A 57671-nucleotide genomic window follows, 5' to 3' on the forward strand; every position below is an offset into this window, starting at 1 on the left:
ACATGACGGCAGTGTCCCAGTGCCTGCGGGTCAGGGAGCGTCGGGCCGGTAGGAGAACCCCTGGCGGTCCTATGAGGCTCCCGCCCTCCGGGGCAGGGTGACCCTCGAGCGTAGAGCAGGGTAGCTCCGCGACGAAGTGATGACAGGTCGGTACCCAACCCACGAATACCAGAGAGATCCACCGTCGCTGATAGCCCCTCGCTTCCTGACCCGTAGGCATTGAGGACAACCGCATGCACTGAAGAGACAACCGAGCCCTTGACAGGTCAATCCATACCAGGGCCGGGCTTACAGGATATACCGCGACAGGTCCTCGTCCATCGCCAGCTCGCCGAGCTGGGAGTCGACGTAGGCGGCATCGATCGAGAGCGGGCTGCCGAAGTCGCCGCCCGCGTAGGAGGCCTCCTCGAGCAGGCGCTCCATCACGGTGTGCAGGCGGCGCGCGCCGATGTTCTCGGTGCCCTCGTTGACCTTCCAGGCGATCTCGGCGATGCGCGCGATGCCGTCCTCGGTGAAGGCGACCTCGAGCCCCTCGGTGGCGAGCAGCGCCTGGTACTGCTTGGTCAGCGCGGCGGACGGCTCGGTCAGGATGCGCTGGAAGTCGTCCGGTGTCAGGGCGTTGAGCTCGACGCGGATCGGCAGGCGGCCCTGCAGCTCGGGGATCAGGTCCGACGGGCGCGACAGGTGGAAGGCGCCGGAGGCGATGAAGAGGATGTGGTCGGTCTTGACCATGCCGTACTTGGTGGAGACCGTGGAGCCCTCGATCAGCGGCAGCAGGTCGCGCTGCACCCCCTCGCGGGAGACCTCGCCGCCGCTGGACTGGCCGCTGCCCTTCGACACCTTGTCGATCTCGTCGAGGAAGACGATGCCGTTCTGCTCCACCGCCTCGATGGCGCGGCTCTTGATGTCGTCCTCGTTGACCAGCTTGCCGGCCTCCTCGTCACGCAGCAGGCCGAGGGCGTCCTTCACCGCGACGCGGCGTGTCTCGCTCTTCTGCTTGCCCATGCCGGCGAACAGGTTCTGCAGCTGGCTGGTCATCTCCTCCATGCCCGGCGGGGTGTTGATGTCCACGCCGGGGCCCTGCGGCGTGACCTCGATGTCGATCTCCTTGTCGTCGAGCTGGCCTTCGCGCAGCTTCTTGCGGAACAGCTGGCGGGTCGAGCTGTCCTGGCGCGGCTCGTCTTCCTGGCCGCGGGGCGGCGGCAGCAGGGCGTCGAGGACGCGCTCCTCGGCGGCGTCCTCGGCGCGATGCCCGACCTCATTCTTGGCCTGCTCGCGGACCAGCTTGATGGCGGCCTCGGTCAGGTCGCGGATGATCGACTCGACGTCGCGGCCCACGTAGCCCACCTCGGTGAACTTGGTGGCCTCCACCTTGATGAAGGGCGCGCCGGCCAGCTTGGCCAGGCGGCGGGCGATCTCGGTCTTGCCAACGCCCGTGGGGCCGATCATCAGGATGTTCTTGGGCGTCACCTCGTGGCGCAGCTCGCCGTCGAGTTGCATGCGCCGCCAGCGGTTGCGCAGGGCCACGGCTACGGCGCGCTTGGCGTCCTGCTGGCCGACGATGTACTGGTCCAGGGCGTGGACGATCTCGCGGGGGGTCATCCGGGTCATGATCAGAGCTCTTCCAGCGTGACGTTGTGGTTGGTGAACACGCAGATGTCGCCGGCGATGGCCAGGGACTTCTCGGTGATCTCGCGGGCGGGCAGGTCGGTGTTCTCCAGCAGGGCGCGGGCCGAGGCCAGGGCGTAGTTGCCGCCGGAACCGATGGCGATGATGCCGCGCTCGGGCTCCACCACGTCGCCGTTGCCGGTGATGATCAGCGAGGCGTCCTTGTTGGCCACGGCGAGCAGCGCCTCGAGACGGCGCAGGGCGCGGTCGGTGCGCCAGTCCTTGGCCAGCTCCACGGCGGCCTTGACCAGGTTGCCCTGGTACTTCTCGAGCTGGGCCTCGAAGCGTTCGAAGAGGGTGAAGGCATCGGCGGTGCCGCCGGCGAAACCGGCCAGTACCTGGCCATGGTAGAGGCGACGCACCTTGCTGGCGTTGCCCTTCATCACGGTGTTGCCCAGCGAGACCTGGCCGTCACCGGCCAGCGCCACCTGGTCGCCGCGGCGCACGGAAACGATCGTGGTCATGGAGGGGACTCCTTGGGGGATGGAAAAACTCCCGATGACTGGCGGCGCCTCGGTCGGACCGAGGCGCCGGGGTGAACTCAAGGGAAAGTGCGGGCGGGTGGCGCGGAATTCAACCTTGGTCGTGCCTCCGCGGCGGGCGCGTCAGTTCTGCAGCTGGATCAGCAGCGGCTCGATGCCCTGGGTGGTCATCAGGTCCTGGGCGCGGTTGAGCTCGCGCCGATCGCTGTAGGGGCCGACCTGGACGCGGTGCCAGGTGTCGCCGCCGCCGGTCTTGACCTCGCTGATCTTGGCCAGCAGGCCGAAGTCCTTGAGGCGACCGGCCAGCCGGTCGGCGTCGCTGGCCGCACGGAAGGAGGCGGCCTGCAATACGAAGCGGGCATCGCCGTCCGCGCTCGCTGTGGCCGGCTGCGATGCGCCATCGGCCTCCATGTTGGCGGCGATCACCCGGGCGATGGGGTCGTCGTCGGAGGTCTCTGCGGTCGGCTCGGGGGCCGTCGGCTCGGGGCGCGGTGGCGGGGTCGCCGTGGAGCTCGGCACCTTGCCGCCCGGGGCGATCACCTCGGATTCCGGCAGCAGGGTGTAGAACTCGAAGGTCGGCATCGGCGGCTCGTCGGGCGTCTCGGCGCTCGCCTCTTCCTTGGGCGCCTGGCGGCCCTCCGGCTGGGAGAGCACTTCCGCCAGCGGCGAATCGCCGTCCTGCCAGGGCGCGGTGCCGTGCTGATGCTGGGCCAGCAGGAAGCCGGCCACCAGGCCGATGAGTCCCCACAGCCATCCCGGCACGCCGCGGCGCGGGGGCGGAGCGGCGCGGCGGCGGGGCGTGCTGGTGGCGCCGCGCTTCTTGGCGGGCTGCTTCCGGGTGGCCATGGCTTACATCTCCTCGGGCGCGCCGACACCCATCAGGTCCAGGCCGTTGCGCAGTACCTGGCGGGTGGCCAGGCCCAGCGCCAGGCGGGCGTTGCGCGCGTCGTCGTCGTCGACCATCACCTTCACCGCGTTGTAACAGGTGTGGAAGTCGGCGGCGAGGTCGAGCAGGTACTGGGCGATCTGCTGCGGCTCGTGGGCGGCGGCGGCGTGGGCGACCACCTCGGGGTAGCGGGCCAGACGGTTGAGCACCGCCTTCTCCTGATCGCTGTCGAGCAGGGCGAGATGGGCCATGGCGAGCTCATGGTCGAACGCCTGGTCCTCGGCGTCGGCCTTGCGCAGCATGCTGCAGACTCGGGCGTGGGCGTACTGCACGTAGTAGACCGGGTTGTCGTTGGACTGCGAACGGGCCAGGTCGATGTCGAAGGTCAGCTGCGAGTCGGCGCGACGGGCGGCGAGGAAGAAGCGCGTGGCGTCGCGCCCCACTTCGTCGATCAGGTCGCGCACGGTGACGTAGCTGCCGGCGCGCTTGGAGAGCTTCACCTCGACGCCGGAGCGGGTGACCATCACCATCTGGTGCAGCACATAGTCGGGCCAGCCCTTCGGGATGCCGGCCTCGAGGGCCTGGAGGCCGGCGCGCACCCGGGTCACGGTGGAGTGGTGGTCGGCGCCCTGCTCGTTGATCACCGTCGTGAAGCCGCGCTGCCACTTGTCGAGGTGGTAGGCGACGTCGGGCAGGAAGTAGGTGTACTGGCCGTCGGACTTGCGCATCACGCGGTCCTTGTCGTCACCGAAGTCGGTGGTGCGCAGCCACAGGGCGCCGTCCTGTTCATAGGTGTGGCCCTTGTCGATCAGACGCTCGACCGTTTCCTCGACCTTGCCCTGCTCGTAGAGCGAGGATTCAAGGAAGTAGACGTCGAACTCGACGCCGAAGGCCTTGAGGTCCAGGTCCTGCTCGCGGCGCAGGTAGGCCACGGCGAAATCGCGGATGGCCTCGAGGTCGTCCGGGTCGCCGGCGCCAGTGACGTGGCGGTCGTCGGCATGAACGGTCTCGCCGGCCAGATAGCTGTTGGCGACGTCGATGATGTAGCCGCCGCGGTAGCCGTCCTCGGGCCAGCCTGCGTCGTCGGGGTCGATGCCCTGCACCCGCGCCTGCACCGAGCGCGCCAGGTTGGCGATCTGGGCACCGGCGTCGTTGTAGTAGAACTCGCGGGTAACGTCATGGCCGGTGGCTTCCAGCAGCCGGCAGATGCAGTCGCCGATCGCCGCCCCGCGGCCGTGGCCGACGTGCAGCGGGCCGGTGGGGTTGGCGGAGACGAACTCGACCTGCACCTTCTGGCCCTTACCCGCCAGGTTTCGGCCGAAGGCGTCGCCGGCCTCGAGTACCTGGCGCACTACCTGGGCGGCGGCGTCGGTGGCGGCGAAGAAGTTGACGAAGCCGGGGCCGGCGATCTCGACCTTCTGCACGGCGTCGCTCTCGGGCAGCGCGGCGACCAGCGTCTCGGCCAGCTCGCGGGGTTTCTTCCCGGCCGGCTTCGCCAGCATCAGCGCCAGGTTGGTGGCGTAGTCGCCATGCGCCTTGTCGCGGGTCGGATCGACCTTGATGGTGGGGGCGATCTCGGCGGGCACGACGCCCTGTTGCCGGAGGTTGTCCAGGGCGCCCTCGAGCAGCGCGATGATGGTCTCTTTCATGGAAGTGTCCGGTGTCCTGTGGCGTGGGCGATGCGAAGCGACCGCCCGGGCGAGTCTGGGGCGCCATTATCGGCAATCGGCGCCGGGCTTTAAAGGTGTGGCGTCAGGCCAGTGTCTGCGGATCGATATCCAGCGACCATCTCACCCTCCGGGCCTCGGGGCGGGCCTCCAGCCAGGCGATCAACCAGGCCCCGGCCTCGTGGAGCCGACTGCGGCGCTCGGCGGAGAGCATCAGCTGCAGGTGATAGCGGTTCTGGCGGCGCTCCATGGGCGCCGGCACCGGTCCCAGGCAGTCGACCTCGAGGCCGCGCTCGACGAGCCAGGCGCGCAGCGCCTCGGCCGCCAGGCCGCCGAGCTCGACCACGGCCGCCTCGTTGGGCGCCTCCAGGCGCAGCAGGGCCAGGAAGCGGAAGGGTGGCAGCTGGGCAGCCCGGCGCTCGTCGAGAAGCTGGGCGGCCAGGGCGTCGTAGCCGGCATCGGCGAGCAGGCGCAGGTGCGGGTCGTCGGTATGCATCGTCTGCACCAGCACCCGGCCGGGATGGGCGGCGCGGCCGGCGCGTCCCGCCACCTGCTCGAGCAGCTGGGCGCTGTGCTCGAGTGCCCGGAAGTCGCTGGCATAGAGGCCGGCGTCGGCGTTGACCACCACGACCAGGGTGACATGGGGCAGGTGATGGCCCTTGGCCAGCATCTGGGTGCCCACCAGCAGGCAGGGCTCGCCGCGGCGCACCTCGGCGAGCACCTGCTCCAGGGCGTCGCGTCGCCGGGTGCTGTCGCGGTCGATGCGGTGCACCGGCGTTTCGGGGAAGAGCGCCGCCAGGGTCTCCTCGGTGCGCTCGGTGCCGCTGCCCAGCGGGCGCAGGTCGATGCTCTGGCACTCGGGGCAGGCGTCAGGCAGGGCGCGGCGGCGGTCGCAGTGGTGGCAGGCCAGCAGCGGCGGCTGGCGGTGCAGGGTCATGCGGGCATCGCAGTGGTCGCACTCGGCCAGCCAGCCGCAGGCGTGGCAGGCGAGCGTCGGGGCGAAGCCGCGGCGGTTGATGAAGACCAGCACCTGATGGCCGGCGGCCAGCGTCTCGCCGATGGTCTCGATCACCGGCGGGATCAGCCCGGCCCGGCGCTGGCGCCCGCGCAGGTCGGTAAGTTCGAGGCGTGCTGGGGCATAGCGGCTGGCGCGCCGCGTCAGGCGCAGGTGACGGTAGTCGCCGGCCTGGGCGCGCTGCAGGGTCTCCAGCGACGGCGTGGCCGTGCCCAGCAGCAGCGGGATGCGGTGATGGTGGGCGCGGGCCACGGCGAGGTCGCGGGCGTGGTAGCGCAGCCCGTCCTGCTGCTTGAAGGAGCCGTCATGCTCCTCGTCGACGATGATCACTCCCGGGCGTTCCAGCGGCGTGAAGATCGCCGAGCGGGTGCCGATGACGATCGGGGCCCGGCCGCTGGCGGCCGCCTCCCAGGCATCCAGGCGCTCGTGGTCGGTGAGCCCCGAGTGCAGCGCCACCACCGGCACCCGAAAGCGGCTGCGAAAGCGCGCCAGGGTCTGGGGCGTCAGGCCGATCTCGGGGACCAGCACCAGCGCCTGGCGGTGACGCCCGATGACGGCCTCGATGAGCTGCAGGTAGACCTCGGTCTTGCCGCTGCCGGTGACGCCATGCAGCAGGCAGGGGTGGAAGGCGTCGAGGCGCTCGTGCAGGGCGCCCAGCGCCGCGGCCTGTTCACCGTTGAGGGGGAGGGCGGGCTCGGCCAGCAGCTGGCCGTCGTCGCTCGGCGCGCTGGCCGAGAGCGGCTCCTCATGGCGCACCACCAGGCCCTTGTCGACCAGCGCGCGCAGCTGCTCGCGGGTGAACGACTGGGCGAGGATCGCCTGACTGGCCAGGCCGTGGGGGTGCTGGCGCAGCATGGCGAGCAGCTCGGCCTGGCGAGGCGCCCGGGCGAGGCCCGGCGGTTCGTGCTGCTCGCCCGCCGATGTCACGCACCAGCGCTCGCGGGTGCGTGAGGCCAGCGCGCGCCCCTGGCGCAGCAGCACTGGCATGGCCTGCTGCAGGGTGTCGCCGAGGGCGTGCTGATAGTAGCGGGCGGTGAAGCGGCACAGCCACAGCCAGTCGGCCGGCAGCGGCGCCTCGTCGAGGCAGGCGTCCACCGGCTTGAGGCGCGAGAGCGGCAGCTCGCTGGTGTGGCGGCACTCCGCCACGACGCCGACGACGCTGCGCCGGCCGAACGGTACCCGCACCCGCAACCCTGGCTGCCAGCCGCCGGGGGGCGCGGCGCGGCCGGGGAGGTAGTCGAACAGGCGGCGCAGCGGCGAGGGCACCGCCACGCCGAGCACCCGGGGCGCGGGGGGATGGGGGGAATCGGGCAATTGGCCTCCGGCGTCGGCTCTGCTAGAATACTTCGCCGCTGCGGACACCTTGGGTGCCTGGCGGTAACCGGTTCGCATGTACAGACAACCCGTATGCGGTGCCTGGCAGAAGATCAGGTGGCGGCATACAGCTTCGTGAGGCTCAAGATGAAACAAGGTATCCACCCGGATTACAAGGCGGTCAACGTGACCTGCTCCTGCGGCGCCTCCTTCGAGGTCGGCTCCACCTCTGGCCACGACTTCTCGCTGGACGTCTGCTCGCAGTGCCATCCGTTCTACACCGGCAAGCAGAAGCAGGCGACCACCGGCGGTCGCGTCGAGCGCTTCAACAAGCGCTTCGGTGCCGCTATCAAGCGCTGAGCCGACCGGCACATCGCTGACTCGAGAAACCCGCCCGCCGAGGCGGGTTTCTTCGTGTCTGGCCCTGCCAACGGCGGCAGCTGCCCGTGCCGTCGCCACGATAAGGAAAACGTTATGGTTGGAGCGTTCAGCCATAAGTTTCGACAAATGGCCGGAAACGTCTTCAAACGAGGCGGGAACGGGTTGGATATTGTGTGAGTTGAGGGCTCCGGAATTCTTGTATACACTAGCTGGCCCATCATCGGCTACCGGATACTCTCAGCATGACGGACGCGAAGAAGCAGGCGGCGCTGGATTACCACGCGAAACCTTTCCCCGGGAAGCTCTCGGTGGAGCTCACCAAGCCCACCGCCAGCGCTCGGGACCTGTCCCTGGCCTACAGCCCCGGGGTCGCAGAGCCGGTGCGCGAGATCGCCAATGATCCGGAGAACGCCTATCTCTATACCGGCAAGGGCAACCTGGTCGCGGTGATCTCCGATGGCAGCGCCATCCTCGGGCTCGGCAACCTGGGTCCCCTGGCGAGCAAGCCGGTGATGGAGGGCAAGGGCGTGCTGTTCAAGCGCTTCGCCGGCATCAACTCGGTGGACGTCGAGGTCAATGCCGAGAGCCCGCAGGCCTTCATCGACACCGTGGCGCGCATCGCCGATACCTGGGGTGGCATCAACCTCGAGGACATCAAGGCGCCCGAGTGCTTCGAGATCGAGCAGGCGCTGGTCGAGCAGTGCAGCATCCCGGTCTTCCATGATGACCAGCACGGCACCGCCATCGTCACCGCCGCGGGCATGCTCAACGCCCTGGATATCGCCGGCAAGTCGCTGGACAGCGCCCGCATCGTCTGCCTGGGCGCCGGCGCGGCCGCCATTGCCTGCATGAAGCTACTGGTCGCCTGCGGCGCGCATCCCGAGAACATCGTGATGCTCGACCGCAAGGGCGTGATCCACAGCGGCCGCGAGGACCTGAACCAGTACAAGGCGATGTTCGCCGTGGAGACGGACAAGCGCACCCTGACCGATGCCATCGACGGCGCCGACGTCTTCGTCGGCCTCTCCGGCCCCGGCCTGATGAGCGCCGAGCATATCCGCAGCATGGCCCCCAACCCGGTGGTCTTCGCCTGCACCAACCCGGATCCCGAGATCCATCCCGACCTGGCCCGCGAGATTCGCCCGGATGTGATCATGGCCACCGGTCGCTCCGACTATCCGAACCAGGTCAACAACGTGCTGGGCTTCCCATTCATCTTCCGCGGGGCCCTCGACGTGCGCGCCACCCGCATCAACGAGGAGATGAAGGTCGCCGCCGTCCATGCGCTGAAGGATCTGGCCCGCGAGCCGGTGCCCCAGGCGGTGCTGGAGGCCTACGAGATGGACGAGATGACCTTCGGGCCGAACTACATCATCCCCACCCCGGTAGACATCCGCCTGCTGGAGCGGGTGCCGGCGGCCGTGGCCCAGGCGGCGGTCGACTCCGGGGTGGCGCGCAAGCCCTATCCCTCCCACTATCCGCTGCGCTCCGCTGAGGACGTCTACGGCATCTGAGCCGCCGACGCTTCCGCGCTGCATGACGACGCCGGCCCTCGGGCCGGCGTCGTCGTTTCTGGGCAATGGGCTGCCGGGATGCGGTCTACCAGTTGTAGAGCAGGGAGGCCGAGGTGGTGCGATCGGTGCGAGCCTCGGCGTCCTCGGGCGGGCGCGAGGTGTCCTTGATCTCGTGGGAAAGCTTCAGGGCCAGGTGGGCGTTGAGGCGCGCGGTGAGCGAAGTCAGCGAGCGAGAGGTGACGTTGGCGTCGGTGGCTTCCACCGAGAGCTCCTGCCCGAGACTGGCGGTCTCCGAGAAGTCCCAGGCATAGGCCAGGGCGCCGTAGACCACGCCCAGCGACTCGTCTTCCCTGTCCACGATGCGATCGTAGCGATAGCCCGGTCCGGCCTCCAGCGAGAGCTGCTGACGTGCGTCGTCGAGCAGGTCGCGGCCATAGCCACCGATGGCGGTGAACTGCTGCTCGTAGCCGCTGAAGCGATCGCGGTCCCAGCGGGCGAAGCCGAACGCGTAGTGGGGCCCCTCGAGCTCAAAGCGCTCGCGGCCGGCGACCAGGTACTGTTCGGCGCTGGTCTCGCCGTCGCGGGAGACGTTGCGCACCTCGCCGCGCAGGGTGTGCGTCCATCTTCCCGTCAGCCAGGTGAGTCGGCCCTTGGCGATCAAGGTCTGACTGTTGGTGTTGCCCGACAGGTGGGTATAGCCCAGCTCGGCGCTGCCGGTGAGTCCCTCAGGGTGCTCCTCGGGCGGGGGTGGCGGCGCGTAGAAGGGGCTGGCCTGAGAGGCGCCGGCGATCGCCAGCAGCCCACCGAAGGCTAGCCAACGAGGCAGCCGGAAGGAGGAGGATGGGTACGACATGGTCAATCTCTGGGGGTGCCGCTGTCGTCGTCTGCCGACAGGGCGCCGTCGATGCAAAGGGTGGGGCGGCCTGGCGGCCGCCCGAAGCGGAGAGGCGGTGGCGGCCTAGAAGATGGCCTCGTAGGCGCCAGTGCCCTGGGAGCCGCTCTCGCGCTCGACCTCCTGCTCGACCCGGCGTGGCTGGAAGCCGGGCAGGTGGTCGACCATGAACAGTTCCTCGATGCCGCCGCTCTGTCCTTCGCGCAGGCGACGACCGGTGTCGGGGTCGATTCGCTCGCTCACCACGCCCCTGGGCCGCTCTGGCCAGCTTTCGGGCTGCCCGTTCAGGGCTTGGCCCATGAAGTCCATCCAGATCGGCAGGGCGACCTGCGAGCCGTACTCGGCGGTGCTCTCGTTGTTGTCCTTGCCCACCCAGGTGGTGGCCACGAGATCGCTGTTGAAGCCGGCGAACCAGGCGTCCCGCTGATCGTTGGTGGTGCCGGTCTTGCCGACGATATCACCACGCTCCAGGGCCAGGGCGCGGCGCGCGGTGCCGCGCTCGACCACGTCGCGCAGCATGTCGCGCAGGATATAGACGGCCGCCGGGTCGGCCACGCGGGGCGCTACTTCGTAGGTCTCGCCGTCGCGCTCGACCATGATCTGACCGTCGCTGCAGTCGCGGCAGGCGACGCGCGGCGAGGCCTCGTCGACGACGGAGGTGTCCTCGTCATCGCCACGGGTTACCCGGTCGATGAACCAGGGGGAGACCTGAAAGCCGCCGTTGGCCAGCACCGCATAGGCGTTGGTCATCTCCAGCGGCGTCAAGCTGGCGCTGCCCAGCGCCAGCGAGAGGCCGCGCGGCAGCTGGTCGGGATCGAGGCCGAAGCCCTCGAGGAATTCGATGGTGCGCTCCAGGCCCAGCGACTGCAGCACGCGAATGGTGACCAGGTTGCGCGAGCGTGCCAGGGCGGTCCTGAGTCGGGTCGGGCCGAGGAAGTCGCCGCTGGAGTTGGAGGGGCGCCACAGCTCGTCGCTGCCGTCCTGCAGTACCACCGGGGCGTCGTTGACCACGCTCGCCGGGTTCATCTCGCCGCTGTTGATCGCCGCGAGGTAGACGAACGGCTTGAAGATCGAGCCGGCCTGTCGGCGCGCCTGGGTGGCGCGGTTGAACTTGCTGGCGTCGAAGTCGAAGCCGCCCTGAAGGGCCAGGATGGCGCCGGTGTCGGGCTCCATCACCACCAGCGAGCCCTCGGCCTCGGGGCGCTGGGAGAGCCGCCAGCTGTCGTCCTCGTTCTCGAGGATGCGCACCAGCGAACCGCGCTCGGCGATGTCGTCGGCCGAATTCGGTGGCGTGCCGCGGCTGTAGGGGCTCAAGTAGGGATCCGCCCACTCCAGACCGTTCCAGGGCAGGGTGATGAGCCTGCCGCCGCGCGCCAGGACGCGCATCTCGCGGCCCTCGCTCTCGACCACGATGGCGGGCTTGAGCGGACCAAAGGCGGGCGTGCGCTCGAGCACCTGCAGCCAGTTGCTGACGTCGCCCTCGATGCCCTCGATCTCGGTCTGGCTGCGTTCGGCGGCGCGCCGTGCGGTCTGCATGATCTCCGGCGACTCGGCTAGCTCCTCCTCGAGCCCCTCGCGGTCGGTGCGCTCCTGGGCCTCGGCCAGGCTGCGCGGAATGTCGGTCTGCTCCGGGCCGCGCCAGCCGTGGCGGGTATCGTACTCGATCAGGCCGTTCGCCAGGGCGCGCCCGGCCAGCGGCTGCAGCTCGCTGTCCAGGGTGGTGTGGATGCGATAGCCGCCGGTATAGGCCCGGTCGCCATAGCGTTCGATGGCGAACTGGCGCGCCATCTCGGCCACGTAGTCGGCCTCCACCTCGACCTGGGCCAGGTGGCGGCGGGCGGTGACCGGCGCCTGTACGGCCTCCTCGTAGGCGGCCTCGTGGATGTAGCCCAGCTCGCGCATCCGAAACAGGATCCAGTTGCGGCGAATCAGCGCGCGTTCGGCGTTGGCCAGCGGATTGAAGGCCGACGGCGCCTTGGGCAGGCCGGCGATCATCGCCTTCTCGGCCAGGGTCAGTTCGCTCAGTGGCCGGTCGTAGTAGACCTCGGAGGCCGCCGCGATACCGTAGGCCCGATTGCCGAGATAGATCTTGTTGACGTAGAGCTCGAGGATCTCCGGCTTGGAGAGGATCTGCTCCATCTGCAGCGCCAGCAGGATCTCACGGATCTTGCGGGTGAAGGTCTGATCCAGCGTGAGCAGATAGTTGCGCGCCACCTGCATGGTGATCGTCGAGCCGCCGGACTGAATATCGCCGCCACTCGCCGCCAGCTCCACCGCGGCCCGCAGCAGGCCCTTCGGGTCGACGCCGGCATGGTCGAAGTAGGTCGCGTCCTCGGCCGCCAGCAGGGCGTCGATCAGCTCCTCGGGGATCTCGGCATATTCCACCGGGGTACGGCGCTCCTCGCCGAACTCGCCGATCAGCTTGCCGTCGCGGGTGAAGATACGCAGCGGCGTCTGCAGCTCGAAGCCCTGCAGCTGGCGCACGTCGGGCAGGCCGGGGGCGAAGTAGAGCGCGGCACCCACCACGCCCAGCACGCCGGCGGCGGACAGTGAGACCAGCAGCCAGAGGACGGAAACGACCAGGGTTCTAAGAAACTTCATGAAAATGCGGTATCCATGCTGGGAACGGGGGCGGAGTGGTGGCGATGCAATGGGCCTTCCCTCGCGGCGGCCATTATAGGAAGACGAGGGAGAGGTCACCAGCGTTGACGCCTGGCGACACCGCTGATCGTGTGAGATTCGGCAATATCATGTAATGTGCGATTACGCACTTGGGCATGACGATTATCATGCGTGATGGCCCGGTTTGAAATGAATCATCATAGTAAGCGGAAGAACGCACGGATCAGGCAGGGGCATGGCACACGATGCGACTAAGAGCACCCGGTAAGGGACTGATCGGTGTCGATATCACCTCGGCTACCGTCAAGGTCATCGAGCTGAAGCGCGCGGGTGGCCACTATCAGGTGGAAAGCTACGCCGTGCGGCCTCTGCGCGAGGGCGCCGTGATCGAGCGGCGGATCCGCGACATGCCGGCCGTGGTGGACGCCCTCAGACGGGCCGTGGATCATGCCCGGCCCGGCAGCCGCAACGCCGCCGTGGCCGTGCCGGCCGGTGCCGCGATCACCAAGGTGCTGTCCTTTCCCGCCTCGCTGGACGATGGCGAGATTGAGACGCGCATCCAGCTCGAGTCGGACCGACACATTCCGTTTCCGTTCAATGAAGTCGCCTTCGATTTCCAGCGCCTCGGCCTCAATTCACGCTACGGTGATCAGCAGGACGTCCTGCTGGTGGCCTGTCGCCAGCAGGACGTCAACCAGTTGACCGACGCGGTGCTGCAGGCGGGACTCACCCCGGCGGCCGTCGACGTCGAGACATTTGCCGTGGAGCGCGCCTTTCAGGAGCTTCGCCATCAGCTGCCGTCGGAGGGTGGCGAGCAAGAGTGCGTGGCGCTGGTCGACATCGGTGCCACCATGAACGCCTTTCAGGTGCTGCGCGACGGGCGCGTCACCTACAGCCGCGACACCGTCTTCGGCGGCCGCCAGCTGACCGACGAGATCCAGAACCGCTATGGGCTGACCCTCGAGGAGGCGGGGCTCGCCAAGAAGCGTGGCGGCCTGCCCGACGACTACCAGCGCAGCGTACTCGATCCCTTCCTCGATACCCTGGTTCAGCAGGTGGGACGCTCGCTGCAGCTCTACTATACCGCCGGGCGCAAGCAGGAGGTGCGCCACATGATCCTGGCCGGCGGCACCAGCGTGCTGCCGGGCCTGGCCGAGCGGCTGGCCGAAGAGAGTGGTATGGAGGTGGTGATCGCCAATCCCTTTCGCCGCATGAAGGTCAACGCCCGGATCGACGTGCCGACCCTGGCCGGTGATGCCCCGGCCATGCTGACCGCCTGCGGCCTGGCGATGAGGGTGGGTAAATGACCACCATCGAGATCAATCTGCTCCCCTGGCGGGAGGAGATGCGCGCTCGTCGCGGCAAGCGATTCACCCTGGCATTGGCGCTGAGCGCGCTGGTCGGCCTGGGCGGCGGCTACGGCATGACCTGGCACTACGATCAGCGCTTGAGTGCTCAGCAGGAGCGCAATCGGTTCGTCGCGGCCGAAGCCCAGAAGCTCGACGCCGCGATACGCGAAATCAGCGAGCTGGAGCAGATTCGACAAACCATGGAGTCCCAGGTGCGGGTCTTCACGGCGCTCCAGACCGGGCGCGCGCAGACCGTTCACGTCTTCAACGACCTGGTGGATAGCCTTGTCGACGGGGTGCATTACACCGGGCTCGATCGACAGGGAGACACGCTACGAATGACCGGCGTGGCCGAGAACAATCGGCAAGTCTCCGACCAGCTGCGGGCGCTGGATGCGGCGGCCTCCCTCTCTCGGCCAGTGCTGTCCGAGGTCGAAGTCGAGCAGGAGGGAGCGCTTCGGCGTTTCAGCTTGAGCCTCACTCAGCACCTGCCGTCTGCGCCCGATGACGCGCCGGGGGGAGAGCCATGAGGTGGGCAGATGAGTGGCGCCGACTGAAAAGCGTCGACTGGGGCGAGCTGGATATCAAGGAGGCCGGTAGCTGGCCCTTCTTGCTGCAGCTGATCTGCTGCGTGCTGACGCTGAGTCTGACCCTGGCAGGCATGTACTGGTATCTGGGGGCGCCCAAGGCCGAGGCGCTGGAGCAGGCCAGGGCGGAAGAGGCGCGGCTGATCGGGAATTATCGAAGCAAGGCGGCGCAGGCGGCGCATCTAGACGTCATGCGTGAAGAGATGGCCGTGCTCGATGAGCGCATGGGCGATCTTCGCGAGATGCTGCCCACGGATGCCGAGGTGCCGTCGTTGATCGATAACATCAGCGAAGCGGCGATCAGTAACCAGCTTTCCATCGAATTCATCCGCCTGCGCAGTCCCGTCGCCCAGGAGTTCTACCTCGAGCAGCCGTTCGATATCCGCGTGCAGGGCGGCTATCACAGCATCGCGAAATTTCTGACCACGGTCGCCGGCTTGCCGCGCATCGTCACCCAGCATGATCTGACGCTCGAGCCCGTCGAGGAAGCGCAGGGCCAGCAACTGCAGCTCTCCATGCTCGCCCGCACCTACAGCTACCGCCAGCCCGACGAGGAGGCCCCGTGACCCGTATCAGTCTGCGATACGCGTTTCTCGCCGTCGGCATGGGGCTGTTAGTTGGCTGCGCGGATCCTGAGTTGCGCCAACTCGAACAGCGGCTGGTCGAGGTGCGAGCGAATCCGGGGGAGGTGCCCCAGCTGGACCTCCCGGACATTCCGCCGATCGATCGGGTGTCGTACGTTGGCAACGAGGCTCGCAGCCCCTTCGTCCCGCATCGCATGCAGGATCGGCGAGTGGCTCCGCAGGCCGGCGACCTGGCACCCTCTTCGGATCGCCCGCGAGCGCCGCTCGAGGCCTACGATCTTGCCGAGCTGGATCTGGTGGGGATATTGACGGTGGGCGGTAAGCCGTCGGCGCTGGTGCGCGGGCCCGGCGGCAAGGTCCATCGAGTGGGGGTCGGCGACTACATGGGCCACGATCACGGGCGCATCGTGAGCATCACCGAGTCCTCTCTGGTGCTGGTGGAGACCGTGCTGGAAAACAATACCTGGCAGGAGCGCTCCAGGCAGATCGCCCTGGGTGAGGGCGCATAACACATTCATGCCATGCCACCGGACGGGTGGCTGGCCGGGGTCCGCAGGGAGAAGGGAACAATGCATGCGATGATTCGTGGTCTCGCCATCGTGGCGCTGCTGGCGGTCTCCACGGTTGCCGTGGCGGCCTCCACCCTCACCGACCTGGCCTTTCACCAAGCCAGCGACGGAGGCGTAGAGATAGCGCTCGACTTCAGCGGACCGGTGCCCGAGGTGCGTGGCTATCGTCTCGACGAGCCGGCTCGCCTGACCATCGACCTGATGGGCACGGCCAGCGCCCTGGAGCGCCGCCGCGAGGAGCTCGGCATGGGTGGCGTCCAGCGAGTCACGGCCCTGGAGGCGGGGTCGCGCACGCGGCTGGTCTTCGAGCTGGAGGGGCCCCTGCCCTACGACACCCGTCAGCAGGGAGATCGCCTGCTGCTCTCCATCGGCGGCGGGGCCGCTCAGCCGGCCGAGGCTCCCTCCACGCGGACGACGGCGTCGTCGACCCAGCCATCGACCCAGCCATCGAACCAGGCGTACCGCGAGCCCAGTATTCAGGACATCGACTTTCGCCGCGGCGATGGCGGCGCGGGACGGCTGGTCGTCACCTTCGATCGCTCCGGCGTGGATGCGCGTGTGCGCGAGAGCGGCCAGCGCATCATCGCCGACCTGCGCGATGTTCGGCTGCCGGCCTCGCTGGATCAGGTCTATGACGTCAGCGACTTCGGCACGCCGCTCAAGCGCGTCGTCCCGCGCGTCGGGCGCGACGGCGTGACCCTGGAGATCGAGGGCGAGGGGCGATTCGCCATGCTCTCCACTCTGACCGGCCGCCAGCTGGTGATCGAGGCCGAGCCGGTCACCCAGGCGCAGCAGGAGGAGCGCGTCCGCGAGCAGTTTCCCTATACTGGCGAGCGCATCACCCTCAATTTCCAGGACATCGAGGTACGCTCGGTGCTGGCGATCATCGCCGATTTCACCGGCCTCAACCTGGTGGCCAGCGACAGCGTCACCGGCAGCGTGACCCTCAATCTGCAGAACGTGCCCTGGGATCAGGCCCTGGATCTGGTGCTCAAGAGTCACGGCCTGGCCAGCCGTCAGCAGGGCAACGTCATCGTGGTGGCGCCGGCCGCGGAGCTGGCGCAGCGTGAACAGATCGAGCTGCAGGCGCGTGAGCAGCTCGAGACGCTAGCGCCGCTGGAGTCAGAGTACGTCCAGGTCAAGTACGCCAAGGCCGAGAATCTGGCGCGCCTGCTGCGCGGAGGCGATCAGGGCTTCGGCCTGCTCTCCGAGCGCGGCAAGGTGGCGGTCGATGCGCGCACCAATACCCTGCTGATTCAGGATACCGCCGAGAATATCGACGACGTCCTCGCGACCTTCGAGACCCTGGACGTGGCGGTGCGTCAGGTGCAGATCGAGGCGCGTATCGTCATCGCGCGCGATAGCGCCACCCGCGAGCTGGGCGTCAACTGGGGGCTCTCCAATAACGAGGTTGATCCAACCAATGGGCTCAACGCCGACGGCGCCTCTAGTGGCAGTGCCGACAACGGCGGCCTGGCCGTTGACCTGGGGGGCGATCGCGATCCCGCCACGTCCTTCGCCTTCGGTTACCTGTCCGGCGATGTCCTGCTCGATCTCGAGCTGCGTGCCCTGGAGAGCGAGGGCAAGAGCCAGACCATCTCCCAGCCGCGGGTGATCACCGCCAATCAGCGTACCGCGGTGATCAAGCAGGGCACCGAGATCCCCTATCAGGAGGCCTCCTCCAGCGGCGCCACCAACGTCGAGTTCAAGGAGGCCGTGCTGGCGCTGGAGGTGACGCCGCAGATCACCCCGGATAATCGCATCATCATGGACCTGGTGATCAACAACGACACCGTGGGCGAGCTCTTCAACGGCGTGCCCTCCATCGACACCAACGAGATCGAGACGCAGGTGCTGGTCGATAGCGGCGAGACCGTGGTGCTGGGCGGCATCCTCAAGACCGACGAGGTGCGCAATCTCTTCAAGACGCCTTTCCTTGGCGACCTGCCGGTGCTGGGTAACCTCTTCCGCTATACCGAGAGCACCAATGATAAGGTAGAGTTGCTGGTATTCATCACGCCCCGAATACTGGACGACAACCTGGCCATTCGCTGATGCAGGGACTACCGAACCTGATACTGATCGGCCCTATGGGGGCCGGCAAGAGCACCATCGGCCGCCTTCTGGCGGCCGAACTGTCACGCGAGTTCTACGATAGCGACCACGAGATCCAGGCGCGCTGCGGCGCCGATATCCCCTGGATCTTCGACGTCGAGGGCGAGGCGGGCTTTCGCGATCGCGAGTCGCAGATGATCCGTGAGCTGACGCACTACGAAAACGTGGTCATCGCCACCGGCGGAGGTGCCGTGCTGCGGGAAGAGAATCGTCGGGTGCTGCGCGAGAGCGGCACCGTGATCTACCTGCTCACCACCGTGGAGCAGCAGCTGCGGCGTACCGCGAAGGATCGCAATCGACCGCTGCTGCAGCGCCCCGACAAGGAGGCCGTGCTGCGCGACATGTTCGCGCTGCGTGACCCCCTCTACCGCGCCACCGCCGATGTGGTGATCCGCACCGACCGTCGCGGCCCGCGTGCCGTGGTCAACGAGATCGTGCGGCGCGTGTCGCGCCTGGTCGATCCCCTGCAATGCAAGGCCTGAGTCCATGATCGAGACCCTCGCAGCCCCGTCCACCCTCGAGGTGGCGCTTGGCGATCGCAGCTACCCCATCCATATCGGCCCCGGCCTGCTGGGCGACCCGCAGTGGCTGACGCCGCACCTGGCCGGGCGCCAGGTCATGGTGGTCACCAACGAGACGGTGGCCCCGCTCTATCTCGATAAGCTGACCCAGGGGCTTTCCGACGACCTCGAGGTGCGCACCCTGGTGCTGCCCGACGGCGAGGCCACCAAGACGCTGGCTCACGTGGAGCGGATCTGGGATGCCCTGCTCGCCGCCGGCTTCAATCGCCGCTGCACCCTGATCGCGCTCGGCGGCGGAGTGACCGGGGATATGGTCGGCTTCGCCGCCGCCTGCTACCAGCGCGGGGTGGCCTTCGTGCAGGTGCCGACCACGCTGCTCGCCCAGGTCGACTCCTCGGTGGGCGGCAAGACCGGTGTGAACCATCCGCGTGGCAAGAACATGATTGGCGCCTTCTGGCAGCCCCGCGCGGTGCTGATCGACACCGACACTCTGGCGACGCTGCCGCCGCGCGAGCTCTCGGCGGGGCTCGCCGAGGTGCTCAAGTATGGGCTGATCCGCGACGCCGACTTCCTGGCCTGGCTCGAGGCCGAGATGCCCCTGCTGCGGGGTCTCGACGCCGCCGCCCTGACCCGGGCCATCGAGCGCAGCTGCACGCTCAAGGCCGAGATCGTCGCCGAGGATGAGACCGAGCAGGGCGTCAGGGCGCTGCTCAACCTGGGTCACACCTTCGGCCACGCCATCGAGGCGCATCAGGGCTATGGGCACTGGCTGCACGGCGAGGCCGTCGGTACCGGCATGCTGATGGCCGCCGAGCTCTCGTGCCGCCTGGGGTGGCTCAGCGAGGCCGAGGTGGCCCGCGTGCGCACGCTCATCGAGGCCGCCGGCCTGCCGCTGGCGGCCCCTGCCGAGATGGGGGTGGAGGACTTTCTCGCCATCATGCGCCTGGACAAGAAAAACCTCGACAGCCGCCTGCGGTTGATCCTGCTGCGCACGCTGGGCGATGCCTGTATCCATGACGAGACGCCGCCACAGATCCTGGCCTCGCTCATCGAGGCCTTCCCTCGTCGCTGAGCGTTTGACGGTGCTCGGTGCCTTTCTTCGGTGCCTTGGCGCATCGACTCAATAGCCGTTCTATTCGACGCCCGCCCTCGCGCGGGCGTCGTCGTGTCTGGGGTGCGTCGGCGTCCTGGGTGGCGCTTCCTTTAAGCCATTCGCATGCCTCATGCCGGATCGGCATGGCCAAATCGCGGACTGTTGGACTAAAGTCTAACGGTCTTCGCTTGGCGTTTAAGAATCGTTGTTCGGCTTTGCAAGCTATTGAGTTAGCGAGTTTTTTTGCCTGAGGCATCGTGCAAGTAGCGGATTTGGCGGCGGTTTTTCATGGGGGTGTCGGGTGGGGTCGATTGCGCGGTGGGCGCGCCTCTGGCTATGCTGGTCGGCCTTTTACAGAGCAGTCCCCGCTCCCGTCGGGAGCGACATGGAAAAAGAAAAACCGAAAACAATACCATGCGATGACTGCCAAAGAAACCACTCAACCCGAGGCACGCCCATGAACAGAGGTCTCCATCAGCCCGGCGAGTTCCGTGACAACTGCGGCTTCGGCCTGATCGCCCATATGGAGGGCCAGGCCAGTCACGATCTGCTCAAGACCGCCATCGAGTCACTGACCTGCATGACCCACCGTGGCGGCATCGCCGCCGACGGCAAGACCGGCGATGGCTGCGGGCTGCTGCTGCAGATGCCGGATGCCTTCATGCGCGAGGTGGCGAAGGAAGCGCTGGGCGTGACCCTGGGCGAGCGCTATGCCGTAGGGGCCATCTTCCTCCCCGACGACGACGCTCGCGAGGCCCACGGGCGCGAGATCCTCGTCGCCGAGCTCGAGGCGCGTGGCCTTAAGGTGGCGGGCTGGCGCGAGGTCCCGGTGGATTCCAGCGTCTGCGGCCCCATGGCGCTGGACTGCCTGCCGCGCATCCGCCAGCTGTTCGTGGAACCGGGTGCCGAGGGGCATGAGCGCTTCGACGTCGATCTCTTCATGGCCCGCCGCCGCGCCGAGGAGAAGCTTCGCGACGAGCCGGACTTCTACGTCTGCTCGCTCTCCGCCGAGGTGCTCTCCTACAAGGGTCTGGTGATGCCGGTGGACCTGCCGGCCTTCTATCGCGACCTGGGCGATGCGCGCCTGCAGACCGCGATCTGCGTCTTCCACCAGCGCTTCTCCACCAACACCGCGCCGCGCTGGCCGCTGGCCCAGCCGTTCCGCCTGCTGGCCCACAACGGCGAGATCAACACCGTCGAGGCCAACCGGGGCTGGGCGAACTCCCGCAAGGAGAACTTCCTGAGCGAGCGGCTGCCCGAGATCGCCGGCCTCGACGAGATCGTCAATACCAGCGGCTCCGATTCCTCGAGCATGGACAACATGCTCGAGGTGCTGCTGACCGGCGGCATGGAGCTGCATCGCGCGGTGCGCATGATGGTGCCGCCGGCCTGGCAGAACGTCGAGCTCATGGACGCCGACCTGCGCGCCTTCTATGAGTACAACTCCATGCACATGGAGCCCTGGGACGGCCCGGCCGGGGTGGTAATGACCGACGGCCGCCAGGCGGTCTGCATGCTCGACCGCAACGGCCTTCGCCCGGCGCGCTGGGTGATCACCCGGAACGGCTATATCACCCTGGCCTCCGAGATCGGCACCTACGATTACGCGCCCGAGGACGTGGTCGCCAAGGGGCGGGTCGGCCCCGGCCAGATCCTCGCCGTCGACACCCACACCGGTGAGGTGCTGCATACCCCCGACATCGATCAGCGCCTGAAGGCCGCCTACCCCTACAAGCGCTGGCTGAAGCAGGAGGCCCAGTACCTCGAATCGGCGCTGACCGAGCTCGCCAACTTCCATTCCATGGACTCGGACGCGCTGCTCGTCCAGCAGAAGATGTTCCAGGTCAGCTTCGAGGAGCGCGACCAGGTGCTGCGCCCGCTGGCCGAGAGCGGCCAGGAGGCCGTCGGCTCCATGGGCGACGACACGCCCATGGCGGTGCTCTCCGGCAAGCAGCGCCTGCTCAGCGACTATTTCCGCCAGAAGTTCGCCCAGGTCACCAATCCCGCCATCGACCCGCTGCGCGAGGCGATCGTGATGTCGCTGGAGACCTGCATCGGCGCCGAGCTCAACGTCTTCAAGGCGACCCCGGAGCACGCCCACCGCATCATCCTGACCACCCCAGTGCTCTCGCCGCGCAAGTTCGCCGCGCTGATGCACCAGGACGACCCGGCCTTTACGAGCCACGTCCTGCCGCTTGGCTACGATCCCCAGGAGATCGGCCTCAAGGGCGCGATTCATGCGCTCTGCCGCCGTGCCGAGCAGGCCGTCCATGACGGCAAGGTGATCCTGGTGCTCTCGGACGCCGAGTTGAGCAAGGGGCAGGTGCCGATTCATGCGGCGCTGGCCGTAGGCGCCGTCCACCACCATCTGGGCCGCCTGGCGCTGCGCCCGCGCTGTAACCTCGTGGTCGAGACCGGCTACGCCCGGGACGCCCACCAGATGGCGGTGCTGTTCGGCGTGGGCGCCACCGCGGTCTTCCCGTGGCTGGCCTACCAGGTGATGGCCGACATGCACCAGGCAGGTGAGCTGGTCGGCAACCCCGCCGACGCGCGCGAGAACTACCGCAAGGGCCTGCAGAAGGGGCTCTACAAGATCCTCTCCAAGATGGGCATCTCGACCCTGGCCTCCTATCGCGGCTCCCAGCTGTTCGAGGCGGTGGGTCTCTCCTCGGAGGTGGTCGATCTCTGCTTCACCGGCATGGCGTCACGCATCGAGGGCACCGGGTTCAGCGAACTGCAGCTGCAGCAGGAGCTGCTGGGACGCGAGGCCTGGACGCCGCGCAAGGGCATCGCCCAGGGCGGCCTGATGAAGTACGTCCACGGCCACGAGTATCACGCCTATAATCCCGACGTGGTCACGGCGCTCCAGGAGGCGGTTCAGGAGGGCGACTACGCCAAGTGGAAGAAGTTTGCCCGGCTGGTCAACGAGCGCGATCCGGCCACCCTGCGTGACCTGCTCGCCCTCAAGCCGGCCGCCGAGCCGCTGCCCCTCGAGGAGGTCGAGGCCGTCGAGGACCTGCTGCCGCGCTTCGACAGTGCCGGCATGAGCCTCGGGGCGCTCTCACCGGAGGCCCACGAGGCGCTGGCCCAGGCCATGAACGAGGCCGGCGGGCGCTCCAACTCCGGCGAGGGCGGCGAGGATCCGGCCCGTTACGGCACCATCCGAAGCTCCAAGATCAAGCAGATCGCCTCCGGGCGCTTCGGCGTGACGCCGGCCTACCTGGTCAACGCCGAGGTGCTGCAGATCAAGGTGGCCCAGGGCGCCAAGCCCGGCGAGGGCGGCCAGCTGCCCGGTGGCAAGGTCAACGAGCTGATCGCCCGGCTGCGCTACTCGGTGCCCGGCGTGACCCTGATCTCGCCGCCGCCGCACCACGACATCTACTCCATCGAGGACCTGGCGCAGCTAATCTTCGACCTGAAGCAGGTCAACCCGGACGCCCAGGTCTCGGTGAAGCTGGTCTCCGAGCCCGGCATCGGCACCATCGCCACCGGCGTGGCCAAGGCCTATGCCGACCTGATCACCGTCTCCGGCTACGATGGCGGCACCGCGGCGAGCCCGCTGACCTCCATCAAGCATGCCGGCAGCCCCTGGGAGCTGGGTCTGCCAGAGGTGCACCAGGCGCTGCGCATCAACGGCCTGCGCGACAAGATTCGACTGCAGACCGACGGCGGCCTGAAGACCGGCCTCGACGTGGTCAAGGCGGCGATCCTCGGCGCCGAGAGCTTCGGCTTCGGCACCGCGCCGATGGTCGCACTGGGCTGCAAGTACCTGCGCATCTGCCACCTCAACAACTGCGCCACCGGTGTGGCCACTCAGATGCAGTATCTGCGCGACGAGCACTTCCGCGGCACCGTCGACATGGTCAAGCACTACTTCCGCTTCATCGCCGAGGACGTGCGCGAGCTGATGGCCCTGCTCGGGGTGCGCCAGCTGACCGACCTGATCGGCCGTACCGACCTGCTCGAGGCGATCGAGGGCGTCACCGCCTCCCAGCGCAAGCTCGACCTGTCGGGCCTGTTGGGCAACGACTTCGTGCCCGAGGACGCGCCGCAGTTCTGTCGGGTGAACCGCAACGTGCCCCACGATCCGGGCGCCAAGAACCAGGAGGTCCTTAAGGCGCTCGAGGCGGCCATCGAGGCCAGGTCCGGCGGCGAGTTCGACTTCACCATCACCAACTGCGACCGCTCGGTGGGCGCGCTGATCTCCGGCGCCATCGCCAAGCGCTACGGTGAGGCGGGGCTCGAGGATGCCCCGGTCATCGCCCGCTTCACCGGCGTGGCCGGCCAGAGCTTCGGGGTGTTCAACGCCCGCGGCCTGCACCTCTATCTGGAGGGCGATGCCAACGACTACGTGGGCAAGGGCATGAACGGCGGCAGGGTGGTGATCGTGCCGCCGGCCGGCAGTGCCTTCGAGAGTCACGAGACGGCGATCATCGGCAACACCTGCCTGTATGGCGCCACCGGCGGCAAGCTGTTCGCCGCCGGCACCGCCGGCGAGCGCTTCGCCGTGCGCAATTCCGGCGCCCATGCGGTGATCGAGGGCGCCGGCGACCACTGCGGCGAGTACATGACCGGCGGCATGGTCTGCGTGCTGGGCGAGGTGGGCGTCAACTTCGGTGCGGGCATGACCGGCGGCTTCGCCTACGTGCTCGACGAGGACCGCACCTTCGTCGACAAGTACAACCACGAACTGGTGGAGATCCACCGGGTGAACACCGAGGCCATGGAGGCCTACCGGCGGCACCTGCGGGAGGTCATCGAGGAATTCGTCGCCGAGACCGGCTCCGAGCGCGGCCGCGCGATCCTCGAGGATTTCAGCGACTTCACTCGCCACTTCTGGCTGGTGAAGCCCAAGGCGGCGAGCCTGAGCAGCCTGCTGGCCGAGTCTCGGCGCAGGCCGGAGTGAGTGAGGCGGCGTCAGCCGGAATGAGTAAGCCGTCGGCGTCCCGATCAGGTTCGTATAGAGGAAGAGTTTCATGGCCAACCGTTTGAGCAACGATTTCCAGTTTATCGACGTGGGTCGCCAGGACCCCGAGAAGAAGGCGGCGCGGACCCGGGCACGGGAGTTCGCCGAGATCTACGAGCCCTACAAGCCCCAGGAGGCGGCCGGGCAGGCGCATCGCTGCCTGCACTGCGGCAACCCCTACTGCGAGTGGAAGTGTCCGGTCCACAACTACATTCCCAACTGGCTGCAGCTGGTCAGCGAGGGCAACATCCTCGAGGCGGTGGAGCTGTGCCACAAGACCAACTCGCTGCCCGAGGTGTGCGGGCGAGTCTGTCCCCAGGATCGCCTCTGCGAGGGTGCCTGCACCCTCAACGACGGCTTCGGCGCCGTGACCATCGGTTCGGTGGAGAAGTACATCACCGACACCGCCTTCGCCATGGGCTGGCGGCCGGATCTCTCCAAGGTCACCGCGACCGGTCGCAAGGTGGCGGTGATCGGCGCCGGCCCGGCGGGCCTGGGCTGCGCCGACATCCTGGTGCGCAACGGCGTCAAGCCGGTGGTGTTCGACAAGTACCCCGAGATCGGCGGGCTGCTGACCTTCGGCATCCCGGAGTTCAAGCTCGACAAGACGGTGATGGAGCGTCGCCGCGCGGTCTTCGAGGAGATGGGCATCGAGTTCTGCCTCGGCGTCGAGGTGGGCAAGGACATCGCCTTCGATGCCCTGCTCGAGGAGTACGATGCCGTCTTCCTGGGCATGGGTACCTACAAGTACATGGAGGGCGGCTTCCCCGGCGAGGATCTGCCCGGGGTGCACAAGGCGCTCGACTACCTGATCGCCAACGTCAACCACTGCCTGGGCTTCGAGAAGGAGCCCCACGAGTACACCTCGCTGAAGGGCCAGCGCGTGGTGGTACTGGGCGGCGGCGACACCGCCATGGACTGCAACCGCACGGCCATCCGCCAGGGGGCGGCAAGCGTGACCTGCGCCTATCGCCGCGACGAGGAGAACATGCCGGGCTCCAAGCGCGAGGTGGCCAACGCCCGCGAGGAGGGCGTGGAGTTCCTGTTCAACCGTCAGCCGGTGGCGGTGGTCGGCGAGGGCAAGGTCGAGGGCGTGAAGGTGGTGCGCACCCGGCTCGGCGAGCCCGACGAGAACGGTCGCCAGCGCCCGGAGGTGGTGCCCGGCTCCGAGGAGGTGATTCCCGCGGACGCCGTGGTGGTGGCCTTCGGCTTCCAGCCGAGCCCGGCCCCCTGGTTCGAGACCGTGGGTATCGAGATCGACGAGCGCGGCCGGGTCACGGCACCGGAGGCGGGGCGTGCCCACCCGTTCCAGACCACCAACGAGAAGATCTTCGCCGGTGGCGACATGGTGCGCGGCTCCGACCTGGTGGTCACCGCCATCTACGAGGGACGTCAGGCCGGCGAGGGCATCCTCGACTATCTGCAGGTGTAAATAGCGGGTGACGCTCGAAGCCGCCGGTTTCGGTGGCTTTTTCCCCCGCGGCTTTCCCGGCGGCAGGTCTATGAAGGGGCGCTGTGAACCCCTCCTTGGGCGCTACCGACGCCGTCCCTGGCGTAGGACCCCTTCACCGACCTGCCCCCGGCGCCGCTAGCCTCGTCGGCACCGCTTGTCGGGTGCCAGCAGAAGAGCCTCCATGCCGCTTGGCGCGCGGCGCTGAAATTGAGCCTTTGGTCGCATTCTGCTAGTCTGTCGTCCCATCCTGGCCCGGCTTCCTGCCGTGCCTACCGATCACGTTTCGACAGGTTCTCCATGACACGATATATCTTCGTGACCGGCGGCGTTGTGTCCTCTCTCGGCAAGGGCATCGCGTCGGCCTCGCTGGCGGCGATTCTCGAGGCACGCGGCCTCAAGGTCACCATGCTCAAGCTCGATCCCTACATCAATGTGGATCCGGGCACCATGAGCCCCTTCCAGCACGGCGAGGTGTTCGTCACCGAGGATGGGGCCGAGACCGACCTGGACCTGGGCCACTACGAGCGCTTCATTCGTACGAAGATGACCCAGGCCAACAACTTCACCACCGGCCGCGTCTACGAGCACGTGCTGCGCAAGGAGCGTCGCGGCGACTACCTGGGCGGCACCGTGCAGGTCATCCCGCACATCACCGACGAGATCAAGCGTCGGGTCTATGAGGGCGGCAAGGGCTTCGACGTGGCGCTGGTCGAGATCGGCGGCACCGTAGGCGACATCGAATCGCTGCCGTTTTTGGAATCGATCCGCCAGATCAGAAGCGAGCTGGGCGCGAGCCGGGCGATCTTCATGCACCTGACCCTGGTGCCCTACATCAAGACGGCCGGCGAGACCAAGACCAAGCCGACCCAGCACAGCGTCAAGGAGCTGCGCTCGATCGGTATCCAGCCGGACATCCTGATCTGTCGCAGCGAGGTGGAGCTCGAGGAGACCGAGTGTCGCAAGATCGCGCTGTTCACTAACGTCGAGGAGCGGGCGGTCATCCCGCTGCAGGATGCCGACACCATCTACCGCATCCCGCTGATGCTCCATGAGCGCGGCCTCGATGACATCGTCTGCGACAAGCTGCGCCTGGAGCCCGGCGAGGCGGACCTCGGCGAGTGGGTGAAGGTGCTCGATGCCAAGCTCAACCCGCTGAAGTCGGTCAACATCGCCATGGTCGGCAAGTACATGGAGCTGCTCGACGCTTACAAGTCGCTCAACGAGGCGCTGATCCATGCCGGCATCCAGTCGCGCATCAAGGTCAACGTCGACTACATCGACTCCGAGGACATCGAGCACCACGGCGCTGAGCGCCTGGCCGGCAAGGATGCCATCCTGGTGCCCGGCGGCTTCGGCGAGCGCGGCGTCGAGGGCAAGATCGCCACGGCCCGCTACGCCCGCGAGAACGGCATTCCCTACCTCGGCATCTGTCTCGGCATGCAGGTGGCGGTGATCGAGTTCGCGCGCCACGTGGCCGGCTGGAACGACGCCGACTCCACTGAGTTCACCCACGATACCCAGCACCCGGTCGTGGGTCTGATCACCGAGTGGCTGAGCCCCGAGGGCAAGGTCGAGCTGCGCGACGAGGCCTCCGATCTGGGCGGCACCATGCGCCTGGGCGGCCAGGTCTGTCAGCTCAAGGCCGGCAGCAAGGCCCGCGAGGCCTACGGCAGCGACGAGATCGTCGAGCGCCACCGCCATCGCTTCGAGGTCAACAACCAGTTCATCGGTGAGCTCGAGCAGGCGGGCCTGGTGGTCTCCGGCAAGAGCGTCGACAACTCTCTGGTGGAAGTGGTCGAGCTGGCGGATCACCCCTGGTACGTCGCCTGCCAGTTCCACCCCGAGTTCACCTCCACGCCCCGCGACGGCCACCCGCTGTTCACCGGCTTCGTCAGCGCGGCGCTGGAGCACAAGACGGCGCGCACGCGCGCCCAGTCCGCCCACCAGGAGTGAGCTCGATGTCGGCATCGAAAGGCGAGACCCCGGAGCGTCACATTGGCATTGCCGGCCTCGAGGCCGGCAACTCCCTGCCGCTGATGCTGCTCGGCGGCATGAACGTGCTGGAGTCCCGTGAGCTGGCCCTCGAGGTGGCCCAGACCTATGCCGAGGTGACCGCTCGCCTCGGCATGCCCTACGTCTTCAAGGCCAGCTTCGACAAGGCCAATCGCAGCTCCATCCACTCCTTCCGCGGTCCGGGCCTCGACAAGGGCCTGGAAATACTGGCCGAGGTGAAGGAGCGCTTCGGGGTGCCGATCATCACCGACGTGCACGAGCCCTGGCAGGCCGCGCCAGTGGCCGAGGTGGCTGACATCATTCAGCTGCCGGCCTTCCTGGCGCGCCAGACCGATCTCGTCGTGGCCATGGCTGAGACCGGGGCGGTGATCAACATCAAGAAGCCGCAGTTCCTGGCTCCCCACGAGATGCGCCACATCCTGCGCAAGTGCGAGGAGGCCGGCAACGACAAGCTGCTGCTCTGCGAGCGCGGGTCCAGCTTCGGCTACAACAACCTGATCGTCGACATGCTGGGCTTCGGCGACATGAAGCAGACGGGCTACCCCGTCTTCTTCGACGTCACCCACGCCCTGCAGCGCCCGGGCGGCCGGGCCGACAGCGCCGATGGTCGGCGTGCGCAGGTCGCCGAGCTGGCCCGCTCCGGCGTGGCGGTGGGCCTGGCGGGGCTCTTCCTAGAGGCGCATCCCGACCCGGACAACGCCAAGTGCGACGGGCCCTGCGCCCTGCCGCTGGATCGCCTGGAGCCCTTCCTGGCCCAGCTGAAGGCCCTTGATGACCTGGTCAAGGGATTCGCACCGCTCGAGATTTCCTGATTCTTCCCAACGCTGACACGACAAGGACCAACAAGATGACCCATATCGTCGATATCCGCGCCCTCGAGGTGCTGGACTCACGCGGCAATCCAACCGTCCAGGCCGAAGTGCGCCTGGAGAGCGGCGCCATCGGCGTGGCGTGCGCCCCGAGTGGCGCCTCCACCGGCTCCCGCGAGGCCCTGGAGCTGCGTGACGGCGACAAGAGTCGCTACCTGGGCAAGGGCGTGCTGAAGGCCGTGGAGGCCATCAACGGCGCGATTCGCGAGCGCCTGATCGGCATGGATGCCTGCGATCAGAGCGGCCTGGACGATGCCATGCGCGTGCTCGACGGCACCGACAACAAGGCCACGCTCGGCGCCAATGCCATCCTGGCCGTCTCCCTGGCCGCCGCCAAGGCCGCCGCCACCGCTAAGGGCGTGCCGCTCTACGCCCATATCGCCGAGCTCTTCGGTCAGCCGGGCCGCTACCTGATGCCGGTACCCATGATGAACATCCTCAACGGCGGCGAGCATGCCGACAACAACGTCGACATCCAGGAGTTCATGATCCAGCCGGTAGGCGCGCCGAGCTTCCGCGAAGGCCTGCGCATGGGCGCCGAGATCTTCCACGCCCTGAAGAAGGTGCTCTCCGCCCGTGGCCTCTCCACCGCGGTGGGCGACGAGGGCGGCTTCGCGCCGAACCTCGCCTCCAACGCCGAGGCGCTGGCGGTGATCAAGGAGGCCGTCTCCAATGCCGGCTACGGGCTCGACAGCGACGTGACCCTGGCGCTGGACTGCGCCTCCTCCGAATTCTTTAAGGACGGCGAGTACAACCTGTCCGGCGAGGGAAAGACCTACGACGCCGCGGGCTTCACCGACTACCTGGCCGGGCTTTGCGACCAGTACCCCATCGTCTCCATCGAGGACGGCATGGACGAGTCTGACTGGGATGGCTGGCAGGCCCTGACCGACAAGCTCGGCGACAAGGTCCAGTTGGTGGGCGATGATCTCTTCGTCACTAACACCCGGATCCTCAAGCGCGGCATCGACGAGCAGATCGGCAACTCCATCCTGATCAAGTTCAACCAGATCGGCTCGCTCTCCGAGACCCTGGAGGCCGTGCGCATGGCCCAGGATGCCGGCTTCACCGCGGTGATCTCCCATCGCAGCGGCGAGACCGAGGACACCACCATCGCCGATCTCGCGGTGGGCACCTGTGCCGGTCAGATCAAGACCGGCTCGCTGTGCCGCTCGGATCGCGTCGCCAAGTACAACCGTCTGCTGGTGATCGAGCAGGAACTGGGCGACGGGGTCGACTATCCGGGACGCGCCGCGATCAAGGGCCAGTAAGCACCTCGAGTAAGTGTTTCAAGTAAGTGTTTCAAGTAAGAGCTTCGAGTAAGCGAACAGCGTTGCCTTTGGCGTGATCTCGTGTAGGAGATCGCTTACACGGTGACGAAGACATTCGCTATTCGTGCATCAGACAGGGCCGACCCCGCAGAGGGTTGGCCCTTTTTATTTTGTTGTTTTTAAAAGATTTTTTTGGTTTTTGGTCGCGAAGGGTAGGGTGCCGGGGAGTCTCGCAAGCCGCCGTTGGTGAGCTTGTGTGATCGGGCTGGCGTGTCACAATGCCTCAGGGATTAGGGAGAGCGGTAACGCTTTCCGGCAGGATGCATTGGGATGCAAGTAAGAGTGATGCGCTCGGCGCGGCAGGACGCCGCCCCCGGGCAGGGACGTCATCACGGGAGTCGAGCGGAGGGAGCCGCTCAAGGATTGGCTGGGAGCGGGCGGCCTGCGGGCCGCCTTTTTTGTGGCCGTGAGTTTTTGTGGCCGAGAGTTTTGTGGCCGGGAGTTTTTTTGATCGAGCGCTTTTTGATCGAAGGCTTATTTGACCGAGCGGTTGGCGGCTTGGCCCAGGACACTGCGACGACGCCGGATGTCGAGAGACATCCGGCGTCGTCGTGTCTGGCGGGCCCGCTCAGGCCGTGATCCTCAGCGCTCGAGCAGCTCCAGCTTGCCCGGCTTGCCGTCCCAGGTCTCCGCGTCTTCCGGCGGGTCCTGCTTTTCGCTGATGTTGGGCCACACCTCGGAGAGTTCGGCATTGATCTCGATGAACGCCTCCTGGCCCTCCGGCAGCTCATCCTCCGAGAAGATCGCCTCGGCGGGACACTCCGGCTCGCAGAGCGCGCAGTCGATGCACTCATCGGGATGGATCACCAGAAAATTGGGACCCTCGTAGAAGCAGTCCACCGGGCAGACCTCGACACAGTCGGTGTACTTGCACTTGATGCAGTTCTCGGTGACGACGAATGTCATGCCAGTCTCCCATTCTCCGGCCGGGGCGTGGCCGATAGTCATTGATTCGATATTGGTTATAAGAAAATCATTTCTTATAATTTCAAGGCTTTTGGTCGAGCCATTCTAGTCGCGGCACGGGGCCCCCGCAAGCGCGTCGGGCCGTCATTGTCGGCCATTCACAGCGCCTCTTTCCAGCGGTAGAGCAGCTCCAGGGCCTCGCGTGGCGACAGCGCGTCGGGATTGAGTTCGCCCAGCTGCTCGACCAGCGGATGGGGCGTGCTGGCGAAGAGGTCGGCCTGACGGGGTGCGCCGGTAGCTCGCTCGTCACTGGCCGCGGCCGTCGGCAGCCGGCTGCCCTGGTCGATCTCCTGCTGCTCGAGGATGGCCAGCTTCTCCCGGGCGCGGGCGATCACCGCCTGTGGCACGCCGGCGAGCTGGGCCACCTGCAGGCCGTAGCTCTGGCTGGCCGGGCCATCCTCCACCCGGTGCATGAAGACGATGCCGTCGCGGTGCTCCGCGGCCGTCAGGTGCACGTTGGCCACCCCCTCGGCCTGCTCGGGCAGGGCCGTCATCTCGAAGTAGTGGGTGGCAAACAGCGTGAAGGCTCGGCTGCGCGTCAGGTGTTCGGCGCTGGCCCAGGCCAGCGACAGGCCGTCGAAGGTGCTGGTGCCGCGGCCGATCTCGTCCATCAGCACCAGGCTCTGGTCGGTGGCGTTGTGCAGGATGCTGGCGGTCTCGGTCATCTCGACCATGAAGGTGGAGCGCCCGCCGGCCAGGTCGTCCGAGGAGCCGATGCGGGTGAAGATGCGATCCACCGGGCCGATGGCGGCCGCATCCGCCGGCACGAAGCTGCCGGTATGGGCGAGCAGGGTGATCAGCGCCGCCTGGCGCATGTAGGTTGACTTGCCGCCCATGTTGGGGCCGGTGATGACCAGCATCCTGCGCGCGTCATCCATGACCAGGTCGTTGGGCACGAAGGGCGCCTCGCTGACCTGCTCGACCACCGGGTGGCGCCCGCCGCGGATGTCGATGCCCGGCGCCTCGGGCAGGGACGGGCGCACGAACCCAAGCGCCTGGGCGCGCTCGGCGAAGGCGCACAGCACGTCGAGCCCCGCCAGCGCCCGGCCGGTGCCCTGCAGCGCGGCGAGCTCGGCGTTCAGGGTGTCGAGCAGACCGTCGTAGAGCAGCTTCTCTCGGGCCAGGGCTCGGGACTTGGCTGACAGCGCCTTGTCCTCAAACTCCTTGAGTTCGGGGATGATGAAGCGCTCGGCGTTCTTGAGGGTCTGGCGGCGCACGTAGTCCACCGGGGCGTCCCGGGCCTGGGCGCGGGGGATCTCGATGTAGTAGCCGTGGACCCGGTTGTAGCCGACCTTGAGGCCGGCGAGCCCGGTGCGCTCGCGCTCCCGGGTCTCCAGGGCCACCAGGTAGTCGCCGGCGTGCTCGGCGAGCCCGCGATGCTCGTCGAGCTCGGCATCGAAGCCCTCGGCGATCACCCCGCCGTCGCGGATCACCACCGGCGGGTTCTCCACCAGGGCGCGGTGCAGGGTGTCGGCGAGGTCCGGGTAGGGATGGATATGTCGCCGGAGCTCGTCAAGCGTGGTGCCCTCGGCGTAGTGCGTGAGTTCGGCCTCGAGGGCGGGCAGGGCGACCAGGGCGTCGCGCAGGCGCGCGAGGTCTCGGGGTCGCGCGCTGTAGAGGGCCACTCGGGCGAGGATGCGCTCGATGTCGCCGATCGCCTTGAGCGAATCGCGCAGGGGCTCGAAGCCCTCGTTGTCGAGCAGCAGCGCCACCGCCGCCTGGCGGGCGCCGACCTGGTCGCGGTCGCGCAGCGGGCGGTTGAGCCAGCGCTTGAGCAGCCGCGAGCCCATGGCCGTGGCGGTGGTGTCGAGCACGCTGGCCAGGGTGTTGTCGGCGGTGCCGCCGAGGTTGACGTCGATCTCCAGGTTGCGCCGGCTGGCCGCATCGATCACCACGGCGTCGTCGCGGCTCTCCACGCCGATGGCGGTGACGTGGGGCAGGGCCGTGCGCTGGGTGTCGCGGGCATAGTCGATCAGCACCCCGGCGGCGGTGAGGGCCGCCTCCAGGTGGGCGCAGCCGAAGCCGCGCAGGTCCTGGACCTGGAACTGGTCGCACAGGGTGCGCGTCGCGCTCTCGAGGTCGAACAGCCAGTCGCTCTGGCGGCGCAGGCCGCGGCGCTCCGCCAGGGCCGGCGGCAGCGACTGGCTCTCGGCGACCAGCAGCTCGGCCGGGTCCAGGCGCGTGAGCTCGGCGAGCATCTCGCCTTCGCCCTCGACCTCCAGCACGCTGAAGCGCCCGCTGGAGAGTTCCAGCCAGGAAAGCCCCCAGCGCTCGCCGAGCGGCGCCATGGCCACCAGCAGGTTGTCGCGACGGGCATCCAGCAGCGCCTCGTCGTAGAGGGTCCCGGGGGTGACGATGCGCACCACGCGCCGCTCCACCGGCCCCTTGCTGGTCGCCGGGTCGCCGATCTGCTCGCAGATCGCCACCGACTCCCCGGCAGCCACCAGTCGCGCCAGGTAGCCCTCGGCGCTGTGGTAGGGCACGCCGGCCATGGGGATCGGCTGGCCGGCCGACTGGCCGCGCTGGGTGAGGGTGATGTCGAGCAGCGCGGCGGCGCGCCTGGCGTCGTCGAAGAACAGCTCGTAGAAGTCGCCCATGCGGTAGAAGAGCAGCACGTCGGGGTGCTCGCGCTTGATCTTCAGGAACTGGCTCATCATCGGGGTATGCTGGGCGCTGGCCTGTGACATGGGCTTCCTTGGACGTCCTGTGAAGAGGGTGGCGAGTTGCGGGGAGACTGGCGTCGGGCACGCCATGCATGTCTCGGGCAAAGCCAGTATTCTACGCTCAAGGGCGGTCGACGTCAGGCCGCCGGCGGGTCACTATCGTCAGGGAGGAAGGCCATGACCTCGCACGCCGAGGATCTCGAGCGCCATGATCTACGGGGCCTCGCCGAGTTGCTCGGCGAGCGCTGCCGCGCACGGGGCATTACCGTCACCGCGGCGGAGTCCTGCACCGGCGGCGGAGTGGCCAGCGCCATCACCGCCGTCGCCGGCAGCTCCGCCTGGTTCGAGTTCGGCTACGTGACCTATGCCAACGGCGCCAAGACCCGCCTGCTTGGCGTGCCCGAGACGCTGCTGGCCGAGCACGGCGCGGTGAGTCGCGAGGTCGTCGAGGCGATGGTCGTCGGCGCCTGTCGCGACAGCGGCGCTGGGCTGGGCGTAGCGGTCAGCGGGGTGGCCGGCCCCGGCGGCGGCAGCGCTGAAAAGCCCGTGGGCACCGTCTGGCTGGCCTGGGGGAGCGCCGAGGGGGCCGAGTCGGCCTGCCTTCGTTTCCCCGGCGATCGCGCCGCGGTGCGCGAGCAGGCCGTGCGCGAGGCGCTGGCCGGCCTGGTGCGGCGGCTAGCGCCTTCCTGATCGTCACCGGCTCGCCTCGACGCTGGTCGCGGCCCGAATTTTTCGCCATACTACTGTGCAGTCATACAGTGGTTGCCGGCCGTCGTTACCCTCATCCGCCACGCCTCATTCGCTATCTTTTAGGAGTTCCTTCATGGCTCAGGACGAAAACCGCAGCAAGGCGCTGAATGCTGCCCTCTCCCAGATCGAGCGCCAGTTCGGCAAGGGCACCGTGATGCGCCTGGGCGATGCGCCCCGCGTGGTGATGCCGTCGGTCTCCACCGGTTCATTGGGCCTGGACATCGCGCTCGGCATCGGCGGGCTGCCCCTTGGCCGGGTGGTCGAGATCTTCGGCCCGGAGTCCTCGGGCAAGACCACCCTCACGTTGTCGGTGATCGCCCAGGCCCAGAAGCAGGGCAAAACCTGCGCCTTCATCGACGCCGAGCATGCCCTAGATCCGAGCTATGCCGAGAAGCTCGGCGTCAACCTCGATGACCTGCTGGTCTCCCAGCCGGACACCGGGGAGCAGGCGCTGGAGATCTGCGACATGCTGGTGCGCTCCGGCGGCGTCGACGTGATCATCATCGACTCGGTGGCGGCGCTGACGCCGCGTGCCGAGATCGAGGGCGAGATGGGCGACTCCCACGTCGGCCTGCAGGCGCGCCTGATGTCCCAGGCGCTGCGCAAGATCACCGGCAACATCAAGAACGCCAACTGCATGGTGGTGTTCATCAACCAGATCCGCATGAAGATCGGCGTGATGTTCGGCAGCCCCGAGACCACCACCGGCGGCAACGCGCTGAAGTTCTACTCCAGCGTGCGCCTGGATATCCGCCGCACCGGCTCGGTCAAGCAGGGTGACGAGGTGACCGGCAACGAGACCCGGGTCAAGGTGGTCAAGAACAAGGTGGCGCCGCCGTTCCGCCAGGCCGAGTTCCAGATCCTCTACGGCAAGGGGATCTACCATGCCGGCGAGGTGGTCGATCTCGGCGTGCAGTGCAAGCTGGTCGACAAGGCTGGCGCCTGGTACAGCTACCAGGGCAACAAGATCGGCCAGGGCAAGGCCAACGCCGCCCAGTTCCTCGAGGACAACCCGGCGGTGATGGAGGAGATCGAGAGCCAGATCCGCGCCCAGCTGCTCACCCCGGTGGAGCCGAAGCAGGAAGAGGCCGCCGACGAAACGCTGGCCGCCGAGGAAGGCGGCGACGACCGGGCCTAAGCCATGCTCGGTGATGCCTCCGGGGGCGGCGAGTCGACGCCCCGCAGCGACGCCATCCGCCTGCTGGCCCGTCGCGAGTATTCGCGCCAGGAGCTCGCCGAGCGGCTGGCGGCCAAGGGGCACGAGGCCGAGGCAATCGCCGAGTGCCTCGAGGCCCTGGTGGATCAGGGCCTGCAGTCCGACGAGCGCTTCGCCGAGGGGTTTCTGCGCTCGCGCATCCTGCGCGGCCAGGGGCCCATGAAGATTCGCCTCGACCTGGAGCGTCGCGGGCTGGATCGCGAGGAGATTCGCCACGCCTTCGACGAGACCGCCCGGCGCGGCGAGGGCGACTGGTTCGCCCTCGCCCGCGAGGCCCTGGCGCGGCGCTTTCCCGGCCCGGGCGACACCCCTCGCGAGCGCGCCCGGCGCGAGCGCTTCCTGGCCGGCCGCGGCTTCGATTTCGACCAGGTGCGCCACGCTCTGGAAACGGCCTGGTCGACCGACGACTGAGCCCGCATCGGCCTACTCCCCTTCAGTCGATTGACAACTGCGCTATAATGCCCCCCTTTGCGAATGCCCCGGGTGGCGCTCCTGTGGCGCAGTGGCGAGCCGATACCGGCATCGACACGCCGCTTGCCGACCCACCGGGCCACCATGCTCATCGCTACGGATACCCCATGAAAAGCGCAGACATCAGACAGGCTTTCCTGAGTTTCTTCGAGGAGCAGGGACACACCATCGTGCCCTCGAGCTCGCTGGTGCCGGGCAACGACCCGACCCTGCTGTTCACCAACGCCGGCATGGTGCCGTTCAAGGACGTCTTCCTGGGGCGTGATCCGCGCCCCTACGTGCGCGCCACTTCCTCCCAGCGATGCGTGCGTGCCGGCGGCAAGCACAACGACCTGGACAACGTCGGCTACACCGCTCGCCACCACACCTTCTTCGAGATGCTGGGCAACTTCAGCTTCGGCGACTACTTCAAGCGCGATGCCATCCGCTTCGCCTGGACCTTCCTGACCGAGGTACTGGGGCTGCCCAAGGAGAAGCTGTGGGTCACGGTGCACATCAGCGACGACGAGGCCGAGCGCATCTGGAAGGACGAGATGGGCATCGACCCCGAGCGCTTCTCGACGCTCGATGAGGACAACTTCTGGCAGATGGGCGACACCGGTCCCTGCGGGCCGAGCTCCGAGATCTTCTTCGATCACGGACCCGAGGTGTGGGGTGGCCCGCCCGGCAGCCCGGAAGAGGATGGCGACCGCTACATCGAGATCTGGAACCTGGTGTTCATGCAGTTCGATCGTGACGCGGCCGGCACCCTGAATCCGCTGCCCAAGCCCTCCATCGACACCGGGATGGGCCTGGAGCGTATCGCCGCGGTGATGCAGGGCGTGCACTCCAACTACGAGATCGACCTCTTCCAGCACCTGCTGGAAGCCGCGAGTCAGGCCACCGGGCACAGTGACACCACCGCCCCCTCGCTGCGGGTGATCGCCGATCATATCCGCTCCTGCGCCTTCCTGATCGCCGACGGCGTGCTGCCCTCCAACGAGGGGCGCGGCTACGTGCTGCGCCGGATCATCCGCCGCGCCATCCGCCACGGCCACAAGCTCGGCGCGCGCGGCAACTTCTTCCACAAGCTGGTGGGGGCGCTGGACGCAGAGATGGGCGAGGCCTACCCGGAGCTTCGCGAGGCACGCCATCAGATCGAGCGCGTGCTGCTCAAGGAAGAGGAGCAGTTCGCCCGTACCCTGGAGCACGGCATGGGCCTGCTCGAGGAGGCGCTGGCCGGCCTCGAGGGCGATACCCTGCCCGGCGAGACGGTCTTCAAGCTCTACGACACCTACGGCTTCCCCTATGACCTGACCGCCGACGTCTGCCGCGAGCGCGACGTCCGCCTCGACGAGGCCGGCTTCAAGGCGGCGCTGGAGGCCCAGCGCGAGCGCGCCCGTGCGGCCAGCCAGTTCGGCGCCGACTACACGGCGGCGATCGAGCTCGAAGGCGAGACCGCCTTCACCGGCTATGAGCAGCTGGAGGATCGCGCTACGGTCACCGCCCTCGTCGATCGTGAGGGCAACGCCCTGGCCGAGCTGGCGCCCGAGCAGCGCGGCGTCGTGGTGCTCGACCGCACGCCGTTCTACGGCGAGTCCGGCGGCCAAGTCGGCGATACCGGCTACCTGGAGCTCGAGGGCGGGCGCTTTTTGGTCACCGATACCCAGAAGCAGGCCGGCCATCACCTGCACCACGGCGTGCTCCTCGAAGGGGCGCTGGCCGTGGGCGCCGAGGTGCATCCCCGGGTCGACGCCAGCCTGCGCGCCGCCACGGTGCGTAACCACTCGGCGACTCACCTGATGCACAAGGCGCTGCGCATGGTGCTCGGCGATCACGTCCAGCAGAAGGGCTCGCTGGTCACCCCCGAGCGCCTGCGCTTCGACTTCAGCCACTTCGAGCCGATGACCGGCGAGCAGCTGGCCGAGGTGGAGCGCCTGGTCAACGAGCAGATTCTGGCCAACGCGGCGACGCGCACCGAGCAGATGACTCTCGACCAGGCTAAGGAGCGCGGCGCGGCGGCGCTGTTCGAGGCCAAGTACGCCGACAGCGTGCGCGTGCTGACCATCGGCGCCGACGATTTCTCCATCGAGCTGTGCGGCGGCACCCACGTCGCCCGCAGCGGCGACATCGGCTGCTTCCACATCGTCAGCGAGGCGGGCATCGCCAGCGGCGTGCGGCGCATCGAGGCGATCACCGGCGCGGGCGCGCTGGCCTGGTTCCGTGAGCAGGAGGCGCGCCTGAACCGCATTGGTGAGCGGCTCAAGGCCAAGCCGGAGCAGGCCGAGGAGCGCGTCGACTCGCTGCTCGAGCGCAACCGCACCCTGGAGAAGGAGCTCGAGCGGCTCAAGGCCAAGCTGGCCAGCGCCGCCGGCAACGATATGCTCAGCGAGGCCCATGAGGTCCAGGGCATCAAGGTGCTGGCCAAGCGCCTCGACGGCGTGGCCGGCAAAGAGCTGCGCGGCATGCTCGATCAGCTCAAGAACAAGCTGGGCTCCGGCATCGTGGTGCTGGGCGTCGCCGACGCCGAGGCCGGCAAGGTCAGCCTGATCGCCGGTGTGACCGACGACCTCACCGGCCGTGTCAAGGCCGGCGAGCTGGTCAACCACGTGGCCTCCCAGGTCGGCGGCAAGGGCGGCGGCCGACCCGATATGGCCCAGGCCGGCGGCAGCGATGTTTCGGCCCTGCCGGGTGCGCTTGAGAGCGTACCCGTCTGGGTCGAGGAGCGACTGAAGTAGGATGCACAAGGGCCGGTAGCAGCGATGCACCGGCCCTCGTCGTATCTGGACACCTTTCACTCATCCGAGCGCTATGCGCACTCGACAAGCGAGGGAAAACGGCAAATGGCACTATACGTACAAAAATTCGGCGGCACCTCGGTGGGCTCAGTGGAGCGCATCAAGGCCGTGGCCGAGAAGGTCAAGGGCTTTCGCGACCAGGGTCACCAGATCGTGGTCGTGGTCTCCGCCATGAGCGGCGAGACCAACCGCCTGATCGGCATGGCCAATGAGATCAACGACGAGCCGACGCCGCGTGAGATGGACATGCTGGTCTCCACCGGCGAGCAGGTCACCATCTCGCTGCTGGCCATGGCCCTGCACAAGCTGGGCGTGCCGGCGACCTCCTACACCGGCTCCCAGGTGGGCATTCAGACCGACAGCGCCCACACCAAGGCGCGCATCCAGCGCATCGAGACCGACGAGCTGCAGGCCGATCTGGACGCGGGTCAGGTGGTAGTGGTCGCCGGCTTTCAGGGCGTCGACGAGGAGGGCAACATCACTACCCTCGGTCGTGGCGGCTCCGACACCACCGGCGTGGCCCTGGCCGCGGCGCTCAACGCCGATGAGTGCCAGATCTATACCGACGTCGACGGCGTCTACACCACCGACCCGCGGGTCTGCTCCAAGGCGCAGCGCCTTGAGACCATCACCGTGGAGGAGATGCTGGAACTGGCGAGCCTTGGCTCCAAGGTCCTGCAGATCCGCGCCGTCGAGTTCGCCGGCAAGTACAACGTCGCGCTGCGCGTGCTGTCCAGCTTCGAGGGCGGCCCCGGCACCCTGATCATTGCAGACTCTGATAAAGACGAGGATTCCATGGAAGAACCGCTGATCTCCGGTATCGCCTTCACCGCCAACGAGGCCAAGCTCACCCTGCTCAACACCCCGGACGTGCCGGGCGTTGCCTCGCGCATTCTGGGCCCGATCGCCGATGCCAACATCGAGATCGACATGATCGTGCAGAACGTGGCGCCTGCCGGCGACTACACCGACTTCACCTTCACCGTGGCCAAGGGCGACTACCGCCAGACCATGAAGATCCTCCAGGATCAGGTGATTCCCGATCTCGGCGGCGGCGACCTGCGCGGCGACGACAATATCGCCAAGGTCTCACTGGTCGGCGTGGGCATGCGCTCGCACGCCGGGGTGGCCTCCAAGATGTTCCGCGTGCTGGCCGACGAGAACATCAATATCCGGATGGTCTCCACCTCCGAGATCAAGATCTCCGTGGTGATCGACGAGAAGCACATGGAGCTGGCGGTCAAGGCGCTGCACAAGGCGTTCGGTCTCGACAAGCGCAGCATCGAGCAGGAATAAGGGCTCACTCGCGTCGCCGACACCTTCTACGCTTCTAGCAAGGATCGCCGATACGCGTGTCGAGGAGCCTTCTTTCAACGTGTTGCTGGCCGGCCATTGGCTGGCATCAGTGGTCAGGGACGACGAGTTGTCGCACAATGCAGCGATGTCGTCCCTCCCGGCGAGCATCCCGTAGCCCGAAGTCTGAGAAGGAGATCAGTCATGCTCATCCTGACCCGCCGTGTTGGCGAAACCCTGATGATCGGTGACGACGTCACCGTCACCGTCCTTGGCGTCAAGGGCAACCAGGTGCGTATTGGCGTCAATGCGCCCAAGGATGTCGCCGTACATCGCGAGGAAATCTACCAGCGCATCCAGCGCGAGAAGTCCGACCCCGACGTCGACAGTGACGTTTAGGACTCGGGTGGCCAGGTCGTGCGCCGTTTTTCCATGGATCGTTATCGAAAAATTGCCGGGACCGCTGGACAATGGCCTTATAGAACGGTAGGATACGCACCGTGCCGATGAGGGAGAGGTGGCCGAGTGGCTGAAGGCGCTCCCCTGCTAAGGGAGTAAGGGGTTTATAGCCTCTTCGAGGGTTCGAATCCCTCCCTCTCCGCCATTATCGACACGTGAAGATAAAGCGCCCGTAGCTCAGCTGGATAGAGTACCTGACTACGAATCAGGTGGTCGGAGGTTCGAATCCTCCCGGGCGCGCCAGCTTCAACCGGATGAGAACGACCGCTTCACGCTGTCGTACCCGTCCCCGCAATGAGTCTGCTCGTTGCCTTTCGCGCCCGTAGCTCAGCTGGATAGAGTACCTGACTACGAATCAGGTGGTCGGAGGTTCGAATCCTCCCGGGCGCGCCAGATTCAGACCCGTCCTCACCATGAGGGCGGGTCTTCTGTTTTGTTTCGATGTTTTCTCGCTAGCCGGACCGGTTGCGCCCAGGATGGGCCCCGGCTCCGCGATCGTTTGGGGCGCCGTCGCATTGCGACGTGCGCCTCTTTTTTTGGTTTATCGTACGTTGCCGGGAAGCGGTCGTTCACGAGGAGGCGGGGATCCCGCGAACCACACCTATATTAAGCTGATCTGCGAAGCGCCTTTTCGTGTCTGGCGCCCTTCTCTGGCCTGTGGTGGTTGTCTCGGGCCGTCTGGCCTGTGTCGCCCGTGAGGCGGAGGAGGGCATGAAGGCGTGGCTAGGCGCCGAGCGTCGCCTCGGCAGTGGCCTGGGGGGTGGAGCAGGGCAGGGGCGTGACCAGCCCCTCGAGCAGGGTGTCCAGGTGGGTGATGCGCTTGAGCGCCTGGAAGCGTCGGGCGGCCTCGGCATCGCGCTGGCGCATATGGTTGAGCCACTGTTTGAGCAGCGAGGTGACGACGCGGTCGGGCAGCGTGCTACGCTGCGTTGCAGCAAACTCGGCGAGAATCGCCGCCCGTTCGTGCCAGGGCGTCTCCGGCAGGCGTTCGCCGGTGGCCTGCCAGTGGCGGATGCGGCCCGCCAGGCGAGGGTCGGCCAGGGCGCCGCGGCCGAGCATCACGTCGCGACAGCCGGAGAGCGTGCGCGCCTTCCAGTAGTCTTCCAGGGTCCAGATGTCGCCGTTGGCGACCACCGGAATGGACAGGCGCTGGCGGATCCGGCCGATCCACTCCCAGTGGGCGGGGGGGCGGTAGCCCTCGTCCCGGGTGCGGCCGTGGACCACCAGCCGTTGGGCGCCGGCATCCTGTGTGGCCAGCGCGCAGGCCAGCGCCAGGCGGCGGTCGGCGAAGCCCAGGCGGACCTTGGCGGTCACCGGGATCGCCTCGCCCACGGCCGCATGCACCGCCGCCACGGCGGCATGCACCCGGCGCGGGTCGCGCAGCAGCGAGGCACCGCCGTCGTGGCGATTGACCAGCTTGGCGGGGCAGCCGAAATTGAGGTCCACGCCGGTGGCGCCGAGGTGCAGCGCCTGGCGGGCATTGGCGGCCAGCGCCGCGGGGTCGGAGCCCAGCAGCTGCAGCGTTACCGGCACGCCGCTCGGGGTGGCGGGGGGCGTGTCGGCCACCAGCTCCGGGCAGTGCTTGTAGAAGACGCGGGGTGGCAGCCGAGCATCGACCACGCGCACGAACTCGGTCACCACCCAGTCGAAGCCGGGGGCGCGCGTCAGCAGGTCGCGGGTCACCGCATCGATGACCCCCTCCATGGGTGCTAGGCCGATCCGGCCCTTATGTAGTAAATTAACAACGCTGACTTCCACCATGACGCCATTGCAATCTGTCGGGGATCTGGCAGGTTATATGATCACAAAAAATGCGCAAGTCGGGTTTTTTTTGCCGTATCTCGCCCAACTTGCCGCAAGAGTCAGGAGAATTCGCATGCAGGATTCGCAGCTGATACACGAGGGTCTCTCTCTGATGGGCCTCGGCATGGGGTTTGTCTTTGTTTTTCTTACCGTGCTGGTGGGCGTCACCACGTTGATGTCCAAGACGATCGGCCGCTTCTTCCCCGAACCGGTCGCTCCCGCCGCCCGTGATTCCCGTGCCCCGGCCGCGCGCCAGGACGATGACCTCACCGTGGTCATCAGCGCGGCGGTGCACCGCTATCGCCAGCGCCATAAGCGCTGAGGCGAGCGCCCCGCCTTCTCCCCTCCCATTCATAACGACAAGGTCAATACCATGAATGACAAGACACGCCCGCTCGGCATCACCGATGTCGTCTTGCGCGACGCCCATCAGTCGCTGTTCGCCACGCGCATGCGCCTGGACGACATGCTGCCGATCGCCGAGAAGCTCGATCGTGTCGGCTTCTGGTCGCTGGAATCCTGGGGCGGCGCCACCTTCGACGCCTGTATCCGCTATCTCGGCGAGGATCCGTGGGAGCGGATACGGGCGTTGAAGGAGGCGATGCCCAACACCCCGCAGCAGATGCTGCTGCGCGGCCAGAACCTGCTCGGCTACCGCCACTATGGCGATGATCTCGTGGACAGGTTCGTCGAGCGGGCCAAGACCAATGGCGTCGACGTGTTCCGCGTCTTCGACGCCATGAACGATCCGCGCAACCTCGAGCGAGCTATCCAGGCCGTGCGCCAGGTCGAGGGCCACGCTCAGGGTACGCTCTCCTATACGGTGAGCCCGGTACACACCCTGGACGGCTGGGTCGAGCTCGGCAAGACCATCGCCGACATGGGCGCCGACTCCCTGGCGATCAAGGACATGGCCGGCCTGCTCAAGCCCTACGACGCCTTTGAACTGGTCAGCAAGCTCAAGAAGGTCGTGGACATCCCGATCCACATGCAGTGCCACGCGACTACCGGCCTCTCGACCGCCACGGCGCTGAAGGCCGCCGAGGCGGGCATCGACAACGTCGACACGGCGATCTCCTCCATGTCGATGACCTACGGCCACAGCCCGACCGAATCGCTGGTCGCCATGCTTCAGGGCACCGAGCGCGACACCGGCCTGGACCTGGAACTGCTCGAGGAGATCGCCGCCTACTTCCGCGAGGTGCGCAAGAAGTACGCCGCCTTCGAGGGCTCGCTCAAGGGCATCGACTCGCGCATCCTGGTCGCCCAGGTGCCGGGCGGCATGCTCACCAACATGGAAGGCCAGCTCAAGGAGCAGGGCGCCGCCGACAAGCTCGACGACGTGCTCGCCGAGATCCCGCGGGTCCGCGCGGACCTGGGCTTCATCCCGCTGGTCACCCCGACCTCGCAGATCGTCGGCACCCAGGCGGTGATGAACGTGATGATGGGCAGCCGCTACAAGTCCATCTCCAAGGAGGTGCAGGCGGTTCTCAAGGGCGAGTACGGCGCCGCGCCGGCCCCCTTCAACGAGGAGCTGCAGGCGCGCGTGCTGGACGGAGGCGAGCCGATCACCTGCCGTCCCGCCGATCGGCTCGAGCCCGAGATGGAGACCCTGACCGCCGAGCTCAAGGAGAAGGCCAAGGAGCAGGGCATCCGCCTCGCCGAGGGCGAGCGCGAGATCGACGATGTGCTGACCTATGCGCTCTATCCGCAGATCGGCCTGAAGTTCCTGCAGAACCGCGACAACCCCGACGCCTTCGAGCCGGCGCCCCAGGCCGCCGAGGCGCAGCCGGCCAATCTGCCGGCCGCCGCCGCCCAGAAGGGCGTGACCGAGGCCCCGGCGTCGGCCGGCCCCGAGACCTACACCGTCACCGTCAATGGCAAGCAGTACGTGGTTGAGGTCGCCGAGGGCGGCGAGATCGGCCAGGTGGCCGAGCAGGGCGGCGGCCAGCCGGCCGCGAGCGCCCCGGCTCCGGCCGCGCCCTCGGGTGAAAGCATCACCGCGCCGCTGGCCGGCAACATCTTCAAGGTCAACGTGCGCGAGGGCGACAGCGTCGCCGAGGGTGACGTGGTGATCATCCTCGAGGCCATGAAGATGGAGACCGAGGTACGGGCGGCGAGCGCCGGCACCGTCTCCGCCATCAAGGTCGGCGAGGGCGACAGCGTCGCCGTCGGTGACGTCCTGATCGAGCTCTGAGGACGGTTTTCATGTCGGAAAAGATATTGACCCTCTGGTACGGCTCGGGGCTCTACAACCTGACCCTGGGCCAGGCCGTGATGGTGCTGGTGGGGCTGGGGCTGCTCTACCTCGCCATCCAGAAGAAGTTCGAGCCGCTGCTGCTGGTGCCGATCGGCTTCGGCGGCATCCTGGCTAACATCCCCGAGGCGGGCCTCGCCCTGTCGGCCGCCGAGCAGGCGGCGCACATGGCGTCGCCGGCGCTGCTCGAGCAGATGGCCCAGGCCCTGCAGCTCAGCCTGGACCCGGCCGGCGGGATCGAGGCCTGGCGGCACAGCCTCGCCGAGGTGCTGCACGGCGACATCTCGCCGGCCCTGGTGCGCGCCGCCAACGACGTGGCCATGGACGGCGGCTACGCCCACGGCATGCTCTACCAGTTCTACAGCGTGGCCATCGCCTCGGGCATCGCGCCGCTGGTGATCTTCATGGGCGTGGGCGCGATGACCGACTTCGGCCCGCTGCTGGCCAATCCGCGCACCCTGTTTTTAGGCGCGGCGGCGCAGTTCGGCATCTTCGCCACCCTGCTCGGGGCGGTGGGCATGTCGGCCATGGGCTGGATGGACTTCTCGCTCAATCAGGCCGCCGCCATCGGCATCATCGGCGGCGCCGACGGCCCCACCTCGATCTACGTCTCGAGCATCCTGGCGCCGGAGCTGTTGGGTGCCATCGCCGTGGCCTCCTACTCCTACATGGCGCTGGTGCCGCTGATCCAGCCGCCGATCATGAAGGCGCTGACCAGCAAGCGGGAGCGCGAGATCACCATGACGCAGCTGCGTCCGGTCTCCAAGCTGGAGAAGATCGTCTTCCCGCTCAGCCTGCTGATCCTGGTGGTGCTCTTCCTGCCTGATGCGGCGCCGCTTCTGGGGATGTTCTGCTTCGGCAACCTGATGCGCGAGAGCGGCGTGGTGGAGCGTCTCTCCGACACCACCCAGAACGCCCTGATCAACATCGTGACGATCTTTTTGGGGCTGTCGGTGGGGTCCAAGCTGATCGCCGAGCGCTTCCTGGCGGTGGAGACGCTGGGCATCTTGGCGCTGGGCATGGTGGCCTTCGCCATCGGCACGGCCTGCGGCATCCTGATGGCCAAGCTGATGAACACCGTCAGCAAGATGCCGATCAATCCGCTGATCGGCTCCGCCGGCGTCTCGGCGGTGCCCATGGCAGCAAGGGTCTCCAACAAGGTGGGGCTCGAGTCCAATCCCCACAACTTCCTGCTGATGCACGCCATGGGGCCCAACGTGGCCGGGGTGATCGGCTCGGCGGTGGCCGCCGGGGTGATGATCAAGTACCTCGGCTGAGGTCGAGCGTCCCGCCAGCACAAACGGCGCCTTCGGGCGCCGTTTTTTATGTGATGGGCATCGGTCGATGGGGCGGGACCTTGCGTCCGGGTAGGGTCGTTTCGTCTGGGTAGGAGCGTTCAGTCGTCCTGCAGCAGGGCGAGGCGCCCGCGCAGGCGCGTCGAAAGCGCGCTCAGCTCGACGGGCGCATCGTTCGGCCAGCCCACGGTCAGCGCTACCCCTTCGGCGCCGTAGTCGGCCTGTTCGACCGGCACGTCGCGCTCGGCCAGCCAGGCGCGGGCCTCGGCCTCGCCGGCGAAGTCGACCTTCAGGCGCAGGGGTGCGCGCTCGACCACCTCGCGCCGGGGCAGCGTCTCCAGCGCCTGGGCGACGGCCCGGGAATAGGCGCGGGCCAGGCCGCCGGTGCCGAGCTTGGTGCCGCCGAAGTAGCGGGTCACCACGCTGCCCACCTGACCGAGGGCCGCGCCGTCCAGCACCTGGAACATCGGGCGCCCGGCGGTGCCGCCGGGTTCGCCGTCGTCGGAGAAGCCGATGGCGGTCTGCTCGCCGGGCGGGCCGGCGATCCAGGCCGTGCAATGGTGGCTGGCGTGGGGATGGAGCCGGCGGGCCTCGGCGAGCATCACCTCGAAGGCGGCCGTATTCGGCGCGTGGCAGATCCAGGCGATGAAGCGGCTCTTCTCCACCTCGAGCTCGCTCTCGTGCCGGTGGTCGGGCGGCAGGTCGGGTACTGCGTAGCGCATCAGGCGGCCAGTTCCGTCTGGCGCACCACGCCCATCACCAGGCCGATCACCTGGACGTCGTCGTTGCGCAGGTAGATCGGCGCCATGCGCTCGTTGGCCGGCTGCAGGCGAACGCCCGACTTCTCGATGTAGAACTTCTTCAGGGTGACCTCCTGGTCATTGATCATCACCACGGCGGTCTCGCCGTTCTCGGCGCTCTCGCGGCGTTCGATGATGATCACATCCCCGTCGAAGATATTGCAATCGACCATGGAGTCGCCGCGTACCCGCAGGGCGTAGGTGTTGCGGCGCACCATGGTCGTCGGCACGCGGATGCTGCCGGCCTCCGGACAGGCCTCGATGGGCATGCCCGCCGAGACCTGGCCCAGCATCGGGATTTCGGTCAGGGCGTCGGCCTCGATGGCCTCCCAGGCTTCGGCCAGTGGCAGGTTGGGTCGGCGCTGCAGGTACTGCGGTGTGACGTTGGGCATGCGGTCTCTCCCCGGTCGTCTAACCCTGTCGATACATACAGTGTTTTACGAGCATAGCAGCCGGTCGCAAACTGGCAAGGGAAAGCTGTCCACGCCTGGCTTGACTCAGGGCAAGTGCGACCGGCTGCCGCAACCCGCCCGGCTGGCAGCCAGGGCCCTTTCCGTGTAGAGTTCCGGGCGCAATTATCCATGCCGGGAGAGTGCCTTGAGCCTGCGTCTGCAAGCCCGAAAGCTGGCCTGTGAGCGGGACGATCGCTGGCTGTTCAGAGACCTGGACCTGGAACTCCATGCCGGCGAGATCGTGCGCGTGGAAGGCCCCAACGGCAGTGGCAAGACCACCCTGCTGAAGATCCTCTCCGGGCAGCTGGCCGACTTCGACGGCGAGCTCTACTGGAACGAGCATCCCATGCGCCGCACGCGCCAGGACTTCCTGGCCAACCTGCTTTATCTGGGTCATGCCCCGGGGGTCAAGGCGGCGCTGACGCCGCTGGAGAACCTCGCCTGGTACCAGGCCCTGGCAGGCGAGCCCGACGACGAGCCCGCGCGTTTCGCGGCGCTCTCGGCCGTGGGGCTGGTCGGCTTCGAGGACCTGCCCGCCGGGCAGCTCTCCGCCGGCCAGCAGCGCCGCGTGGCCCTGGCGCGCCTGGAGCTGATTCCGCGTCCGCTGTGGGTGCTCGACGAGCCGTTCACCGCCATCGACCGCGACGGCGTCGCGGATCTCGAGGCGCGCCTGGCCGCCCATGCCCGTCGCGGCGGCTGCGTGCTGGTCACGACCCATCACGAACTCGCCGACACGCCTGCCCTGCGGCGGATTCGGCTCGGTCAGGGGGCGCGTGATGTCGAACTCTGATCCTCATCTGGCACGGGAAGCGGACGCCGTTCGGCTGTTCCGGGAACCCGAGGGCGGCGCCGGGGTCGCAATCCGGGCAACGCTGAAACGCGACCTGGTGCTGTTGATGCGCCGACGCAGCGAGGTGTTGAACCCGCTGGTGTTCTTCGCCCTGGTGATCACCCTGTTCCCGATCGGCATTTCGCCGGACCCGGAGCTGCTGGCGACCATCGCGCCGGGCCTTCTGTGGGTGGCGGCGCTGCTCGCGGCCCTGCTGTCCCTGGATAGCCTGTTTCGCAGCGACTACGAGGACGGCTCCCTGGAGCAGCTGCTGCTCTCGCCCCAGCCGCTGCCGGCGCTGGCGCTGGCCAAGGTGGCGGTGCACTGGCTGTTGACCGGTCTGCCGCTGGCGCTGATGGCACCGATACTGGGCATCATGCTGGCGCTGCCGGCGGGCAGCTACGCGGTGCTGGCGCTGTCGCTGGCGCTGGGTAGCGCCAGCCTGAGCCTGATCGGCGCCATCGGCGCGGCGCTGACCGTGGGGCTATCCCGGGGCGGCGTGCTGCTCTCGCTGCTGGTGTTGCCACTCTATATCCCGGTGCTGATCTTCGGCGCCGGCGCCGTGCAGGCGGCCATCTTCGGCGAGGGGGTCGCGGCGCACCTGGCGATTCTCGGGGCGCTTCTGGCAGTCGCGCTGATCCTGGCCCCCTGGGCGATCGCGGCGTCACTGCGCATCAGTATCAACGGTTGAGGACGACAATCGGCATGTGGGCCTTCATACATAAGCTCGGATCCCCCAAGTGGTTCTATGGCATCAGCGCACGGCTCTCGCCCTGGTTCTGGGCGGCGGCGGCGCTGTTGATCGTCGTCGGCAGCGTCTGGGGGCTGGCCTTCGCGCCCGCCGACTACCAGCAGGGCAACAGCTTTCGCATCATCTACGTGCACGTGCCCGCGGCCTTCCTGGCGCAGTCCATCTTCGTCAGCATGGCGATCGCCGGGTTCGTCTTCATGGTCTGGAAGATCAAGGTCGCCGACATGGCCGCGGCGATGATGGCCCCGCTGGGCGCGGCCATGACCTTCGTGGCACTGTTCTCCGGCGCGGTCTGGGGCGTGCCCACCTGGGGCACCTGGTGGATGTGGGACGCGCGCCTCACCTCGATGCTGATCCTGCTGTTTCTGTACTTCGGCGTGATCGCCCTGCGCGGCGCCTTCGCAAGCCGCGACAGCGCCTCCCGCGCCGCCTCGGTGCTGGCCATGGTCGGCGTGATCAACATTCCTATCATCAAGTACTCGGTGGACTGGTGGTACACCCTGCACCAGCCCGCCACCTTCAGCGTCACCTCGCGCCCGGCCATGCCGTTGGAGATGTGGGCGCCGCTGCTGATCATGGTGCTGGGCTTCTACTGTTTCTTCATCGCGGTGACCCTGATGCGCACGCGCAGCGAGATCCTGCGTCGCGAATCGAACAAGCGCTGGGTGCGTGAGCTCGCCGGGGAGGTGAACTGATGGCCTTCGATTCCCTCTCGGCCTTCCTCGCCATGGGCGGCCACGGCGTCTACGTGTGGGCCTCCTGGGGCCTGACCGGTCTGCTGCTGGTCGGCGTGGTTCTCCACGCCCGCGCCGAGCGCCGAGCGCTGCTGCGCGACCTGCGCCGCCGGGCACGACGCGAGCAGCGCCGCGGCGCCTCGACACCGGTTTCACATCAAGAGGGCCACGCCCGTGAGAGCTAAACGCAAGCAGAAACTGTTCGTGATACTGGGGCTGGTCTCGCTGGCCGCCATCGCCGTGGGCCTGACGCTCTACGCGCTGCGCAGCAACATCAACCTCTTCTTCAGCCCGGTGCAGATCACCGCCGGCGATGCCCCGCTGGAGCGCCAGATTCGCGCCGGCGGCATGGTCCGCGAGGGCACGGTGGAGCGTGACCCGGAAAGCCTCGAGGTCGTGTTTACCGTGACCGACTATGTCGAAGACGTCGAGGTGCGCTACAGCGGCATCCTGCCCGACCTGTTCCGCGAGGGGCAGGGCGTGGTGGTGGTCGGTGAGCTCCAGCAGGGCGGCTGGCTGCGTGCCGACCAGGTGCTGGCTCGCCATGACGAGAACTACATGCCCCCCGAGGTGGCCCAGGCGCTGGAGGAGGCCGGCTATTCGCCGGAGGACTACCAGGCCAAGGCGGCCGAGGTGGGCAAACGGCTCGAGGCGCAGAACGACGGCGCCCGTGCGAACTGATCCGGAGTGTCCATGCAGACCCTGATGATCCCCGAAATCGGCCACTTCGCCCTGATCATTGCCCTGCTGATGGCCTTGGTCCAGGGCATCATGCCGCTGGCCGGCGCGGCGACCCGCCGCCCGCTGTGGATGGCCTACGGGCGGCCCATGGCCACCGGCCAGTTCCTGTTCCTGGCCATCGCCTACGCCTGCCTGACGGCCAGCTATATGCTGGATGACTTCAGTGTGGCCAACGTGGCCAACAACTCCAACTCGCTGCTGCCCTGGTACTACAAGGCCAGCGCCGTCTGGGGTAACCACGAGGGCTCGGTGCTGCTGTGGAGCCTGATCCTCGGCGCCTGGACCTTCGCGGTGAGCCGCTTCTCCCGCGAGCTGCCCCGCGACATGCTGGCCCGGGTGCTGGGCGTGATGGGCCTGGTCAGCGTCGGCTTCCTGGCCTTCGTGCTGATCACCTCCAACCCCTTCGAGCGGCTGCTGCCCAACGTGCCCCAGGATGGCGCCGACCTGAACCCGCTGCTGCAGGATTTCGGCCTGATCGTCCATCCGCCGATGCTCTACATGGGCTACGTGGGCTTCTCGGTGGTCTTCGCCTTCGCCATCGCCGCCCTGCTGGGTGGCCGCCTGGACGCCGCCTGGACTCGCTGGGCACGGCCCTGGACCAACATTGCCTGGGCGTTTCTCACCGTGGGCATCGCCCTGGGCAGCTGGTGGGCTTACTACGAGCTCGGCTGGGGAGGCTGGTGGTTCTGGGATCCGGTCGAGAACGCCTCGCTGCTGCCCTGGCTCGCCGGCACCGCGCTGATCCACTCCCTGGCGGTGACCGAGAAACGCGGCTCCTTCAAGAGTTGGACGGTGCTGCTGGCGATCTCCACCTTCTCGCTGTCGCTGATGGGCACCTTCCTGGTGCGCTCGGGGGTGCTCACCTCGGTACACGCCTTCGCCAACGACCCGTCTCGAGGGCTCTTCATCTTGGTGCTGCTGGGCATCACCGTGGGCCTGTCGCTGCTGCTGTTCGCGCTGCGCGCCCCGCGCGTCAGCCACCAGGTCGCCTTCAGCTGGCTGTCGCGTGACGCCCTGCTGCTGATCAACAACATCCTGCTGGTGATCATGACCGTCACGGTGCTGCTGGGCACGGTCTATCCGCTGCTGCTCGACGCCATGGACCTCGGCAAGATCAGCGTCGGCCCGCCCTACTTCAATGCGCTCTTCGTGCCGCTCACCGTGGTGCTGTGCCTGTTCATGGGGCTGGGGCCGCTGGCGCGCTGGAAGCGCACCGGCGGGCGGGACCTGCTCAAGCGCAGCTGGCTGGCCGGTCTGCTGGCGCTGATCATTGGCGCCCTGGCGCCGCTGCTCTACCGCGGCGAGTGGAACCTGCAGGTGAGCCTCGGCGTGCTGATCTCGCTGTGGGTCGTGCTGCCCATGGTCCGTGACCTCTGGGTCAAGACGCGCCATTCGTCCGGCCGGCTGGCCGGCGCCAAGCGCCTGTCGCTGGCCTACTGGGGCATGATCCTCGGCCACCTCGGCGTGGCGGTGACGATCATCGGCGTCACCGTGGTCTCCAACTACGCCATCGACCGCAACGTGCGCATGGGGGTGGGCGATAGCGTCGAGCTCGCCGGCTACACCTTCACCATGACCGAGCTCGGCAGCCGTCGCGGCCCCAACTTCCTGGCCGATTTCGCCGAGATCGAGGTGCGCCGCGGCGATAGCCAGCGCACCTTCGCCATGACCCCCGAGAAGCGTCTCTACCTCGCCCGGGGCATGCCGATGACCGATGTCGCGCTGCGCCCTGGATTGTTCCGCGACCTCTACGTCGCCATGGGCGAGGACCTCGAGGACGGCAGCTGGGCCATGCGTCTGCAGTACAAGCCCTTCGTGCGCTGGCTGTGGCTGGGCGGGCTCTTGATGGCGGCTGGCGGCATCCTGGCGGTGGCCGATCGCCGCTACCGGCGTACCGTAACCGCCCGCGACCCCGAGCAGGGCGTCGCGGCCGAGCCCAGGGAGGCCACGGCATGAAGCGTCGCCTGCTGCTGCTGCTGCCGCTGCTCGGTTTCCTGGTGCTCGGGGGCTTCCTCTACCAGGGCCTGGCGATGAATCCCTTCGATCGCGACTCGGCGCTGATGGCCCGGGACTTCCCGGCCTTCGAGCTGACGACCCTGGAGGACCCGGAGCGGGTGGTGGACGAATCCCTGCTCACCGGCGAGGTCACCCTGGTCAACGTCTGGGGCGAGTGGTGCCCGACCTGCAAGCAGGAGATGCCGCAACTGCTCGACCTGGCCGATCGCGGCGTGCGCCTGGTCGGCGTCGACTACAAGGACACCCGGGAGAAGGGCCGCGAGTTCCTGGCCGAGTTCGGCAACCCCTTCGAGGTCAACGTCTTCGACCCCGAGGGCAGCCTCGGCTTCGATCTCGGCGTCTACGGCGCCCCGGAGACCTTCCTGGTCGATGCCGACGGCATCATTCGCTATCACCATACCGGCTACATCAAGCCGGAAGACGTGCGCGACACGATCCTGCCGGAGGTGGAAAAATGGCGAGAGTGATCCGCGGCCTGCTGGCCGCCCTGCTTCTGTTGCCGCTGTTCGCCCAGGCGGGCGGCATCGAGGTGCGTCAGTTCGACGACCCGGTGACCGAGCAGCGCTACCAGGATCTGACGGCGAGCCTGCGCTGCCCCAAGTGCGAGAACCAGGCGATCGGCGACTCCGACTCGCCGATCGCCGGCGACATGCGTGACCGAGTCTACGTTCAGCTTCAGGATGGCCGCTCCGACAAGGAGATACTGGACTTCATGGTGAGCCGCTTCGGCGACTACGTGCTCTACAATCCGCGTCTCGAGGGCCGCACCCTGCTGCTGTGGGGGCTGCCCGCGGCGCTGGTGCTGCTCGGCGCCCTGGTGGTGGTGCTGATGGTGCGCGCGCGTCGCCGCAGCTCGGCCCGCGCCCTGAGCGCCGAGGAGCGTGATCGCCTGGATGCCCTGATCAATCGCGAGAGAACCGAATGACCCTGCTATGGATCGCCCTGGCCGTGCTGCTGCTGCCGGCCCTGTGGTTGCTGGTGGCCCCACTTCGTCGTGCCGCCGCTGTGCGCGCGGCTCAGCGTGATTTCGAGGCCAACGATCGCACCACCGAACAGAATCTTGCCATCTATCGTCGCCGGCTGGCGTCGCTTCAGGCCGCCCACGCGCGCGGCGAGATCGATGCCGCCCGCCTAGAGGAAGATCGCCTGGAGCTCGAGCGCAGCCTGCTCGAGGACACCGAGCATCTCGAGCGCGCTCCGCTGGCATCGGCCGCCTCCGGCCGGCTGGTGGTGCCGGTGGTGATGGTGGCCGTGGTGCTGGTCAGCGTCTTCTGGTATCTCCGCGAGGGCGCCGAGGGCGACCTCGCCCTCTACACCGTGCAGCAGCAGGTGATGAGCGACCCCGAGGGCTCGCTGCCGGTGCTGATCGAGCGCCTCGAGGAGCAGGCCCAGCGCCAGCCCGATAACCCCAACGTCTGGCGCTCGCTGTTCCCGCTCTATCGCGACAGCGGCCGCATCGACGCGGCCACGCGCGCCTTGGAGCGGCTGGTCGCGCTGGAGGGGCGCCAGCCCTGGCTGCTCGCCGAGCTCGCCCAGATCCGCTACTTCGCCGCCGGCCGCGAGATGACCGCCGAGGTCCAGGCGCTGGTCGACGAGGTGTTGGCCATGGAGCCCGCCCAGCCCACGGTAATCGGCATGCTCGGTATCGAGGCCTTCGAGGCCGGCGACTTTGAAGCCGCCATTGACCACTGGCGCCGCGCCATCGCCGGCATGAACAACCCGGACTCCGCCGAGGCCCTGCGCGAGGGCATCCGCGTGGCCCAGCAACGCCTGGGCGTGACTCCCGATCCGGCCAAGCCGGCGGTTGCCGAGGGGCCTGGCATCGCCGTGCGGGTCAGCCTGGCCGACGAGCTCGCCGGTCGGCTCAATGATGACGCCACCGTCTTCGTGGTGGCCCGCGACCCCGCCGGCGAGCTGCCGCCGCTGGCCGTGGCTCGGGCGCGGCTCGGCGAGTTGCCGCTTACCACGGTGCTCAATGATGCCGACGCCATGGCGCCGATGGCCAAGCTCTCCCAGGTCGAGACGGCGCGGCTGACGGTGCGCGTTTCCCAGAGCGGGGAGGCCACGCCGCAGCCCGGCGATCTGGTCGGCACCCTCGGCAGGGTCTCGGTGGGCATGATCGACGGCGATGCCGTCGAGGTGGTGATCGACCGGGTCGTCGAGTGAGTCCATGCGCCTGACATCGATCCGCCTGGCGGGCTTCAAGTCCTTCGTCGACCCGGTCACGGTGCCCTTCGATGGCAACATGACCGCCATCGTCGGCCCCAACGGCTGCGGCAAGTCCAACATCATCGATGCCGTGCGCTGGGTCATGGGCGAGTCCTCGGCCAAGACCCTGCGCGGCGAGTCGATGACCGACGTCATCTTCAACGGCTCCACCGGGCGCAAGCCGGTGGGCATGGCCTCCATCGAGCTGATCTTCGACAACCGCGACGGCGCCATGGGCGGCATCTACGCCCAGTACGCCGAGATCGCGGTCAAGCGTCAGGTCACCCGCGACTCCCAGTCCAACTACTTCTTCAACGGCCAGAAGTGCCGGCGTCGCGATATCGCCGATCTGTTCCTGGGCACCGGCCTCGGGCCGCGCTCCTACGCCATCATCGGCCAGGGCATGATCTCGCGGCTGATCGAGGCCCGCCCCGAGGAGCTGCGCGCCACCCTCGAGGAGGCCGCCGGCATCTCCAAGTACAAGGAGCGGCGACGCGAGACCGAGAACCGCATGCGCCGCACCCAGGAGAACCTGGAGCGTCTGGAGGACATCCGCGAGGAGCTCGACAAGCAGCTCGAGCGCTTGAAGCGCCAGGCCGAGGCGGCCAGGCGCTACCAGAACCTCAAGCAGGAGGAGCATCGCCTCAAGGGCGAGCTTTCGCTGCTGCGTGGCCGCGCCCTGCGCGCCAGCCAGACCGAGGAGGAGACCCGCGTCCGCGAGTTCGAGACCGCGGTGGAGCGCGAGGTGCTGGGCATGCGCCAGGCCGAGACGCGCCTCGAGGAGGCCCGCGCCGAGCACGACCGCCTGGCCGAGGAGCTGGACGGTCGGCAGTCGAGCTTCTACGAGACCACCACCGCCATCGCCCGCCTGGAGCAGGACCTGGAGCACACCCGCTCCCGCGACCAGCAGCTGGCGCGGGATCTCGAGGCCGCGCGCCGCGAGCTCGCCGAGCTGGCCCGCCTGGGTGACGACGACGGCGAACGCCTGGCGCGTCTCGAGGAGCGCCTCGAGACCCTGGGGCCCGAGCAGGAGGAGGTGGCGGAGCAGCTCGCCGAGCTTGAGGCCGCCCTGGAGGAGGCCGAACCGCTGGCAGAGGAGGCCGAGGCCGCCTGGGAGAGCTTCGGCGAGCGCTGGCAGGAGCAGAGCCGCGAGGCCGAGCGTGCCCAGGATCGCCTGCGCGACCTAGAGGGCCGGCTCGAACGCCTCTCGGCCGACGAACGCCGCCGTCGCCAGCAGCACGAGGAGCTCCCCGACATCGCCGGCCTCGGCGAGCAGCGTCGTGAGCTCGCCGAGCGCCACGCCGAGCTCGAGGGCCAGCTGGCCGAACTCGAGGCGCGTCGCGGCGAACTCCAGGTCGATCGCGACGCCGCCCGCGGCGAGGTGCGCGAGGCCGAGGAGGCCCGCGAGACCGATCGCCAGCGTCGCAGCACCCTGCAGGGCGAACTGGCCTCGCTGGAGGCCCTGATCGAGGCCGCCCTGGCCGATCACGACGAGGCTCTCGACGCGCACCTGACCGCCCACGGCCTGGGCGATCAGCCGCGCCTCGGCGAGGCGCTCGAGGTCGAGCCCGGCTGGGAGGAGGCGGTCTCCTGGGTGCTGTCGCCCTGGTTGAGTGCGCGCCTGGCGCCGCGGGACGCGTCCCGGGAAGCCATGGCGGCGCCGCCCCAGGCCGAGCTCGGCCTGCTCGAGGCCGATGAGGTGAGCGCCCCGGCGGGAAGTCTCGCCGTTCGGGTGCGCGGCGCCGGAGCGGCCGGCCAGTGGCTCGCCGGCATCCGCTGCGTCGAGAGCCGGGAGGCGGCCTGGGCCGCGCGCGAGGCGCTCGCCGCCGGCGAGAGCCTGATTACCCCCGACGGCCTCTGGCTCGGTGCGGGCTGGGTGCGTCATCGCGGTGCCGGTGCCGGGCCCGATGCCCTGCTGGTCAGCCGGCGTCGCGAGGCCGAGGTGCGCGAGTCTCTCGGCGAGGTGGAGGCGCGCCTCGGCGAGCAGGAAGAGCGTCTCGAGGCGGCCGCGGCCCGGGTCGAGCAGCGCGAGTCGGCCCTGGAGCAGACGCGCCAGGAGGAGCGCGAGCTCGAACAGCAGCGCCAGCAGCTGGCCGTGCAGGAGAGTGGGCTCGCCAGCCGACTCGAGCACCTGGAAGGGCGCGCCGCCGAGCTTGCCGAGGAACTCGAGGGGCTGGCCGAAAACCGCGAGGAGGCGATGCTGGCCCTGGAAGAGGCGCGCGAGCAGTGGCAGGCGGCCATGGCCCGGTTGGAGGAGGGCGCCGAGACCCGCGAGCGTCTCGAGCGGCAGCGCCGCGAGGCCAGGGAGCGGCTGGCCGCGCTGCGCACTCGCCAGCGTCCGCTGGCCGACCAGGCTCAGCGTCTGGCCCTCGAGCAGGAGCGGACGACCACCGAGCGTACGGGCCTGGCCGAGCAGCAGGGGCGGGCCGGCGAGGCCCGGGAGCGCCTCGAGCTGCGCTGCGCCGAGCTGGAGGAGGCCCGCGAGGGGCTCCACGAGCCTGACGAGGAGCGCCGCGAACGCCTCGACGAGCTGCTGGCCCGCCGCGAGCGCGAGGAGCGAGTGCTCAACGAGACTCGCGCCCGGGCCGCCGAGCTGGTCGAACGCCTGCGCGAGGACGAGCAGGCCCGCCAGGGGCACGAGCGCAACCTCGAGGGTGCCCGCGAACGCCTGCAGGAGTCGCGCATGCAGGTCCAGGCCCTCGCCCTCAAGGCCGAGACCCAGGACGAGCAGCTTGCCGAGCTGAACCACGATGCCGCGAACCTGGCCGAGCATCTCGATCCCAACGCCACCGAATCCGCCTGGCAGACTCGGCTGGAGGAGGTCGGCGAGCGCATCCGGCGGCTGGGCGCCATCAACCTGGCGGCCATCGAGGAGTATGACCAGCAGGCCGAGCGCCGCGACTACCTGGAGGCCCAGCACGCCGAGCTCAGCGAGGCCCTGGAGACTCTGGATCGGGCGATCCGCCGGATCGATCAGGAAACACGGTCGCGATTCCGCGACACCTTCGAGCGAGTCAACAACGGCCTGCAGGAACTTTTTCCGCGAGTGTTCGGTGGCGGAACCGCATGGCTGACGCTGACCGGCGAGGATTTGCTGGAGACCGGCGTGGCCATCATGGCGCGTCCTCCCGGCAAGAAGAACAGCACCATTCATCTGCTCTCGGGCGGCGAAAAGGCGCTCACCGCGCTGTCGATGGTCTTCGCCATCTTTCAGCTCAATCCGGCGCCCTTCTGCATGCTCGATGAAGTCGATGCGCCGCTGGATGATGCCAACGTCGGACGCTACGCCAAGCTGGTGA

Annotated in this window: 45 protein-coding genes and 3 tRNA genes (1 of these 48 running past the window's edge); 36 read left to right on the forward strand and 12 right to left on the reverse strand. The window is 68.0% G+C overall.

What is annotated here, in order from left to right:
- Positions 1 to 288: 288 nt before the first annotated feature.
- From hslU to BM388_RS06755, 5 genes are all read right to left on the reverse strand, one after another.
- On the reverse strand, positions 289 to 1611 hold the full coding sequence (hslU, locus tag BM388_RS06735) for an ATP-dependent protease ATPase subunit HslU (protein ID WP_089848478.1): 1323 nt from the start codon (positions 1609 to 1611) through the stop codon (positions 289 to 291).
- Between the two features lie 2 nt (positions 1612 to 1613).
- Positions 1614 to 2132 carry an ATP-dependent protease subunit HslV gene (gene hslV / locus BM388_RS06740; RefSeq protein ID WP_089848480.1) on the reverse strand — a complete coding sequence of 173 codons (519 nt, stop codon included), beginning with the start codon at positions 2130 to 2132 and terminating at the stop codon, positions 1614 to 1616.
- 141 nt (positions 2133 to 2273) lie between these two features.
- Entirely contained in the window at positions 2274 to 2996 is a 723-nt protein-coding gene (locus BM388_RS06745) for an SPOR domain-containing protein (RefSeq protein WP_089848481.1), read from the reverse strand.
- Between the two features lie 3 nt (positions 2997 to 2999).
- Positions 3000 to 4685 (reverse strand): arginine--tRNA ligase, encoded by a 1686-nt coding sequence (argS, locus tag BM388_RS06750; protein WP_089848482.1) that lies wholly within the window; start codon positions 4683 to 4685, stop codon positions 3000 to 3002.
- 103 nt (positions 4686 to 4788) lie between these two features.
- Positions 4789 to 7032, reverse strand: a complete 2244-nt coding sequence (locus tag BM388_RS06755; protein WP_245781477.1) for a primosomal protein N' — start codon at positions 7030 to 7032, stop codon at positions 4789 to 4791.
- Between the two features lie 147 nt (positions 7033 to 7179).
- Here BM388_RS06755 and rpmE point away from each other — a divergent pair, with 147 nt between their 5' ends.
- Positions 7180 to 7392, forward strand: coding sequence for a 50S ribosomal protein L31 (rpmE, locus tag BM388_RS06760; protein WP_089848581.1), 213 nt, complete (start codon positions 7180 to 7182; stop codon positions 7390 to 7392).
- A gap of 263 nt (positions 7393 to 7655) precedes the next feature.
- Positions 7656 to 8927: a malic enzyme-like NAD(P)-binding protein gene (locus BM388_RS06765; protein ID WP_089848484.1), complete on the forward strand. Its 1272-nt coding sequence runs from the start codon at positions 7656 to 7658 to the stop codon at positions 8925 to 8927.
- Between the two features lie 85 nt (positions 8928 to 9012).
- Here BM388_RS06765 and BM388_RS06770 read toward each other — a convergent pair whose 3' ends face one another.
- Both BM388_RS06770 and BM388_RS06775 read right to left on the reverse strand, forming a co-directional pair.
- A complete protein-coding gene (locus tag BM388_RS06770) occupies positions 9013 to 9780 on the reverse strand; it encodes a DUF481 domain-containing protein (protein WP_089848485.1) in 768 nt (255 codons plus the stop codon).
- 105 nt (positions 9781 to 9885) lie between these two features.
- On the reverse strand, positions 9886 to 12420 hold the full coding sequence (locus BM388_RS06775; protein ID WP_089848486.1) for a penicillin-binding protein 1A: 2535 nt from the start codon (positions 12418 to 12420) through the stop codon (positions 9886 to 9888).
- 266 nt (positions 12421 to 12686) lie between these two features.
- On the opposite strand from BM388_RS06775, the gene pilM reads away from it, so the two are divergent.
- The 12 genes from pilM to eno all read left to right on the forward strand — a co-directional run bounded on the left by pilM (position 12687) and on the right by eno (position 29831).
- Positions 12687 to 13748 (forward strand): type IV pilus assembly protein PilM, encoded by a 1062-nt coding sequence (pilM, locus tag BM388_RS06780; protein WP_089848487.1) that lies wholly within the window; start codon positions 12687 to 12689, stop codon positions 13746 to 13748.
- On the forward strand, positions 13745 to 14320 hold the full coding sequence (locus BM388_RS06785; protein ID WP_089848488.1) for a PilN domain-containing protein: 576 nt from the start codon (positions 13745 to 13747) through the stop codon (positions 14318 to 14320). Before pilM ends, BM388_RS06785 begins: the two co-directional genes overlap by 4 nt.
- Positions 14317 to 14943 carry a type IV pilus inner membrane component PilO gene (locus BM388_RS06790; protein ID WP_089848489.1) on the forward strand — a complete coding sequence of 209 codons (627 nt, stop codon included), beginning with the start codon at positions 14317 to 14319 and terminating at the stop codon, positions 14941 to 14943. The genes BM388_RS06785 and BM388_RS06790 overlap by 4 nt, the downstream gene beginning before the upstream one ends.
- Positions 14940 to 15470, forward strand: a complete 531-nt coding sequence (locus tag BM388_RS06795; RefSeq protein ID WP_245781478.1) for a pilus assembly protein PilP — start codon at positions 14940 to 14942, stop codon at positions 15468 to 15470. Before BM388_RS06790 ends, BM388_RS06795 begins: the two co-directional genes overlap by 4 nt.
- Positions 15471 to 15530: 60 nt before the next feature.
- Entirely contained in the window at positions 15531 to 17585 is a 2055-nt protein-coding gene (locus tag BM388_RS06800; protein ID WP_089848490.1) for a type IV pilus secretin PilQ, read from the forward strand.
- On the forward strand, positions 17585 to 18127 hold the full coding sequence (gene aroK / locus BM388_RS06805) for a shikimate kinase AroK (protein WP_089848491.1): 543 nt from the start codon (positions 17585 to 17587) through the stop codon (positions 18125 to 18127). The genes BM388_RS06800 and aroK overlap by 1 nt, the downstream gene beginning before the upstream one ends.
- Before the next feature lie 4 nt (positions 18128 to 18131).
- On the forward strand, positions 18132 to 19238 hold the full coding sequence (gene aroB, locus BM388_RS06810; RefSeq protein WP_089848492.1) for a 3-dehydroquinate synthase: 1107 nt from the start codon (positions 18132 to 18134) through the stop codon (positions 19236 to 19238).
- A gap of 478 nt (positions 19239 to 19716) precedes the next feature.
- Positions 19717 to 24165 carry a glutamate synthase large subunit gene (gltB, locus tag BM388_RS06815; protein ID WP_089848493.1) on the forward strand — a complete coding sequence of 1483 codons (4449 nt, stop codon included), beginning with the start codon at positions 19717 to 19719 and terminating at the stop codon, positions 24163 to 24165.
- A 70-nt stretch (positions 24166 to 24235) separates the two neighbouring features.
- Positions 24236 to 25657, forward strand: a complete 1422-nt coding sequence (locus tag BM388_RS06820) for an FAD-dependent oxidoreductase (RefSeq protein WP_089848494.1) — start codon at positions 24236 to 24238, stop codon at positions 25655 to 25657.
- Between the two features lie 318 nt (positions 25658 to 25975).
- Positions 25976 to 27631 (forward strand): CTP synthase, encoded by a 1656-nt coding sequence (locus tag BM388_RS06825; protein WP_089848495.1) that lies wholly within the window; start codon positions 25976 to 25978, stop codon positions 27629 to 27631.
- A gap of 5 nt (positions 27632 to 27636) precedes the next feature.
- Entirely contained in the window at positions 27637 to 28503 is an 867-nt protein-coding gene (gene kdsA, locus BM388_RS06830; RefSeq protein WP_089848496.1) for a 3-deoxy-8-phosphooctulonate synthase, read from the forward strand.
- 35 nt (positions 28504 to 28538) lie between these two features.
- Complete coding sequence (eno, locus tag BM388_RS06835) at positions 28539 to 29831, forward strand: phosphopyruvate hydratase (protein WP_089848497.1); 1293 nt, start codon at positions 28539 to 28541, stop codon at positions 29829 to 29831.
- A 642-nt stretch (positions 29832 to 30473) separates the two neighbouring features.
- Here the strand turns inward: eno and fdxA are convergent.
- Positions 30474 to 30797 (reverse strand): ferredoxin FdxA, encoded by a 324-nt coding sequence (fdxA, locus tag BM388_RS06840; RefSeq protein ID WP_089848498.1) that lies wholly within the window; start codon positions 30795 to 30797, stop codon positions 30474 to 30476.
- 158 nt (positions 30798 to 30955) lie between these two features.
- Positions 30956 to 33544 carry a DNA mismatch repair protein MutS gene (mutS, locus tag BM388_RS06845; protein WP_089848499.1) on the reverse strand — a complete coding sequence of 863 codons (2589 nt, stop codon included), beginning with the start codon at positions 33542 to 33544 and terminating at the stop codon, positions 30956 to 30958.
- Positions 33545 to 33697: 153 nt separating this feature from the next.
- Here mutS and BM388_RS06850 point away from each other — a divergent pair, with 153 nt between their 5' ends.
- The 9 genes from BM388_RS06850 (at position 33698) to BM388_RS06890 (ending at position 40879) form a co-directional block, all read left to right on the forward strand.
- The gene (locus tag BM388_RS06850) at positions 33698 to 34210 is read left to right on the forward strand and encodes a CinA family protein (RefSeq protein WP_089848500.1); all 513 of its coding nucleotides are present in this window, start codon (positions 33698 to 33700) and stop codon (positions 34208 to 34210) included.
- Positions 34211 to 34343: 133 nt separating this feature from the next.
- Complete coding sequence (gene recA, locus BM388_RS06855) at positions 34344 to 35408, forward strand: recombinase RecA (protein WP_089848501.1); 1065 nt, start codon at positions 34344 to 34346, stop codon at positions 35406 to 35408.
- 3 nt (positions 35409 to 35411) lie between these two features.
- A complete protein-coding gene (locus BM388_RS06860; RefSeq protein WP_089848502.1) occupies positions 35412 to 35897 on the forward strand; it encodes a regulatory protein RecX in 486 nt (161 codons plus the stop codon).
- 167 nt (positions 35898 to 36064) lie between these two features.
- Entirely contained in the window at positions 36065 to 38674 is a 2610-nt protein-coding gene (gene alaS, locus BM388_RS06865; protein WP_089848503.1) for an alanine--tRNA ligase, read from the forward strand.
- A 105-nt stretch (positions 38675 to 38779) separates the two neighbouring features.
- Positions 38780 to 40030, forward strand: coding sequence for an aspartate kinase (locus BM388_RS06870; RefSeq protein WP_089848504.1), 1251 nt, complete (start codon positions 38780 to 38782; stop codon positions 40028 to 40030).
- A 201-nt stretch (positions 40031 to 40231) separates the two neighbouring features.
- Entirely contained in the window at positions 40232 to 40426 is a 195-nt protein-coding gene (csrA, locus tag BM388_RS06875) for a carbon storage regulator CsrA (RefSeq protein WP_089848505.1), read from the forward strand.
- A gap of 112 nt (positions 40427 to 40538) precedes the next feature.
- A tRNA-Ser gene (locus BM388_RS06880) sits at positions 40539 to 40631 on the forward strand.
- A gap of 21 nt (positions 40632 to 40652) precedes the next feature.
- A tRNA-Arg gene (locus tag BM388_RS06885) sits at positions 40653 to 40729 on the forward strand.
- A gap of 73 nt (positions 40730 to 40802) precedes the next feature.
- A tRNA-Arg gene (locus BM388_RS06890) sits at positions 40803 to 40879 on the forward strand.
- 330 nt (positions 40880 to 41209) lie between these two features.
- Here BM388_RS06890 and BM388_RS06895 read toward each other — a convergent pair.
- Positions 41210 to 42190, reverse strand: a complete 981-nt coding sequence (locus BM388_RS06895; RefSeq protein WP_089848506.1) for a tRNA dihydrouridine synthase — start codon at positions 42188 to 42190, stop codon at positions 41210 to 41212.
- A gap of 172 nt (positions 42191 to 42362) precedes the next feature.
- On the opposite strand from BM388_RS06895, the gene BM388_RS06900 reads away from it, so the two are divergent.
- Genes BM388_RS06900 through BM388_RS06910 form a run of 3 tightly spaced genes read left to right on the forward strand, consistent with a single transcriptional unit; the run spans position 42363 to position 45823 of the window.
- On the forward strand, positions 42363 to 42611 hold the full coding sequence (locus BM388_RS06900) for an OadG family protein (RefSeq protein WP_089848507.1): 249 nt from the start codon (positions 42363 to 42365) through the stop codon (positions 42609 to 42611).
- Between the two features lie 51 nt (positions 42612 to 42662).
- A complete protein-coding gene (oadA, locus tag BM388_RS06905) occupies positions 42663 to 44486 on the forward strand; it encodes a sodium-extruding oxaloacetate decarboxylase subunit alpha (RefSeq protein WP_089848508.1) in 1824 nt (607 codons plus the stop codon).
- Between the two features lie 11 nt (positions 44487 to 44497).
- Positions 44498 to 45823, forward strand: a complete 1326-nt coding sequence (locus BM388_RS06910) for a sodium ion-translocating decarboxylase subunit beta (protein ID WP_089848509.1) — start codon at positions 44498 to 44500, stop codon at positions 45821 to 45823.
- Positions 45824 to 45942: 119 nt separating this feature from the next.
- Here BM388_RS06910 and BM388_RS06915 read toward each other — a convergent pair whose 3' ends face one another.
- Entirely contained in the window at positions 45943 to 46563 is a 621-nt protein-coding gene (locus BM388_RS06915) for an IMPACT family protein (protein WP_089848510.1), read from the reverse strand.
- Positions 46563 to 47033 carry a transcriptional repressor LexA gene (gene lexA / locus BM388_RS06920; RefSeq protein ID WP_089848511.1) on the reverse strand — a complete coding sequence of 157 codons (471 nt, stop codon included), beginning with the start codon at positions 47031 to 47033 and terminating at the stop codon, positions 46563 to 46565. The genes BM388_RS06915 and lexA overlap by 1 nt, the downstream gene beginning before the upstream one ends.
- Positions 47034 to 47238: 205 nt before the next feature.
- Between lexA and ccmA the strand changes: the two genes are divergently transcribed.
- The 10 genes in view from ccmA to smc are tightly spaced (at most 24 nt apart) and all read left to right on the forward strand, a layout consistent with a single transcriptional unit that may run on beyond the window.
- Positions 47239 to 47883 (forward strand): cytochrome c biogenesis heme-transporting ATPase CcmA, encoded by a 645-nt coding sequence (gene ccmA / locus BM388_RS06925; RefSeq protein WP_089848512.1) that lies wholly within the window; start codon positions 47239 to 47241, stop codon positions 47881 to 47883.
- Entirely contained in the window at positions 47870 to 48613 is a 744-nt protein-coding gene (gene ccmB, locus BM388_RS06930) for a heme exporter protein CcmB (RefSeq protein ID WP_089848513.1), read from the forward strand. The genes ccmA and ccmB overlap by 14 nt, the downstream gene beginning before the upstream one ends.
- 14 nt (positions 48614 to 48627) lie before the next feature.
- A complete protein-coding gene (locus BM388_RS06935; protein WP_089848514.1) occupies positions 48628 to 49368 on the forward strand; it encodes a heme ABC transporter permease in 741 nt (246 codons plus the stop codon).
- Positions 49368 to 49592: a heme exporter protein CcmD gene (gene ccmD, locus BM388_RS06940; protein ID WP_089848515.1), complete on the forward strand. Its 225-nt coding sequence runs from the start codon at positions 49368 to 49370 to the stop codon at positions 49590 to 49592. Before BM388_RS06935 ends, ccmD begins: the two co-directional genes overlap by 1 nt.
- Positions 49582 to 50088 carry a cytochrome c maturation protein CcmE gene (gene ccmE, locus BM388_RS06945; RefSeq protein ID WP_089848516.1) on the forward strand — a complete coding sequence of 169 codons (507 nt, stop codon included), beginning with the start codon at positions 49582 to 49584 and terminating at the stop codon, positions 50086 to 50088. The genes ccmD and ccmE overlap by 11 nt, the downstream gene beginning before the upstream one ends.
- 24 nt (positions 50089 to 50112) lie before the next feature.
- Positions 50113 to 52104, forward strand: coding sequence for a heme lyase CcmF/NrfE family subunit (locus BM388_RS06950; RefSeq protein ID WP_175535054.1), 1992 nt, complete (start codon positions 50113 to 50115; stop codon positions 52102 to 52104).
- Positions 52101 to 52631 (forward strand): DsbE family thiol:disulfide interchange protein, encoded by a 531-nt coding sequence (locus BM388_RS06955; protein WP_089848520.1) that lies wholly within the window; start codon positions 52101 to 52103, stop codon positions 52629 to 52631. The genes BM388_RS06950 and BM388_RS06955 overlap by 4 nt, the downstream gene beginning before the upstream one ends.
- Positions 52619 to 53089 (forward strand): cytochrome c-type biogenesis protein, encoded by a 471-nt coding sequence (locus BM388_RS06960; RefSeq protein ID WP_089848523.1) that lies wholly within the window; start codon positions 52619 to 52621, stop codon positions 53087 to 53089. Before BM388_RS06955 ends, BM388_RS06960 begins: the two co-directional genes overlap by 13 nt.
- Entirely contained in the window at positions 53086 to 54330 is a 1245-nt protein-coding gene (gene ccmI / locus BM388_RS06965; RefSeq protein ID WP_089848525.1) for a c-type cytochrome biogenesis protein CcmI, read from the forward strand. Before BM388_RS06960 ends, ccmI begins: the two co-directional genes overlap by 4 nt.
- Before the next feature lie 4 nt (positions 54331 to 54334).
- Positions 54335 to 57671: the 5' portion of a chromosome segregation protein SMC gene (smc, locus tag BM388_RS06970; RefSeq protein ID WP_089848527.1), read on the forward strand. It continues 158 nt past the right edge of the window; 3337 of the gene's 3495 nt are visible here — the first part of the coding sequence; the start codon lies at positions 54335 to 54337; its stop codon lies off the right edge, out of view.

It is taken from the genome of Halomonas saccharevitans, from assembly GCF_900116405.1.
GTDB classification, from domain to species: Bacteria; Pseudomonadota; Gammaproteobacteria; order Pseudomonadales; family Halomonadaceae; genus Halomonas; species Halomonas saccharevitans.

What these genes read in the sequence shown, in the direction of transcription:
- aroK (WP_089848491.1), top strand. Translation starts at nt 17,585, where the DNA reads ATGCAGGGACTACCGAACCTGATACTGATCGGCCCTATGGGGGCCGGC.
- kdsA (WP_089848496.1), top strand. Translation starts at nt 27,637, where the DNA reads ATGTCGGCATCGAAAGGCGAGACCCCGGAGCGTCACATTGGCATTGCC.
- BM388_RS06910 (WP_089848509.1), top strand. Translation starts at nt 44,498, where the DNA reads ATGTCGGAAAAGATATTGACCCTCTGGTACGGCTCGGGGCTCTACAAC.
- hslV (WP_089848480.1), bottom strand. Translation starts at nt 2,132, where the DNA reads ATGACCACGATCGTTTCCGTGCGCCGCGGCGACCAGGTGGCGCTGGCC.
- mutS (WP_089848499.1), bottom strand. Translation starts at nt 33,544, where the DNA reads ATGTCACAGGCCAGCGCCCAGCATACCCCGATGATGAGCCAGTTCCTG.
- BM388_RS06800 (WP_089848490.1), top strand. Translation starts at nt 15,531, where the DNA reads ATGCATGCGATGATTCGTGGTCTCGCCATCGTGGCGCTGCTGGCGGTC.
- aroB (WP_089848492.1), top strand. Translation starts at nt 18,132, where the DNA reads ATGATCGAGACCCTCGCAGCCCCGTCCACCCTCGAGGTGGCGCTTGGC.
- BM388_RS06765 (WP_089848484.1), top strand. Translation starts at nt 7,656, where the DNA reads ATGACGGACGCGAAGAAGCAGGCGGCGCTGGATTACCACGCGAAACCT.
- BM388_RS06770 (WP_089848485.1), bottom strand. Translation starts at nt 9,780, where the DNA reads ATGTCGTACCCATCCTCCTCCTTCCGGCTGCCTCGTTGGCTAGCCTTC.
- csrA (WP_089848505.1), top strand. Translation starts at nt 40,232, where the DNA reads ATGCTCATCCTGACCCGCCGTGTTGGCGAAACCCTGATGATCGGTGAC.
- BM388_RS06825 (WP_089848495.1), top strand. Translation starts at nt 25,976, where the DNA reads ATGACACGATATATCTTCGTGACCGGCGGCGTTGTGTCCTCTCTCGGC.
- rpmE (WP_089848581.1), top strand. Translation starts at nt 7,180, where the DNA reads ATGAAACAAGGTATCCACCCGGATTACAAGGCGGTCAACGTGACCTGC.
- BM388_RS06950 (WP_175535054.1), top strand. Translation starts at nt 50,113, where the DNA reads ATGATCCCCGAAATCGGCCACTTCGCCCTGATCATTGCCCTGCTGATG.
- BM388_RS06790 (WP_089848489.1), top strand. Translation starts at nt 14,317, where the DNA reads ATGAGGTGGGCAGATGAGTGGCGCCGACTGAAAAGCGTCGACTGGGGC.
- BM388_RS06935 (WP_089848514.1), top strand. Translation starts at nt 48,628, where the DNA reads ATGTGGGCCTTCATACATAAGCTCGGATCCCCCAAGTGGTTCTATGGC.
- BM388_RS06850 (WP_089848500.1), top strand. Translation starts at nt 33,698, where the DNA reads ATGACCTCGCACGCCGAGGATCTCGAGCGCCATGATCTACGGGGCCTC.
- fdxA (WP_089848498.1), bottom strand. Translation starts at nt 30,797, where the DNA reads ATGACATTCGTCGTCACCGAGAACTGCATCAAGTGCAAGTACACCGAC.
- BM388_RS06955 (WP_089848520.1), top strand. Translation starts at nt 52,101, where the DNA reads ATGAAGCGTCGCCTGCTGCTGCTGCTGCCGCTGCTCGGTTTCCTGGTG.
- BM388_RS06895 (WP_089848506.1), bottom strand. Translation starts at nt 42,190, where the DNA reads ATGGAGGGGGTCATCGATGCGGTGACCCGCGACCTGCTGACGCGCGCC.
- BM388_RS06960 (WP_089848523.1), top strand. Translation starts at nt 52,619, where the DNA reads ATGGCGAGAGTGATCCGCGGCCTGCTGGCCGCCCTGCTTCTGTTGCCG.
- oadA (WP_089848508.1), top strand. Translation starts at nt 42,663, where the DNA reads ATGAATGACAAGACACGCCCGCTCGGCATCACCGATGTCGTCTTGCGC.
- lexA (WP_089848511.1), bottom strand. Translation starts at nt 47,033, where the DNA reads ATGCCCAACGTCACACCGCAGTACCTGCAGCGCCGACCCAACCTGCCA.
- alaS (WP_089848503.1), top strand. Translation starts at nt 36,065, where the DNA reads ATGAAAAGCGCAGACATCAGACAGGCTTTCCTGAGTTTCTTCGAGGAG.
- ccmB (WP_089848513.1), top strand. Translation starts at nt 47,870, where the DNA reads ATGTCGAACTCTGATCCTCATCTGGCACGGGAAGCGGACGCCGTTCGG.
- ccmI (WP_089848525.1), top strand. Translation starts at nt 53,086, where the DNA reads ATGACCCTGCTATGGATCGCCCTGGCCGTGCTGCTGCTGCCGGCCCTG.
- BM388_RS06860 (WP_089848502.1), top strand. Translation starts at nt 35,412, where the DNA reads ATGCTCGGTGATGCCTCCGGGGGCGGCGAGTCGACGCCCCGCAGCGAC.
- BM388_RS06915 (WP_089848510.1), bottom strand. Translation starts at nt 46,563, where the DNA reads ATGCGCTACGCAGTACCCGACCTGCCGCCCGACCACCGGCACGAGAGC.
- hslU (WP_089848478.1), bottom strand. Translation starts at nt 1,611, where the DNA reads ATGACCCGGATGACCCCCCGCGAGATCGTCCACGCCCTGGACCAGTAC.
- BM388_RS06745 (WP_089848481.1), bottom strand. Translation starts at nt 2,996, where the DNA reads ATGGCCACCCGGAAGCAGCCCGCCAAGAAGCGCGGCGCCACCAGCACG.
- eno (WP_089848497.1), top strand. Translation starts at nt 28,539, where the DNA reads ATGACCCATATCGTCGATATCCGCGCCCTCGAGGTGCTGGACTCACGC.
- pilM (WP_089848487.1), top strand. Translation starts at nt 12,687, where the DNA reads ATGCGACTAAGAGCACCCGGTAAGGGACTGATCGGTGTCGATATCACC.
- argS (WP_089848482.1), bottom strand. Translation starts at nt 4,685, where the DNA reads ATGAAAGAGACCATCATCGCGCTGCTCGAGGGCGCCCTGGACAACCTC.
- BM388_RS06775 (WP_089848486.1), bottom strand. Translation starts at nt 12,420, where the DNA reads ATGAAGTTTCTTAGAACCCTGGTCGTTTCCGTCCTCTGGCTGCTGGTC.
- BM388_RS06820 (WP_089848494.1), top strand. Translation starts at nt 24,236, where the DNA reads ATGGCCAACCGTTTGAGCAACGATTTCCAGTTTATCGACGTGGGTCGC.
- BM388_RS06900 (WP_089848507.1), top strand. Translation starts at nt 42,363, where the DNA reads ATGCAGGATTCGCAGCTGATACACGAGGGTCTCTCTCTGATGGGCCTC.
- recA (WP_089848501.1), top strand. Translation starts at nt 34,344, where the DNA reads ATGGCTCAGGACGAAAACCGCAGCAAGGCGCTGAATGCTGCCCTCTCC.
- ccmD (WP_089848515.1), top strand. Translation starts at nt 49,368, where the DNA reads ATGGCCTTCGATTCCCTCTCGGCCTTCCTCGCCATGGGCGGCCACGGC.
- BM388_RS06870 (WP_089848504.1), top strand. Translation starts at nt 38,780, where the DNA reads ATGGCACTATACGTACAAAAATTCGGCGGCACCTCGGTGGGCTCAGTG.
- BM388_RS06785 (WP_089848488.1), top strand. Translation starts at nt 13,745, where the DNA reads ATGACCACCATCGAGATCAATCTGCTCCCCTGGCGGGAGGAGATGCGC.
- gltB (WP_089848493.1), top strand. Translation starts at nt 19,717, where the DNA reads ATGAACAGAGGTCTCCATCAGCCCGGCGAGTTCCGTGACAACTGCGGC.